The sequence below is a fragment of the Pseudenhygromyxa sp. WMMC2535 genome (assembly GCF_011083025.2).
This window is the reverse complement of sequence record NZ_JABJWV010000001.1, coordinates 2528910-2585811: the sequence shown is the minus strand read 5'-3', so window position 1 is coordinate 2585811 and position 56902 is coordinate 2528910. Positions and strand designations below refer to the sequence as shown.

The 56902-nt window shown below is 69.6% G+C and carries 49 protein-coding genes (1 of these 49 running past the window's edge); 23 read left to right on the top strand and 26 right to left on the bottom strand.

Annotation, left to right across the window (positions count from 1 at the left end):
* Positions 1–133: 133 nt before the first annotated feature.
* From G6O69_RS09860 to G6O69_RS09845, 4 genes are all read left to right on the top strand, one after another.
* Positions 134–1351, top strand: coding sequence for a response regulator (locus G6O69_RS09860; protein ID WP_172303265.1), 1218 nt, complete (start codon positions 134–136; stop codon positions 1349–1351).
* The gene (locus tag G6O69_RS09855) at positions 1351–2025 is read left to right on the top strand and encodes a roadblock/LC7 domain-containing protein (protein ID WP_172303264.1); all 675 of its coding nucleotides are present in this window, start codon (positions 1351–1353) and stop codon (positions 2023–2025) included. Before G6O69_RS09860 ends, G6O69_RS09855 begins: the two co-directional genes overlap by 1 nt.
* A 203-nt stretch (positions 2026–2228) precedes the next feature.
* Positions 2229–3725 (top strand): methyl-accepting chemotaxis protein, encoded by a 1497-nt coding sequence (locus G6O69_RS09850; protein ID WP_172303263.1) that lies wholly within the window; start codon positions 2229–2231, stop codon positions 3723–3725.
* A 6-nt stretch (positions 3726–3731) separates the two neighbouring features.
* Complete coding sequence (locus G6O69_RS09845; protein WP_172303262.1) at positions 3732–4514, top strand: SDR family NAD(P)-dependent oxidoreductase; 783 nt, start codon at positions 3732–3734, stop codon at positions 4512–4514.
* Between the two features lie 267 nt (positions 4515–4781).
* On the opposite strand, the gene G6O69_RS09840 is transcribed toward G6O69_RS09845, so the two are convergent.
* Complete coding sequence (locus tag G6O69_RS09840) at positions 4782–6533, bottom strand: hypothetical protein (protein ID WP_172303261.1); 1752 nt, start codon at positions 6531–6533, stop codon at positions 4782–4784.
* Between the two features lie 277 nt (positions 6534–6810).
* Here G6O69_RS09840 and G6O69_RS09835 point away from each other — a divergent pair, with 277 nt between their 5' ends.
* On the top strand, positions 6811–6984 hold the full coding sequence (locus G6O69_RS09835; RefSeq protein ID WP_176396744.1) for a hypothetical protein: 174 nt from the start codon (positions 6811–6813) through the stop codon (positions 6982–6984).
* Positions 6985–7144: 160 nt separating this feature from the next.
* Here the strand turns inward: G6O69_RS09835 and G6O69_RS09830 are convergent, their stop codons facing one another.
* From G6O69_RS09830 to G6O69_RS09815, 4 genes are all read right to left on the bottom strand, one after another.
* On the bottom strand, positions 7145–7603 hold the full coding sequence (locus tag G6O69_RS09830; protein WP_172303260.1) for a rhodanese-like domain-containing protein: 459 nt from the start codon (positions 7601–7603) through the stop codon (positions 7145–7147).
* 1 nt (position 7604) lies between these two features.
* Positions 7605–8495 carry an MBL fold metallo-hydrolase gene (locus G6O69_RS09825; protein WP_172303259.1) on the bottom strand — a complete coding sequence of 297 codons (891 nt, stop codon included), beginning with the start codon at positions 8493–8495 and terminating at the stop codon, positions 7605–7607.
* 253 nt (positions 8496–8748) lie between these two features.
* The gene (locus G6O69_RS09820) at positions 8749–9081 is read right to left on the bottom strand and encodes a hypothetical protein (protein ID WP_172303258.1); all 333 of its coding nucleotides are present in this window, start codon (positions 9079–9081) and stop codon (positions 8749–8751) included.
* A 135-nt stretch (positions 9082–9216) separates the two neighbouring features.
* On the bottom strand, positions 9217–9954 hold the full coding sequence (locus G6O69_RS09815) for a site-2 protease family protein (protein WP_172303257.1): 738 nt from the start codon (positions 9952–9954) through the stop codon (positions 9217–9219).
* 98 nt (positions 9955–10052) lie between these two features.
* Here G6O69_RS09815 and G6O69_RS09810 point away from each other — a divergent pair, with 98 nt between their 5' ends.
* Positions 10053–10613: an HNH endonuclease gene (locus tag G6O69_RS09810; protein ID WP_255216198.1), complete on the top strand. Its 561-nt coding sequence runs from the start codon at positions 10053–10055 to the stop codon at positions 10611–10613.
* Here the strand turns inward: G6O69_RS09810 and G6O69_RS09805 are convergent.
* Genes G6O69_RS09805 through G6O69_RS09790 form a run of 4 tightly spaced genes read right to left on the bottom strand, consistent with a single transcriptional unit; the run spans position 10546 to position 14423 of the window.
* Positions 10546–11334, bottom strand: coding sequence for a thiamine phosphate synthase (locus G6O69_RS09805; protein WP_172303255.1), 789 nt, complete (start codon positions 11332–11334; stop codon positions 10546–10548). The genes G6O69_RS09810 and G6O69_RS09805 overlap by 68 nt on opposite strands.
* Entirely contained in the window at positions 11331–12392 is a 1062-nt protein-coding gene (locus G6O69_RS09800) for a hypothetical protein (protein ID WP_172303254.1), read from the bottom strand. The genes G6O69_RS09805 and G6O69_RS09800 overlap by 4 nt, the downstream gene beginning before the upstream one ends.
* 13 nt (positions 12393–12405) lie before the next feature.
* On the bottom strand, positions 12406–13224 hold the full coding sequence (gene bioD, locus G6O69_RS09795; protein WP_172303253.1) for a dethiobiotin synthase: 819 nt from the start codon (positions 13222–13224) through the stop codon (positions 12406–12408).
* Positions 13221–14423, bottom strand: coding sequence for a pyridoxal phosphate-dependent aminotransferase family protein (locus G6O69_RS09790; RefSeq protein ID WP_172303252.1), 1203 nt, complete (start codon positions 14421–14423; stop codon positions 13221–13223). Before G6O69_RS09790 ends, bioD begins: the two co-directional genes overlap by 4 nt.
* Positions 14424–14469: 46 nt before the next feature.
* On the opposite strand from G6O69_RS09790, the gene G6O69_RS09785 reads away from it, so the two are divergent.
* Positions 14470–15087 carry an RsmG family class I SAM-dependent methyltransferase gene (locus tag G6O69_RS09785; RefSeq protein ID WP_172303251.1) on the top strand — a complete coding sequence of 206 codons (618 nt, stop codon included), beginning with the start codon at positions 14470–14472 and terminating at the stop codon, positions 15085–15087.
* An 860-nt stretch (positions 15088–15947) separates the two neighbouring features.
* On the opposite strand, the gene G6O69_RS40005 is transcribed toward G6O69_RS09785, so the two are convergent.
* Together G6O69_RS40005 and G6O69_RS41530 are read right to left on the bottom strand one after the other, a co-directional pair.
* The gene (locus G6O69_RS40005) at positions 15948–16076 is read right to left on the bottom strand and encodes a hypothetical protein (protein ID WP_255215753.1); all 129 of its coding nucleotides are present in this window, start codon (positions 16074–16076) and stop codon (positions 15948–15950) included.
* Between the two features lie 1307 nt (positions 16077–17383).
* The gene (locus G6O69_RS41530; protein WP_172303250.1) at positions 17384–18508 is read right to left on the bottom strand and encodes a rhomboid family intramembrane serine protease; all 1125 of its coding nucleotides are present in this window, start codon (positions 18506–18508) and stop codon (positions 17384–17386) included.
* 272 nt (positions 18509–18780) lie between these two features.
* On the opposite strand from G6O69_RS41530, the gene G6O69_RS09775 reads away from it, so the two are divergent.
* From G6O69_RS09775 to G6O69_RS09745, 7 genes are all read left to right on the top strand, one after another.
* The gene (locus G6O69_RS09775; protein WP_172303249.1) at positions 18781–21909 is read left to right on the top strand and encodes a DUF4388 domain-containing protein; all 3129 of its coding nucleotides are present in this window, start codon (positions 18781–18783) and stop codon (positions 21907–21909) included.
* A complete protein-coding gene (gene tsaD / locus G6O69_RS09770) occupies positions 21906–22991 on the top strand; it encodes a tRNA (adenosine(37)-N6)-threonylcarbamoyltransferase complex transferase subunit TsaD (protein ID WP_172303248.1) in 1086 nt (361 codons plus the stop codon). Before G6O69_RS09775 ends, tsaD begins: the two co-directional genes overlap by 4 nt.
* Positions 22988–23950, top strand: a complete 963-nt coding sequence (gene rsmA / locus G6O69_RS09765; protein WP_172303247.1) for a 16S rRNA (adenine(1518)-N(6)/adenine(1519)-N(6))-dimethyltransferase RsmA — start codon at positions 22988–22990, stop codon at positions 23948–23950. Before tsaD ends, rsmA begins: the two co-directional genes overlap by 4 nt.
* Positions 23937–24815, top strand: coding sequence for a bifunctional DNA-formamidopyrimidine glycosylase/DNA-(apurinic or apyrimidinic site) lyase (mutM, locus tag G6O69_RS09760; RefSeq protein ID WP_176396743.1), 879 nt, complete (start codon positions 23937–23939; stop codon positions 24813–24815). Before rsmA ends, mutM begins: the two co-directional genes overlap by 14 nt.
* A 206-nt stretch (positions 24816–25021) precedes the next feature.
* Positions 25022–25795 (top strand): RNA polymerase sigma factor, encoded by a 774-nt coding sequence (locus G6O69_RS09755; RefSeq protein WP_255215752.1) that lies wholly within the window; start codon positions 25022–25024, stop codon positions 25793–25795.
* Positions 25788–26849, top strand: a complete 1062-nt coding sequence (locus tag G6O69_RS09750; RefSeq protein WP_172303245.1) for a hypothetical protein — start codon at positions 25788–25790, stop codon at positions 26847–26849. Before G6O69_RS09755 ends, G6O69_RS09750 begins: the two co-directional genes overlap by 8 nt.
* A 46-nt stretch (positions 26850–26895) precedes the next feature.
* The gene (locus tag G6O69_RS09745) at positions 26896–27258 is read left to right on the top strand and encodes an antibiotic biosynthesis monooxygenase (RefSeq protein ID WP_172303244.1); all 363 of its coding nucleotides are present in this window, start codon (positions 26896–26898) and stop codon (positions 27256–27258) included.
* A gap of 77 nt (positions 27259–27335) precedes the next feature.
* On the opposite strand, the gene grxD is transcribed toward G6O69_RS09745, so the two are convergent.
* Positions 27336–28283: a Grx4 family monothiol glutaredoxin gene (grxD, locus tag G6O69_RS09740; RefSeq protein ID WP_172303243.1), complete on the bottom strand. Its 948-nt coding sequence runs from the start codon at positions 28281–28283 to the stop codon at positions 27336–27338.
* On the opposite strand from grxD, the gene G6O69_RS09735 reads away from it, so the two are divergent.
* The 3 genes from G6O69_RS09735 to G6O69_RS09725 all read left to right on the top strand — a co-directional run bounded on the left by G6O69_RS09735 (position 28201) and on the right by G6O69_RS09725 (position 32154).
* Positions 28201–31227 carry a serine/threonine-protein kinase gene (locus G6O69_RS09735; protein WP_176396742.1) on the top strand — a complete coding sequence of 1009 codons (3027 nt, stop codon included), beginning with the start codon at positions 28201–28203 and terminating at the stop codon, positions 31225–31227. The two genes, grxD and G6O69_RS09735, sit on opposite strands and share 83 nt — an antisense overlap.
* Positions 31228–31411: 184 nt before the next feature.
* Positions 31412–31630 carry a hypothetical protein gene (locus G6O69_RS09730; RefSeq protein ID WP_172303241.1) on the top strand — a complete coding sequence of 73 codons (219 nt, stop codon included), beginning with the start codon at positions 31412–31414 and terminating at the stop codon, positions 31628–31630.
* Between the two features lie 179 nt (positions 31631–31809).
* A complete protein-coding gene (locus G6O69_RS09725) occupies positions 31810–32154 on the top strand; it encodes a hypothetical protein (RefSeq protein ID WP_172303240.1) in 345 nt (114 codons plus the stop codon).
* Positions 32155–32160: 6 nt separating this feature from the next.
* On the opposite strand, the gene G6O69_RS09720 is transcribed toward G6O69_RS09725, so the two are convergent.
* The 6 genes from G6O69_RS09720 to G6O69_RS09695 form a co-directional block, all read right to left on the bottom strand.
* On the bottom strand, positions 32161–32469 hold the full coding sequence (locus G6O69_RS09720; RefSeq protein ID WP_172303239.1) for a type II toxin-antitoxin system RelE/ParE family toxin: 309 nt from the start codon (positions 32467–32469) through the stop codon (positions 32161–32163).
* Positions 32469–32702 carry an addiction module protein gene (locus G6O69_RS09715; RefSeq protein ID WP_172303238.1) on the bottom strand — a complete coding sequence of 78 codons (234 nt, stop codon included), beginning with the start codon at positions 32700–32702 and terminating at the stop codon, positions 32469–32471. The genes G6O69_RS09720 and G6O69_RS09715 overlap by 1 nt, the downstream gene beginning before the upstream one ends.
* Before the next feature lie 471 nt (positions 32703–33173).
* Positions 33174–33818, bottom strand: a complete 645-nt coding sequence (locus tag G6O69_RS09710) for a carbonic anhydrase (RefSeq protein ID WP_172303237.1) — start codon at positions 33816–33818, stop codon at positions 33174–33176.
* A gap of 85 nt (positions 33819–33903) precedes the next feature.
* Entirely contained in the window at positions 33904–35034 is a 1131-nt protein-coding gene (locus tag G6O69_RS09705) for an FAD:protein FMN transferase (RefSeq protein ID WP_172303236.1), read from the bottom strand.
* Complete coding sequence (locus tag G6O69_RS09700) at positions 35031–37112, bottom strand: class I SAM-dependent methyltransferase (RefSeq protein ID WP_176396741.1); 2082 nt, start codon at positions 37110–37112, stop codon at positions 35031–35033. Before G6O69_RS09700 ends, G6O69_RS09705 begins: the two co-directional genes overlap by 4 nt.
* Positions 37113–37139: 27 nt before the next feature.
* A complete protein-coding gene (locus tag G6O69_RS09695; protein WP_172303234.1) occupies positions 37140–38327 on the bottom strand; it encodes a putative Ig domain-containing protein in 1188 nt (395 codons plus the stop codon).
* 131 nt (positions 38328–38458) lie between these two features.
* Between G6O69_RS09695 and G6O69_RS09690 the strand changes: the two genes are divergently transcribed.
* Entirely contained in the window at positions 38459–39880 is a 1422-nt protein-coding gene (locus G6O69_RS09690) for a hypothetical protein (RefSeq protein WP_172303233.1), read from the top strand.
* 54 nt (positions 39881–39934) lie between these two features.
* Here G6O69_RS09690 and metK read toward each other — a convergent pair whose 3' ends face one another.
* Both metK and G6O69_RS09680 read right to left on the bottom strand, forming a co-directional pair.
* Positions 39935–41065, bottom strand: a complete 1131-nt coding sequence (gene metK, locus G6O69_RS09685; RefSeq protein WP_172303232.1) for a methionine adenosyltransferase — start codon at positions 41063–41065, stop codon at positions 39935–39937.
* Between the two features lie 159 nt (positions 41066–41224).
* The gene (locus G6O69_RS09680) at positions 41225–42400 is read right to left on the bottom strand and encodes a hypothetical protein (protein ID WP_172303231.1); all 1176 of its coding nucleotides are present in this window, start codon (positions 42398–42400) and stop codon (positions 41225–41227) included.
* Between the two features lie 81 nt (positions 42401–42481).
* Here G6O69_RS09680 and G6O69_RS09675 point away from each other — a divergent pair, with 81 nt between their 5' ends.
* The 3 genes from G6O69_RS09675 to G6O69_RS09665 all read left to right on the top strand — a co-directional run bounded on the left by G6O69_RS09675 (position 42482) and on the right by G6O69_RS09665 (position 46715).
* The gene (locus G6O69_RS09675) at positions 42482–44365 is read left to right on the top strand and encodes an AAA family ATPase (RefSeq protein WP_172303230.1); all 1884 of its coding nucleotides are present in this window, start codon (positions 42482–42484) and stop codon (positions 44363–44365) included.
* Positions 44365–45597, top strand: coding sequence for a sensor histidine kinase (locus tag G6O69_RS09670; protein ID WP_172303229.1), 1233 nt, complete (start codon positions 44365–44367; stop codon positions 45595–45597). Before G6O69_RS09675 ends, G6O69_RS09670 begins: the two co-directional genes overlap by 1 nt.
* A 239-nt stretch (positions 45598–45836) precedes the next feature.
* On the top strand, positions 45837–46715 hold the full coding sequence (locus tag G6O69_RS09665; protein WP_172303228.1) for a response regulator: 879 nt from the start codon (positions 45837–45839) through the stop codon (positions 46713–46715).
* Between the two features lie 19 nt (positions 46716–46734).
* On the opposite strand, the gene G6O69_RS09660 is transcribed toward G6O69_RS09665, so the two are convergent.
* The 4 genes from G6O69_RS09660 to G6O69_RS09645 form a co-directional block, all read right to left on the bottom strand.
* The gene (locus tag G6O69_RS09660) at positions 46735–47163 is read right to left on the bottom strand and encodes a PilZ domain-containing protein (protein ID WP_172303227.1); all 429 of its coding nucleotides are present in this window, start codon (positions 47161–47163) and stop codon (positions 46735–46737) included.
* Positions 47164–47654: 491 nt separating this feature from the next.
* Positions 47655–49328, bottom strand: coding sequence for an ATP-binding cassette domain-containing protein (locus tag G6O69_RS09655; RefSeq protein ID WP_172303226.1), 1674 nt, complete (start codon positions 49326–49328; stop codon positions 47655–47657).
* A 45-nt stretch (positions 49329–49373) separates the two neighbouring features.
* Positions 49374–50483: an S-(hydroxymethyl)glutathione dehydrogenase/class III alcohol dehydrogenase gene (locus G6O69_RS09650; RefSeq protein WP_172303225.1), complete on the bottom strand. Its 1110-nt coding sequence runs from the start codon at positions 50481–50483 to the stop codon at positions 49374–49376.
* A gap of 154 nt (positions 50484–50637) precedes the next feature.
* Positions 50638–51120 (bottom strand): hypothetical protein, encoded by a 483-nt coding sequence (locus G6O69_RS09645; protein WP_172303224.1) that lies wholly within the window; start codon positions 51118–51120, stop codon positions 50638–50640.
* Positions 51121–51294: 174 nt separating this feature from the next.
* Between G6O69_RS09645 and G6O69_RS09640 the strand changes: the two genes are divergently transcribed.
* A complete protein-coding gene (locus G6O69_RS09640) occupies positions 51295–51780 on the top strand; it encodes a CarD family transcriptional regulator (RefSeq protein ID WP_172303223.1) in 486 nt (161 codons plus the stop codon).
* 128 nt (positions 51781–51908) lie between these two features.
* Here the strand turns inward: G6O69_RS09640 and G6O69_RS09635 are convergent, their stop codons facing one another.
* Together G6O69_RS09635 and G6O69_RS09630 are read right to left on the bottom strand one after the other, a co-directional pair.
* Positions 51909–53924, bottom strand: a complete 2016-nt coding sequence (locus tag G6O69_RS09635; RefSeq protein ID WP_172303222.1) for a CHAT domain-containing protein — start codon at positions 53922–53924, stop codon at positions 51909–51911.
* A gap of 69 nt (positions 53925–53993) precedes the next feature.
* The gene (locus G6O69_RS09630; protein WP_176396740.1) at positions 53994–55550 is read right to left on the bottom strand and encodes a hypothetical protein; all 1557 of its coding nucleotides are present in this window, start codon (positions 55548–55550) and stop codon (positions 53994–53996) included.
* Between the two features lie 377 nt (positions 55551–55927).
* Between G6O69_RS09630 and G6O69_RS09625 the strand changes: the two genes are divergently transcribed.
* On the top strand, positions 55928–56902 hold the 5' portion of the coding sequence (locus G6O69_RS09625; RefSeq protein WP_172303220.1) for a hypothetical protein. 84 nt of this gene lie beyond the right edge of the window; the window shows 975 of its 1059 coding nt (coding positions 1–975); the start codon lies at positions 55928–55930; the stop codon falls past the right edge of the window.

The following is a 56902-nucleotide window of genomic DNA, read 5'->3' as shown; positions in this document are numbered from 1 at the left end:
GAGACGACCGCTCAGTTTATGGTGAATCCACCATGCGCGCGCATTGGCGCATCGCTGCTCGCTTTCGCCAATCGCTGGCTTGGCGCGCTACCCGAAGTAAGATGCGGCCCCCGTGTCGAATCGCGCCTCAGGCTTGTCAGCGATCCGCGTCCTGGTGGTCGACGACGAGGTGAACCTTCGTTTTGCTGTCGAGCGCGGACTGCGCAAAGCTGGGCACCATGCCGACTCGGCGAGCACGGTGCGCCAAGCCATCGAGCGTCTGCGTTCCCAACCTTACGACACGGTGATCACCGACCTGCGCATGCCGGGCGGGGACGGCCTCGAGCTGATCCAGTGGCTGGGCAGCTACAGCCCGTCGACGAAGATCCTCGTGGTCTCGGCTTACATCACGCCGGACTTCCGTCAGGAGTACGAGAACCAAGGCGCGATCGGGATCCTCGAGAAGCCGATCGAGATCGCCAAGCTGATCGAGCTCGTCGAAGAGCTCGGGCCGCGGCGGGGCTTTTACGGCAACTCGATCGAGGTCGAGCTCTTCGACTACGTGCAGATGGTCGCGCTCTCGGGCCGCGACAAGCTGGTCAAGGTCATCACGCCGATCTCCGAGGGCAAGATCTGGTTCGAGCACGGCGACATCGTCCACGCCGAGTTCGAGACGCACTCGGGTGAGATCGCGTTTTACAAGCTGCTCGCCGTGGGCCGGGGGACCTTCACCGAGGTCTTCTACGTGCCCTCGCCGCAGCGCACGATCATGGGCTCGGCCACGGGGCTGCTCATGGAGGCGGCGCGGCAGATGGACGAGGGCACCTTGGGCGAAGAGGGCGGTGCGCCCGAGCAGCCCGCGCAGGCGGCCGCCTCCGATCACTTCGGCGGCGGACCGGTGGCGCTCGACGATGACGACGAGAGCAACTTCCCGGTCGTCGACGATGACGCGGACTTCTTGCAGATCGCCGAGGCGGCGGCCGCCAAGGCTCCGCCCCCGCCACCTCCGGGCGGCCACGCCGACGCTGGCGCGACGGGCCTGCTCGACGACCCGGAGACCCGCGAGCTGATGCTCGGGCAGTTCTTCGAGTTCGAGGGCGTCGACGGGGTGGCGATCATCTCGAGCACCGGCAAGGTCCTGGCCGAGCGCATGGGCAACAGCTCGCTCGTCACCTTGGCGGGCTTCTACATGCGCGGCGCGGCCCGGATCGCGCGCTCGATCGGCTACAACGTGTTCGACGGGGTGATCGCCCGGTCCGAGAACGGGCAGCAGCTCGTCATGGTCGGCATGGGCGCGACCTCGGCCGTGCTGTCGATCGAAGCGGGCGCCGACCCCGAGACGGTCCGCGACGAGATCATGGGCTTCGATTGATGACCGACAAGGATCAGCTGCTCCAGCTCCTTCAGGAGATCGTCGGCGTCGAGGGCGTGCGCGGGGCGATGATCGCCAGCGCCGACGGCCCGGTGGGCGGCGTCGAGTATTCGCACCTGCAGCCGGCCGTGGCCGCCGACGTGACCAAGACCGTGCGCCGCATGGTCGTGGCCTCGACCACCGCCAACGCGCCCCTGCGCGAGCTGCTGATCAACTTCGGCGGGTCGCGGATGATGATCCGCCCCTACGACGAGGACGCGACCTTGGTCGTGGTGCTCGAGCGCGGGGCCCAGACCAGCCCGCTGCGCGCGCTCTTGGACATCGAGCTCGAGCAGCTGAGCCGTGCTGCCGAGCCCTCGCTCGAAGCCTTCGGCGTCCACGAAGGTGACGACGAGGTGTCCCAGCTGCTCGCGAGCAGCCTCGGCCCGGCGCTGCTCGAGATCGAGGCGGTCTACGCCAGCTTCCGCCAGCGCGTCGGCCTCGGCCCGGAGCACGCCCGGGAGGCGATGCACGAACAGATTCGTGAGTGGCTGCTGTGCTGCAACCCCTCGACCTACACGCTCCCGCTGCTCCTCGACGGCCTGTCGGAGACGATGACGGACGACCCCGCGGGGCGCAGCGCCTTCGTGGGCGAGGTCCAGGGCATCTTGCGCCGAGCTGGTGCGCTGCGCTGACCGAGCTGACCGAGCTGACCGAGCTGACCGAGCGGGGGGGGGGGTTTGGGGAGAGCGCGGGCCGTCAGCGCCCGACTGGGGCGTCGAGCCCCGTGTTTGGCGATGTGCGTATCCGAACGGATGCGCAGTGCGGCTCACGCGTAGCGGGCGAGTTGCGGACAAAGCTGGTCCCGAGCAGCGCGGACCCGTAAAATCGCGGTCCGATGGCGAAGTCCAAAAAGGACGACGGAGAGAGCGAGGACGGCCGCGTGGAGGAACTCGAAGCGGAGATGACCGCGCTGCGCTCGGAGCTCAAGGATCTTCGCGCCGATCTCAAGGATCTGCGCGCTGACCGAGACGAGGCCCGAGGCGAGGTCAAGCGCCTGCGCGAGGACCTCAAGAACGCGCGCGCCGATCGTGAGGAGGCGCAGTCGCTCGCGGCCCAGCTCCGCACGGAGCTCGACTCGAAGTCGGGGTTCTCGCCCCAAGAAGAGGGGCTGCTGCGCGAGCTGCAAAACAGCATCTTGTCTTCGGCCCCGGACATCGACGGGACCGTGGGTGCGCTGACCGAGATGCGGGGCGGGCTCAAGAGCATCGCCGACAGCGTCGACTTGCTGGCGAGCAACGCCGAGGAGAGCTCGAGCTCGATCCTCGAGATGGCGGCCGCCAACGACGAGGTCGCCGAGAGCATGTTCAACCTCGCGTCCTCCGTGGAGGAGACGGCGATCTCGATCGAAGAGATGACCTTCTCGGTCAAGGAGGTCGCCAAGAACATCGAGGCGCTGTCGACCACGGCCGAGGAGACGAGCTCGGCCATGAACCAGATGGACATCTCGATTCAGGAGGTCGAGAACAACGCCAACGAGACGGCGCAGCTGTCCGAAGAGGTGGTCTGGGCGGCCGAAGGTGGCGTCGACGCCATCAACCGGACGATCGAGGTCATCAACCTGATCAAGACCTACTCGGCCGACGCGGTCTCGGTCATCAGCCGCCTCGGCCAGCGCATCGGCGAGATCGGCAAGATCCTCTCGGTCATCGACGACGTCGCCGAGCAGACCAACCTGCTCGCCCTCAACGCGGCGATCATCGCCGCTCAGGCCGGCGAGCACGGCAAGGGCTTCGCCGTCGTCGCCGACGAGATCAAGGACCTGGCCGAGCGCTCGGCGACGAGCACCAAGGAGATCGCCGACATCATCAAGGCGGTCCAGCGCGAGAGCTACAACGCCGTCGAGGCGGTCCAGCGCAGCTCGAAGTCCGTCGACGACGGCGTCCGCGTCAGCCACCAGGCCGAGGACTCGCTCAAGCGGATCTCCGACTCGGCGCGCCGGTCCACGCAGATGGTCCGCGAGATCGCCCGCGCGACGGTCGAGCAGACCAAGGGCTCCAAGCAGGTCACCGACGCGATCAACGTGGTCGCGACCACGGTCCAGCAGGTCGCCACGGCGACCTCCGAGCAGGCCCGCGGCGCCGAGCAGATCATGAAGTCGGCGGACAAGATGAAGAGCATCACCCGCCACGTCGAGCGCTCGACCCAAGAGCAGACCCGCGGCAGCCGGCAGATCACCCAGGCCATCGAGGCCATCTCCGAGATGGTCAGCAACCTGTCCACGGCCCACCAGGGTCAGACGACCGCGGCCGACACCATCGTGCAGCGCCTGTCCTCGATCCGCGAGGCGACGCAGAGCCAGATGGAGCTCATCGAGCGCATCCGGAGCAGCTGATCCGCGATGGCGGGGCCGAGCCGACGCTTCGCCAGCGCGCTGATCACCGGGGCGTCGAGCGGGATCGGGGCGGCCCTCGCCCGCGCGCTGGCGGCCGAGGGCACCGAGGTCGTGCTCGCGGCCCGGCGCGAGCAGGCCCTGCGCGCGCTCGCGGACGAGATCATCGCCGCAGGCGGCCGCGCCCACGTCCAGGTCCTCGACGTCGCGGACCCTGCCCACACCGAGGCGGTGGTCCGCGAGCTCGACGAGGCCCACGCGCTCGAGCTGGTCATCGCCAACGCAGGGACCTCGCGCTCACGCCACGGGACGGCGCTGCGCTGGGAAGACTGCGCGTCGATCATCGACGTCAACATCCGCGGGGCCGTGGCCACGCTGACCGGAGCGATCCCCGGCATGGTCGCGCGCGGCCACGGGCACCTGGTGGGGGTGTCGAGCGTCGCCCAGTATCGCGGGCTGCCGGGGAGCAGCTGCTACGCCGCGAGCAAGGCGTTTTTGAGCACCTTCCTCGAGGGCCTGCGCATCGACCTGGCCAGCGCCGGCGTGGCGGTGACCGACGTGCGCCCGGGCTTCGTGGACACGCCGATGAGCGCGTCGGTGCGCAACAAGATCTTCGAGGTCGAGGTCGACTACGCGGCGCAGAAGATCCTCGACGCGGCGAGCCACGCTCGCAAGGTCCTGGTCTTTCCCCCGGCCATGGGGGTGCTCGGCCCGCTGCTCGCGGGGATCCCCAGGGCGGTCTACGAGCCGGTGATGCGGCTCGGGTCGAAGCCCCCCAGCAAGAAGCCCTGAGCCAGGTCCAGGCTCGGCGCCCGCGACCCAATATGAAGAGAGCCGACCTCCCGTTTAGGGGGGCCGGCTCGAAAACGTGCGCACGCGAGAGTGGGAGCGTGAGTGTGGAGAAGCGAGACTGGGAGAGCGAGAGCAGAGAGTCGCGGATGAAGGGCGAGGTATGCGTGCGCGGCGGAAGGTTCACACCTTCGTTGGTGTGGGTCAAATAAAAGCTCGAAGACGCGGTCGCGTCTTCGAGCTTGGTGTCGGCGTCGGCCGGGCTCGCGTTCAAGCCTCGGAAGACGGCGTCGGGGGCTCCTCCTCGAGCTGGGTTCCAGCGTCGGCGGCCGCGGATGGGTCGCTGTCGCTGGTGGGAGGGCTCGCGGCATCGGCAGCGTCGGTCGACGCATCGGCAGCGTCGGTCGGCGCGTCCGCAGCGTTGGTGTTGGCGCTCGCAGAGCTTTCAGGCGCTGCGCGGCGAGGGTCCCGAGCTGGCTCACCGCGTTGGATCCGACAGTTGTCACACATGCGATCCACCGACGCCTCCTCGGCGTTCGGGTCGACGGGCGCGAGGGTCATGCCGGGCACGTAGACCCAGGTGCCGGTGCAGCCGGAGACCTGGCAAGGCATGATCTCCGAGCCCTCTGGCAGCGCGCCGCCTGCAGCGCTGGCGATGAACTGTTGCCGCGAGCACTCCTCGCACAGGCGAACCGGATCGAGGGTCCGACCTGCGAGATAGTCCTGGAGCTGGGCCCCGGTCTTGTAGGTCCAGGTCTTGTCACAACCTGGCCGGCCGCAAGGGACCTCGCGATCGGGGTGGGCGCGGATGAACTCGAAGCACGAGTTGCACATGCGCCGCGGCGGCTGCGGGAGCTCGTTGACGTTCTCTTGCTTGTCGTGGGCCGCCCAGGCGCGGAGCTGACCTTCGCGGTCCCAGGTCCAGGTCTTGGTGCAGCCGTGGACCTTGCAGGGGACCTCGATGGGCTCGAGGTGCGAGAGGCGATCGTGGCAGCGCTGGCACAGCTTCTCGGGGGGACCCTCGTGAAGCTTGGGCTTGCGCTTGGACTTGCGCTTGCGCTTGCGTCGCTTACCCTTGGGCGCCCTGGCGCCGTCGCTGTCGTTGGACTTGGCTTGGACCTCGGTCTTGGCTTGGGTCTCGTTGGCAGCCTTGGCTTCGGGTGCGTCGCTGGGCTTGGCGTCAGCTTCGGCTTGGACCTCGGTCTCGGCGATGGGCTTGGCTTCAGCTTCGGCGTTGGCTTCGGGCGCGCTGGTGGGCGCGTCGCTGGGCTTGGCTTCAGCTTGGGCTTGGACCTCGGTCTCGGCGCTGGCGGGCGCGCTGTTGGCCTTGGCTTTGGCCTGCTCTTCGGCCTCGATCTTGGCCTGCTGACGGCGGACCCAAGCGCGATGGCGAAGCTGGGCCTGGCGCGTCCAGGTCCAGGTGTTCGAGCACTCGGAGATCCTGCAGGGGACCTCGACGTCCTGGGTGTTGCGCTCCTCGTTGAAGCAGCTCTCGCACAGGCGCGAGGGGGGCTTGAGCGGCCCCTCTTCTTGGCGCTCGCGCATGTAGAGCTGCGCGCCGCGGGTCCAGGTCCAGGTGTTGGTGCACCAACTGTTGCGGCAGGGGATCTCGCGATCGCGGAGCCCCTCGAATTCAGCGAGGTGCTCCGCGCACATGCGCTTGGGCGGAGGCTTGCCGAGCGAGCGAATTTGCTGGGTGCCGTACCAGGTCCAGGTGTTCTTGCATCCGGCGACCCGACAGGGCATCTCGCGATCGGCGACACCTGCGAACAAGCCCGCGGTCAGCGGCTGCTCGCTGCGGTCCTTTCGGTTCCCGCGCTGGTTCCGATCGTTGCGGCCGCCGCCTCGGCGCCCGCCTTCGCGAGGACGGCCGCCGCCCTCGCGCGGGCGTTGGTCACCCGCTGCGCCTTCACGGCGCTTGCCCTTGCGTCGCCGGCCGCCCTTGCGGCCGTCCTGATTCTGGTCCTGGCGCCCCGCGTCGCCCCCGGCCTTTGCCTTGGCGTCGGTGGAGGTGTCAGGCATCTGTGGAGTATCAATCGCCGACGCGTGCTCGTCCAGTGTTTCGGCGTGCCGGCGTGAGCCAGGTCTGGGCAAACCTCTCCAGATCGGCGGGTCGATGCGGGCGGTGTTCCAAGAAGTGCGCCGGACTTGAAACCGGCGCGCTCGCGGAAGTGGTCTATACTCGGCCCGCAACACTGGAGCGCACATGGCTATCGGACTCGCCCTTCTCGGAGCCGCTGTTGGAGGCGGTACTTATCTCTACGCCAAGACCAAAAAGGCGTCGAACGGCACGGCAGCCGTGGCAGGCGTAGCGACGGGCGCTGGGGCCGCGGGAGCGGCGTTGTTGTTGCACGCGCTCCTCCCCGTGCTCATCGTGGCCGGAATCATCGGCGTGCCGGCGGCAGGCTTCTACTACCTGGGCAAGTCCAAGGGGGAGCGCAAGGCGCTGGGCCCTGGCTCCAACGACTACTGAACCGGGGCGCGAGGCGGGCCCGCCGCCCGCCGCATCCGGTGGCGCTGCCAATCAATCGACCCGACGTTTCGATGGGCCGAGTTCGTGAGTGATCGGACGGGCTCGCGGCGAGGTGCGCCGCGAGCCCGCTCACTGGACCTTTGCTGGCCGAGCCCGAAGTTCAGCCGGGCCAGTCGTCGACGCCACCGAGGTTGCTGACCCTCGTGAAGCCGGCGGCGAGGAGGTCGTCCTTGGCCATGCCGGAGCGTCGGCCCGAGCGGCAGTAGACGACGATCGGTCGCTCGAGGTCGCCGCCTTGGAGCTCGCGGATCCGTTGGCTCTCGCTGCGGATCTGCGTGTGCACGATGTTGATCGCGCCGTCGACATGACCCGAGGCGAACTCGTCGGGTGAGCGCACGTCGATGAGCAGGGCGCCGGCGTCGACGAGGCGCTTGGCGAGCTTGGGGTCGTTGTCGGCGTAGGGGCCGGCGGGGAAGCTGCCCTCGGCTGGGGCGCCCGGGCCCGCGGCATGGGGCGCGGGTCCGGGCTCGGCCTCGGCTTGAGCCTGGCTCTCACCGCAGCCCGACATGGCGACGGCGGCGACAGCTGCGGCTGCGATGGTGGTCTCCTTGGGTGACATGTCAGCTCCTTGGCACGCCGAGGTCGTCGGTGGGTCCGAACAGGTTCAGCGGCAGACGAAGATAGCGGATCTCGTTGGCGTGGGGCTTGGGGATGTGCCCGGCGTCGACGTTGACCTGGACGCTCTGGAAGATCAGCCGCGGCGGGGCCAAGGTCGCGTCGCGCTTCTCACGGAACTCCACGAACTGCTCGCGGGAGGTGTCGGCGCGCAGCTGGGGGTTGTTGGCCTTGGACTTGGCGATGGTCGTCTCGTAGGCGAGCTCGCGGCCGTCGGGCAGATAGTCGTGACCCACGAACACCCGGGTCGCGTCGGGCTGTTGGTAGAGGCGGCCGTGGATCGACTCGTAGAGCTGCTCGGCGCTGCCGCGGGGGAAGTCGCAGCGGCCCGTGCCGTAGTCGTCCATGAACAGCGCGTCGCCGGTGAACAGCGCGTCCTCGATCTTGTAGGTCACGCACGCGGGGGTGTGCCCCGGGGTTGCGATGACGTCGATCTTCAAGCTCCCGGCTTCGAAGGTCTCGCCGTCCTTCAACAGGCGATCGAACTGGCTGCCGTCGATGGCGAAGTCCTCGGGCAGGTCGAAGATGTGCTTGAAGGTCTTTTGAACCTCCGTGATGCGCTCGCCGATCGCTACGGGGGCCCCGTAGCGATCCTTGAGCAGCTGCGAGCTGCTGAGGTGGTCGGCGTGGGCGTGGGTCTCGAGCACCCAGCGCAGCTTCAGACCGAGCTCGTCGATGGCCGCACCGAGCTCGTCGGTGGAGGCGGTCGAGGTCTGAGATGCCAGGGGGTCGTAGTCGAGGACCGGGTCAATGACGACGGCGTCCTTGGTCTTCGGATCCCACACGAGGTAGGTCAGGGTGTAGGTCGGCTCGTCGAAAAAGGCGCGGATCTCCATGGTTTGGCTCCTTTGTGGGGTTGCGTGCCGAGGTATTGCAGTCGCCGGGCCAACTCGTTTTTTGGGGCTCGGGCGGTCGAGAGGGCGAGTTTGGAGCGCCACGTTTCAGCGAGCGTTCGCCCGGTGGCCAGGGCTGAAACGGCGCGAACACGAAGCGGCGCAGGCCGGCAGAAAGTGCGCCTCGAACACGCAAAAACGCCCGGCCAGGGGGGACCTGACCGGGCGCTCGCAAAGCTCGATCGAACGAGCGGGCTCAGCAGGCGTCGCCCATGTTGCCAGCCTGATCGCAGGCGTCGGGGATCTGCGAGAAGCGGCAGTTGATCCCCTCTTGGTCCCAGTCGCCGCAGGCCGCGATGCACTCGTCGTTGGTCTGGAACTCGGTCGAGCCCTGACCTTGGATGCACTGGGTCGTGTAGGCCTCGCACATCGTGTTGCAGTCGATGTCGGTAGCGCCGCCCTCGGTGGCGTCGGCCGCCGAGTCGGAGCTGCTCTCGTCATCATCGGGGCCGTCTTTGCTGCAGCCAGCGAAGGGCATGACGAGGGCGAGGGCGAGCAGGCTGGTCGAAAGGAGCTTGGTGATCTTCATGATTTTGAGGCTTCGGGGGTAAGGAGACTCGCGTCTCGTTGAAGGCGCGAGAATACGCGCCGATTTCGGCGCATGCGACCCCCCAGACACCTACATCACGCTCGGGTGAGCCCGGACACCATGTGTCCGACAGGCTCAGCGGACCTGCTGGAGCATCTGCCAGTTGTTGTAGGCGAGCATCCCGAACATCAGCGCGAGGAACACGCTCTGCCACAGGAACAGGCCGACGGCGGCGAGGGTGACGGCCGTGCCGATGCCGAGCTTGAGGGCGATCGACCAGGCGTCCCGCGGCCGGTACTTCTCGATGATCGCCTTGGCGATGCCGCCTCCATCGAGGGGCTGGACCGGCGCGAGGTTGAGCAGCCCCCAGAAGATGTTGACGTAGAGCATGAAGAGCACGAAGAGCTCGAGGCGGCCCGCGCCGGCGGTGAAGCTGGGGCCGTTGCCGATGTGTACGGGCAAGCCGGGGAGCTGAACGCTGTGTCCCGAGACGAGCACGGTGCCGAGGATCAGCGCGCCGAGCAGGAAGCCCGCGCCGGGGCCCGCGAAGTCGATGAGGATCCGTGACTTGCGGGTCTGCTGGCGGCCGGGGCTGTAGATTGCGAGACCCCCCATGCCATAGAGCACGATTCGGGGCGGCCAGCCGAAGGCCCGGGCCATGAGCGCGTGGCCGAGCTCATGGACGAGGATCGAGACGAACACGGCGGCGGCCCATAGAGCCATGCCCAGGAGCATGTTGATCCCAGCCCCGCGGACGGCGATGGCGCCAAAGCCGATGGCGATCAGCCAAAACAGGGGGTGGATGCGCACCGGGATCTTTCCGATGGAGAAGTGAAGATCGAAGGCGGTGCTGGGGGGTTCGGCCAGGAGCACCCAAGTAGCTTAGCAGCGGATGGGGGCCTTTCCCGAACTCGTCGAGAACTCGTGACAGGCGTTTTTGGCGCGACGTGCTAGAGTCGCCGGCGTTCGTGATGGAGACTTCAAAAGGTTCGAGAATCGAGCGGCCGGTGCCGCGGTCGGGCATCAGAGATACGCTCTTGCTCGATCAGGGCTACCAGCCGCTGCGCGTGATCTCCTGGCGACGGGCGATCTGCATGAGCTTCTTGGGCAAGGTGGAGATGGTGGCGGCGCACGAGCGACCGATCTACACGGTCGATCGTGAGTACGCGGCGCCGGCGGTGGTGCGGCTGCTCGGGCCCTATCGGCCGCAGCAATATGTGATCCGCTTCTCGCGTGAAGGGGTGCACCTTCGGGATCGCTATACCTGTCAATATTGCAAGCAGCGGCTGACGCGACGCGAGCTGACTTTGGACCATGTGATGCCGCGGCATCGTGGGGGGCCGACGAGCTGGGAGAATGTGGTGACGGCTTGCTCGCCCTGTAATCTGCACAAGGGGGGGCGGACGCCGGGAGAGGCGAACATGCGCTTGGATGTGGAGCCTCGGCGGCCGCGGTGGGTGCCGCCTAGTCGGGCGGCGTTGGGGTTGGAGGAGGTGCCGGCTTGTTGGCGAGATTGGTTGCCTCGGCATTGAGGGGATGCTCGGGGGCGATGGCGGAGGCGATGTGCCGGGTCTGGGCTTCGATCTCGTCGGGGCTCGGGGCAACGAGGGCGCTGATCATGGCGATGGCGGCGACCTCGGTGTGGACGACAGCGGGGACGCGCTCGAGGTCGATGCCGCCGATGGCGACGAGGGGGAGAGGGGCGGCGCGGGTGACGGCCTGGGTGAGGGTGGCGAGGCCGACGGTGGGGTCGGGGTCTTGTTTGGAGTGGGTGGGGAAGACGGGGCCGAAGCCGAGGTAGTCGGGGACGAGGGCGATGGCGGCGTCGACTTGTGCGAGGTCGTGGGTGGAGAGGCCGAGGAGGAGGCCGGCGGCTCGGGTGCGAGCGCGGAGCTGGGAGAGCTCGCCGCGCTCGGTGAGGCGCTGGAGGTCGGTCTGGCCGAGGTGGATGCCGGCGACGCTGGCAGCAGGGGAGGCGGCGGGAGGTGGCGGGGTTCCGGGGGGCTGGATCGGTGCGAGGCGCAGGGCGAGGTCGAGGTCGTCGTTGACGATCAGCGGGACCCGGGCCTCGGCGCAGACCGGGGCGAGGCGAGTGAGGAGGTCGAGGCGCTCGCTGGTGTCGGCGTGCTTGGCCCTGAGCTGGAGGATGCGGGCGCCGCCGCGGATCATGGCGGCGGCGGCGAGCTCGGGGGCGAGGCCGTGGGGCTGCGGCCAGTCGAGGATGGCGTAGAGGCCCGAGATCGGCGCGCTCATGGCCGGCCCGCGCAGAGGTCTCCCCGAGGGGTGAGGCCCGTGGGGTTGCCGCGAAAAGCTGGGGGGATCTCCCGCTCGGGAGCTGGTTTGGGCGCGGTGCCGGGATCGGGATCGGGATCGGGATCGGCGGGACCCGAGCCGTCGGCCTCTTCCCAGCCGCCCTCGTCTTCGTCGCCCCACTCGTCCCAGCTGTCGCCGGCGTTGTCGGGCTCGTCCGGGTCGTCGCCAGCGCTGTCATCGGTGAGCTCGCGCGGCGGATCTGCGGGGCCCTGGGTGGCGAGGCCGGCGGGGTTGGGGACCTGCTTGAGATAGGAGACGTTGATGACGAACTCGCCGCGGCCGCGGTGCTTGGGGCGACGCAGCTGGGTCTTTTCGGGGATGAGCTCGCCGCCCACGAGGTGCATGGACTCGTGGCTGATGGTCCACAGCCAGGCGGGCTCGCCGCCCGCAGACAGGCGCCAGGTGCTCGCGCCAGCGAAGAACCACCGGCCCTCGGCCCAGGCGAAGCGCAGCTCCTGGCGGTAGCGATCGCTCTCGATGATCAGCAGCTCGCGGCCGAGCTTGCGATCCCAGCGGCGGTCGCTGACTTCGTAGGGCCCGTCGATCAGCGGGGCGCCGCCGAGGAGCAGCGAGACGAAGGCGTCGGGCTCGAGGTCGACGCCCAGGAGGGTCTCGACGGCGCAGCGCGAGGGCGGGCCCGAGTAGTAGCCGGGGGCCAGGGAGGCGTCCTCTTCGTCGCGGCCGCCGAGCCAGCGCAGGCCGTACTCGTCTTCGTTGACGGCGAGGGAGACGAGCTCGTTGCCGGAGACTTGAACGGTGCCGGCGAAGCGCTCGGGGGATTGGGCGACCAGCATCAAGGTGGCCGCCGGACCGCCGCCGCGGCGGACCTTGGCGCGGGGGATCTGGAGGGCCTCGAGGGTCGGCGCGGTCGCGGCCATGAGGTCCTCGACGGCCGGCTTTTGAGCGGGGGAGTAGGGCGGGTCGAAGCCGTGACAGCCGGCGCCGAAGATCAGCGCGGACAGGGCGAAGGAGAGCAGGGCGGGCCGGAGCAGCTGCACCGGGTAGTTATACTCAGCCTGGGCGCTCCGGGCCGTCTGGGCTGGGGTCGGGCTCGCCAGGGGGCTGCGCCTCGGCTCGGGTGGCGGCCTGGGGGGCCATCCAGGGGAGCAGCCGGGACCAAAAGTCGGCGGCCAGCCAGGTGTCGTCTTCGGGGAGGACCGGGGGGCGGCCCAAGAAGGGCAGGCTGCCCAGGCAGGGCAGCGCGCCGCGGGTCTCGATCACGGCGGCGTTGTGGTCGCGCGAGGGGTCGCTGCGCGGGAGCAGCTGGGTGAAGATGAAGCCCAGAGGATCGAGGCCGCGGGCGCGCAGGGCCTCGACGGTCAGCAAGGTGTGGTTGATGGTGCCCAGGCCAGCGCGCGCGATGATCAGCGGGCGGGCGCGCAGGGCCGTGATCCACTGGTCGAGCCAGGTGCCGCCGGGCATCGGCACCATCAACCCGCCGGCGCCCTCGATGATCGACAAGCGCGCGTGGTGGCGCTGCTCGAGGGTCGCCAGGGCCCAGCGCGCGCGCCCGATCAGCGCCTCGGGGTCGGAGCGACTGACGCCCTGGCCGAGGAAGGGGCGCGGATCGTCGGCCATGCCCGGGGCGATCGGCTGCGGCCAGCGCAAAGGCGAGAGATCGTCGCGCTCGCTTGGCTCGAGGATCGAGGCCGCGAGCAGCCGGGCGTGGTCGCTGCGCTCGCCCTCGGGGCCAGACTCGGCGGGCTTGAAGGGCACCGCCGTGATCCCAGCTCGCGCCGCGGCGCGCAGCAGGGCGCAGGCGACCATGGTCTTGCCGGCGTTGGTGTCGGTGCCGATCAAGAAGATGCGCGTCGGAGCCTGGGCGCTCATCGCTTCAGCTCCTGGATCAGGTCATCCGCGAAGCCGTCGATCTCGGCGTCTTCGTGGGCGGCGCTCAAGGTGACCCGCAGCCGCGCGCTGCCCTCGGGCACGGTGGGCGGGCGGATCGCCTGGACGTGCCAGCCTCGCTCGAGCAAGCGCGCGGACGAGCTCGACGCGCGCTCGTTTGGGCCGATCAAGATCGGGTGGATCGGGTGCGGCAGGTGGCCGTCGAGCGCGATCCCTCCCGCGCTGAGGCGAGCCCGGAAGCGCTCGACCTTGCGCCACAGCGCCGCGCGCCGCTCGTCTCCTTCGCGGCCGGCGATGCGATCGAGGGCGGCGTCGATGGTCTGCACGAGCACGGGGGAGACGCCCGTGGAGAACACGAAGCCGCGAGCATGGCCGCGGATCCAGTCGCAGACGAGGCGCGAGGCGCAGACGAAGGCGCCGGCGCAGCCCATGGCCTTGCCCAGGGGGGCGATCAGCACCGTGGGCTCGCGCGTCAGCGAGGCCGCCCGGCCGCGACCCCCGGTGTAGAGACCCAGGGCGTGGGCCTCATCCAGATAGAGCTTGCCACCCTCCGCGAGGTGGGCCTCGAGCGCGGCGATGGCCGGCCCGTCGCCGTCCATGGAGAACACCGACTCGCAAAACCACCAGCCATCGGGATCTTGGGGTCGCTGGAGATGCTCGATGATCTTGCGTTCGCCCGGGGACAGGCGCAGGCCGTCGATCAAGCTCGCGTGATTGAGGACGTCGCTGTACACCGCGTCGCCTGGGCGCAGCAGGCTGGCGGGCACGCTGGCGTTGGCTTGAAAGCCGCTGGGGAAGAGGACCGCGTCCTCCATGCCGATGAAGCTCGCAAAGCGCCGCTCGAGGGCGCGGTGCTCCGGGAGGTCGCCGCAGACCAGGCGGGAGGCCGCGGTGCCAGCCGTGATCGTCCGACACCCGGCGACGGCGCTCTTGCCTGGTTCAGAACGACGTTTTGCGCCGCCCTGATCGAGCGAGAGCGCCTCGCCGGCGATACCCAGGTAGTCGTTGCTGCAAAAGCTCACGACCTCGCGGCCGTCGAGGCGGTATCGCATCCCGTGGCGATCCTCGATGGGCGGGCAGCGACGCACGAGCCCACGCTCGGCCTCCTGCCGAGCTTCCTGCGCGAGGCGAGCTTCGAGGCGGAGGTTGCCTGGCGCGGTGGGAGGCAGGCGTCGAGTCACGGCCCCAATCCAAGCCGGCCGACGCTTCCATGGCAAGATGCCGCCCGTGAGCGGAGAGCGGATCTTCGAAGCTGCGGGCGAAATGGGGCTCCAATTGGAGCCGTATGAGTGTGATAAAGTATTGAAATTAAAGAACTTTCTGAAATTCCGCGGACGCGCGTCGAACCTCACGGCGAGCTTGGAGGACGAGGACCTCGACGTGCATGTGATCGAGGCTTTGCAGCTCGCCGCGCTCGCGCGTCAGCTCGGGCAGCAGGGGCGCTGGCTGGATGTCGGTAGCGGGGGTGGCTTTCCTGGTTTGGTGCTGGCCGCAGTTTTGCCGGAGCTGACCTTCACCCTGGTCGAGCCGCGGGCGAAGCGGGCCTCCGTGTTGGAGCTCGGGCTGGCGAAGCTGGGGCGCCGAGACTGCGGGGTCTGTCGCGGACGGATCGATGCGGGGCGGTGGATATCGATTGGTGGAGATCGCCTCGAGCGGAGCTTCGATGCGGCGAGCGCTCGGGCGGTGTTTTCTCCCGAGCGCTGGGTCGAGGAGGGGCGGCCTTGGTTGGCTGATGGTGGGGTGCTCTATCTTCATCTTCGGGTTGGGGATCTGGCGCCTTTGGGGGTGGATGAGCTTGGGAGGATTGAGCGGGGGAAGTGGAGTTTGGTGGGGGGACGTGTTTGAGGTGTTCCACGTGGAACGCTCGAGTCTTTGAGGGCTGGCTACTTGGTCGTTCTCTTGGTCTTTGGGGGCCAGCAGGGGGCCCCTCCCGCTCAGAAAGGTCGCTGACTTCGGTCCGAGGTAGCGCGGGCTGGTGTTCCTTGGGTTTTTTGGCAGGGAGTTCGAGAGACGACGGTACAGGCGCACGGGCCAGCAGGGGACCCTTCCCGCTCAGACAGGTCGCTGACTTCGGTCCGAAGTGGTGCGGGCGGGCGTCTTCGTTGATGTGTGTAGCCGCTTCGAGAGGTGTCGGACGTACGCGAAACTCGCGGGAAGGGTCCCCTGCTGTCCCTTTTGTGCGCCTCTTTCATCGAGGTCTGGCTCCGCCTCGTTGGGGTGAGGGGATCAGCTTCGTAGCTCTTCGAGGTCTGCGGTGGGTCCTCTGGTCTCTTGGGTTTTGGCAGGGAGTTCGAGAGACGACGGTACAGGCGCACGGGCCAGCAGGGGACCCTTCCCGCTCAGACAGGTCGCTGACTTCGGTCCGAAGTGGCGCGGGCTGGCGTCCCTGTTGGGGTGTGTAGGCGCTTCGAGAGGTGCCGGTTGTACGCGAAACTCGCGGGAAGGGTCCCCTGCTGTCCCTTTTGTGCGCCTCTTTCTCGGCGAGTCTCTCCGCCTCGGGTCTTGGCGGGGAGGATGGTGCTTGCTGGGCTTGTTCTGCCCCTGCGAGTTCTTTCCTGCGGGGTGAGCTGAGAGGCAGACCTTCAGCGTGGTCTGTTCGCGGAGCATCTCGAGGAGCGGCCAGTGAGAGCCAGTGCTTCTGGTTTTCTAGGGATCGGCTGGGCCACAGTCCGGCTGCCGCGACTTCGGGGCGCCGGTGATGCCTTTCATAGGAGCTCTGGCTTTCTGGGCTTGGCCAGAGAACGTCGACAGCTCTTCTTGGCCAGGTCGTATCGAAGATCCTTGGCGGAACTAGCGGTCTCGAGTCGGAGGAGGTCTCGATCTGGTTGTTCCACGTGGAACGGCCTCCAGGCTCCCGTTCCTGAGGAAGTCTCCGCACAAGGAGCTCCGGGTCTCTCGAAGCAGCTCTAGCTCTGCAAGGAGCCTCCCAGCCAGAAGGACGAGGCCCCAACTAGAAAGACGACCTCCCGAGCTAGAAGGAGCCGGCCCAGGCTCTCCCAAGAGGGAGACGCCCTCTTGAAGGAGACTCTGAAGAGCAGGTTTCCCTCGGAAGCGTTTGGGGCCAGAGAGCGACCCCGTACGAGAAGTGTTGCTCTGCTCAAATCTGATGAAGTCGCCCGCGACCGCCGCGGCCTGGCGCATGCGTTCGGACTGGAGCGCGGAGTTTCAGAGGAGCGCTGCGGAGCCGAGTTGCTTGGCACGTTCTCGACCCAAGCCGCTCTCGAGTCCTAGTGGGATCAGTTCCTGGGGTGGATCTGACCCCAAACGCCCAAGGTTCCACGTGGAACAGCATCACCCCCACCAAACAAATGCAGCCCTCCACCTCTCGGAGGAGGAGCCAGACCTCGATGAAAGAGGCGCACAAAAGGGACAGCAGGGGACCCTTCCCGCGAGTTTCGCGTACGACCGGCACCTCTCGAAGCGCCTACACACCCCAACAGGGACGCCAGCCCGCGCCACTTCGGACCGAAGTCAGCGACCTGTCTGAGCGGGAAGGGTCCCCTGCTGGCCCGTGCGCCTGTACCGTCGTCTCCCGAACTCCCCGCCAAAAACCCAAGAGACCAGAGGACCACCGCAGACCTCGAGGAGCTGCGAAGTTGACCTTCTCACCTCTCGAAGCGCCTACACACCCCAACAGGGACGCCAGCCCGCACCACTTCGGACCGAAGTCAGCGACCTGTCTGAGCGGGAAGGGTCCCCTGCTGGCCCGTGCGCCTGTACCGTCGTCTCCCGAACTCCCCGCCAAAAACCCAAGAGACCACCGCAGACCTCGAAGAGCTGCGAAGTTGACCTTCTCAGCCCGACGAGGCGGAGCCAGCCCTCGATGAAAGAGGCGCACAAAAGGGACAGCAGGGGACCCTTCCCGCGAGTTTCGCGTACGACCGGCACCTGTCGAAGCGGCTACACACCCCAACAGGGACGCCAGCCCGCGCTACCTCGGACCGAAGTCAGCGACCTGTCTGAGCGGGAAGGGTCCCCTGCTGGCCCGTGCGCCTGTACCGTCGTCTCCCGAACTCCCCGCCAAAGCCCAAGAGACCGACCAAAACCAAGGCAGAAAAGCCCAAAAGCCCGGACTCACAGACTCCAAAAAAAGACCAACGCCAGCACCGAACGAAGTCAACGACGCTCCACGTGAAACACCCTAATCCCCCACCACCCCACAAAGCATGATGTGCTCCCCAACCTCCTCGATCCCCGCCCCCAACTCCCGAGCCTCCCCCAAAGTCTCGAGCCCCACCTCCCCAAGCCCCAGCCGACACTGAATCCATCCCAGCGTATCCAGATAGTTCGCATTCTCTGGATCATCCGCAATCGCCACCCCCACGAGCTCCTCCGCCCACGTCAACTCCACCCCCTCCAGCGCCAGAAAATACGCGACGTCATTCGCCAGGCTCGGATCATCCGGTTCCCGGTCCAGCAGCGACTCGAGATGCGGCACAGCCTCATCACCGCGGCCACGCTCCAACAGGTCCAGCGCGATGAAGAGATCGTCGTTGAAGCGAGCTCGCGGCGTCGCACCATGAAATGCGGCCGCGGATAGCGCGCAAACGGTCAATCCCCAGGCTCCATAGCCAAATAAACGTTGTTTCTCTGGTCGAGAGCTCGCCCAACCCAAAGCTGCACCCACTGCCAGGCCGCCGAGATGCCCCGCCTGAGCGAGCACCGAGACCCCCAGCAGCGGCAGCCCAAACCCGAGCACCAGCCAAAACGCCAGCCAACCCGCCAGCCGGGCCGCAGAGATTGGCTCGAGCGCGTCCTGGATCGCCTCGCGCCCCCAGGCCCGGCCCACCACGAGCGCGCCTGCGATGCCAAAGATGCCCGCGGACGCGCCCACGACCAGCGGCGCCTCCGCCCACGCCAGTGACGCCAGGCAGCCGCCCACGCTCGAGAGCGTGAACAGCAGCAGCATCCGCCAAGGGCCCCAGGCGCGCTCGACCCACTGACCGACGACCCACAGGCCCGACATGTTGAGGGCCAGGTGCAGCCAGGAGCCATGGAGCAAGCCTGCTGTCAGCAGCCGCCACCAGTCCCCGTCCAGCCAGATCCTCGCGGGCGCCAGGGCACCCCAGCGCAGCAAGAGCTCGCGGTCGTCGAGCTGCCACAGGCTGTGGAGGAGGGTCGCGCCGAGCTCACCCGAGGCAGACGCGCGAATTCCCGCCGCGACGACGAGGCCGACGAACACTACAATGCAAAGTGCAATGAGTGCAGACGTCGCCTTGTGCGCGAGCAGGCCCGAGGCCTCTGCGCCTGCATCGGTGGAGCTCACCAGGCGGACTGTGCCTCAAAGTCCGCCTGCGAGCGAAGATCGCGGCATCTTCGCGGGTGAGCTCGACGGCCGGGGAGGGCGCAGGACCCTGCCTTGCGGGCGTCCTGCGCGGGTTGCTATTGTGCGCGCGTTTGCTTCGGTCCAGTCCCAGGGCCGAGCGAGGCCCCGAGCGATGCACTCAACCCCGGCCGAGCACACGCGCCACAAGCCTGACGCCGCGTCCGCGGCGCTCGCTCGCTCGCTAGCCTCTCCTGCGAGGAGTCAGGCCTAAGGTGCCCAGGCAGAATCTACTGCTCGTCGACGGGGACACCCGAAGCCGCCGGGTGCTCGAGGTCAGCCTGCGCAAGGCTGGCTTTTCGGTGACGACGGCCGAGGACCTCGAGCAGGCCCTGCTGGTGCTGGAGCACGGCGAGCCCGACCTGATCATCTCGGACACGCGCCTGCCTGGCAGCGACGGCTTCGCCTTTTGCACCGAGGTCAAGAAGAACTCCAAGTGGGCGCAGATCCCCTTCGTGTTCCTGACCTCGGCCAAGGCGATCGAGGACAAGGTCCGCGGCCTCGAGCTCGGCGTCGAGGACTACCTCGTCAAGCCGATCTACATCAAAGAGGTGACCACGCGGCTGCGCATGCTGATGCAGCGCAAGCAGCGAGAGAAGCTCGAGGCCAAGAACGCGGCGCGCACCAAGTTCACGGGGGACCTCGCCGACATGGCGGTGGTCGACCTGTTCCAGACCATCGAGATCTCGCGCAAGAGCGGGACCATCTCCTTCGAGACCGATCTCGGCGAAGCCACCATATGGTTTCGTGACGGGGCGATCATCGACGCGGAGATGGGCCGCCTCCAGGCCGAGCAGGCCGTCTATCGTCTGCTCAGCCTGACCGAGGGCGGCTTCGCCGTGGAGTTCAAGCCGATCACCCGCAACGCGGTGATCAAGGAGTCGACCCAGGGCCTGCTCATGGAGGGCATGCGCCGCGTCGACGAGTGGGGGCGCCTGCTCGAGCAGCTGCCGGCCCTCGACGAGGTGCTCTCCGTCGATCGCAACGCGCTCTCGGAGCTGCCCGACGACATGCTCGGCCCGGACCTCGAGGAGGTCCTGCGCCGCTTCGACGGTCGGCGGACGATCATCGAGGTCGTCGACGAGACCGGCAAGGACGACCTCGAGGCCCTCGAGGCGATCTCGACGCTCTACTTTCAGGGTCTGCTGACGGCCGGCACCGACGAGGTCGAGGACGTGCAGCTTGGCGACAGCCACACGGCGCTGCGCCTCGAAGATTGGGACATGCCCACGGCGCCCTCGGCCCTGGAGTTCTTCCAGCCGGCCAAGGTCACGCCCGAGTCGGGGCCGCACGCGATCCCGGGCGAGGTCCCGCCGATGCCGAGCTATCCGGCGGAGACCACGAGCGCGGCCGAGAGCAGCGATGGTCTGGTCGCGGGCCTGCCCGACGAGACGCCGACCCTCGGCGAGGGGCTGACCCCGCTGCACGATCCCAGCCTCGATCAAGACGAGGACGATCCGGTCTCCCGCGATCTCGCCGAGAGCTTCTCGGCGCTCGAGACCGGCGTGCCGCCGATGCCCAAGGTCGACCCGGGGGCCTCGGGGGTCACGGCGCTGACCAACAAGCTCGCGGCGATCGTCGACGCGGCCGACGACGACGACATCGACGTCGAGCATCACACCGAGCCCCTGGATCCGGCGGAGCGCGTCGCCGAGGCCGCGCGCAAGCGCCGGGAGCAAGAGGACGCCGCCCGCGAGCGCGTGCAGGCCGAGCTCGACCGCCGCGACAGCGAGGGCTCGGGTCCGCTCACCCTCAGCCCCGTGCCCAGCCCCGTCGTCCGCAGCGATGACGACGAGGACGAGGACGAGGATGAGGACGCGGGCGAGACCGCCGCGGGCGAGCCGACGCCGACCTCGGTCGAGGAGGCCGTCGCCCTGGCCGAGCGTCGCAGCCGCGAGCGCAGCCAGACCGAGTCGATGTTCATCGCCCCGCGTCCGGCTCCGGTCGTGGTCTCGGGCGACGATGACGACGACGACGACGACGGCCCCGGGTGGACGGACCCCGCCAAGCTGGGGATCGTCGCCAGCGTTCAGGCCGAGCAGCTGCCCCAAGAGCTGCCCCAAGAGCAGCGCCTCGCCGCGGGAGACGAGGGCCAGGGTCTGGCCTCGCCGAGCGCCCGCGGGGGCGAGGGCATGGCCAAGCCGGAGCCACGCCGCCTCGCCACGCCGGCGCCTCGCACCGAGCCGGGCTGGGGCAAGCCTCCGCCGAGCCTCTCGGAGCTCGGCCTCGACTTCGCCAAGCCCGCGCCAAAGCCCGAGCCCGAGCCCGCGGCCAACGAGGGCCCGGCGTCGGCCTCGACCAGTGACGAGCGCGCGTGGGCGATCGACTCCACGGAGCGCAGCGAGACCCACGGGGAGATCGGCGGCGGCGGTGGAGACGACGAGTTCGCGCCGGTTCAGGTCCGCGTGGCCGAGCCCGCGCGAGAGCGAGCCGTCGAGGCCAAGCCCGAGTCGAGCCTCGAGCCCACGGAGGTCGACGAGGACGCCGAGGACGATCTCGAGGCGGTCGATGGCGAGCCCGAGCACGCGGGCTTCGAAGACGAGGTCACCGACCCCGCGGACGAGACGGACCCCGGCTCGAAGGTGATGGCGCCCACGATCGACCTCGACGCCGAGCTTCGCTCGGGCCCCGGCGTGGGCCTGTGGATCGGCATCGGCGCGGTCGTCGTGGCCGCGGTGCTCTTCTTCGCTCGCGGGGCGATCTTTGGCGGTGGCGAAGAAGCCGGCAGCGAAGGCGCCGGCGAGGACGCGAGCGATGCGTCCGAGAAGGAGGCGGAAGATCCGATCCAGCCGGGAAAGCCCGATGACGGCGCCCCGGATCCGCTGGGCGCCAGCGCTGGGGATCCGCTGGGCGCCACCGAGGGCGAGACCGAGGCCACCGAAGAGGCGGGGACGAGTGACGAGTCCAGCTCGGACACCGCGGCGACCAGCGAGAGCGAGGGCGCCGGAGACCTCGGCCCCGAGACCCTCGCCGAGGTCGAGGACAAGTACGAGTCCGCGGAGCGCTACTTCAAGCAGTTTCGCAACAAGGGTGAGGCGGCCAAGCTGATCGACGAGATCCTCGAGGTCGCCCCCAACCACGCGCCGACCTTGGCGCTGCGGGCATCGGTCCTCGCCGAAGAAAGCAAGCTCGAGGAGGCCGTGATCGCGGCCCGTCGGGCGACGCTCTCGGATCCCGAGTACGCCGCGGCCTTCAACAGCCTCGCGGGCTTGCTCGAGGCGACCGGCGACAAAGAAGGCGCGCTCGGTGCCTACGAGAACTACCTCGAACTCGAGCCCGAAGGGCGCTACGCGAACGTGGCCAAGACCCGCGTGCGAGCGCTCGAGCGCGAGCTGAAGCAGTGATCCTCGCCCTCGAGTCCTCATGCGACGAGACCGCGTGCGCCGTCGTCGACGGTCTGCGCGTGCGCAGCAGCGTGGTCGCCTCGCAGATCGACGTCCACGCGCGCTTCGGCGGCGTGGTCCCGGAGCTCGCCAGCCGCCACCACCTCGACGCGCTCGTCCCGGTGATCCGCGCGGCGGTCGACGAGGCCGGCCTGGACTTCGCGCGGCTCGGCGAGCAGCTCGACGCGATCGCGGTCACCGATAGCCCGGGCCTCGTCGGGGCGCTGCTCGTCGGTGTGCAGGCGGCCCGCGGCCTCGCGCTGGCCACCGGCCTGCCGCTCTACGGCGTCCACCACATGGAGGGCCACCTGTTCTCGCCGCTGCTGCGCGAAGCCGAAGCCGAAGCTGAAGCTCAAGCTGACACCGACTCCGACGCGCTGGCGCTGCCGCCTCACCTCGCGCTGCTGGTCTCCGGCGGCCACACCGAACTCGTCCGCGTGGGCGGGCTCGGCGACTACACCCTCGTCGGCGCGACCCGAGACGACGCCGCGGGCGAGGCCTTCGACAAGGTCGCCAAGCTCCTCGGGCTGCGCTACCCCGGCGGGCCGATCATCGATCGCCTCGCCAAGCAGGGCGACCCCGAGGCCGTCCGCTTCCCCAGGGCCATGCTCGACCGGCCGAATTTCGACTTCTCCTTTTCCGGGCTCAAGACCGCGGTCGCCGTGCACCTCGAGCGCAACGGCCAGCCAGACTCGCGCCAGGGCCTGCTGGATCTCTGCGCGTCCTTCCAGGCCGCGGTGGTCGAGGTCCTTGTCGCCAAGACCTGCGCCGCGGCCAGGGCTCACGGCTGCGAGCGCGTGCACGTGGTCGGCGGCGTCGCGGCCAACAGCGGCCTGCGCGGCGCCTTCGAGGACGCGGCGAAGGCCGGTGAGATCGGGTCCTTCGTGACCGCGCCGCTTCGCTACTGTGGCGATAACGCGGCGATGATCGCCGCCGCTGGCGGAGCTCGCCACGCGCGGGGCTGGCCGGCCGTCGTCGACGTCGACTCGAGCGTGGCGATCGACGACCCGCGCCTGGCTCCGGTTTTGGAAGGTGCCTCGTGACCCTCGATCTGCGCGCGATCCCTTCTCCGGGCGAGCTCCTGCGCCGCCACGACATGGCCCCGCGCAAGAGCTGGGGCCAAAATTTCCTCCACGCGCGGGAGATCCACCTGCAGATCACCGCGGCCGCGGGCGCGCGCCCGGGCGTCGCGGTGATCGAGATCGGCGCGGGCCTGGGCACCTTGACGGCCCACCTGCTCGCGACCGGAGCGAAGGTCGACGCCATCGAGCGCGACCGAGATCTGTGCGCGGTGCTCCGCACCGAGCTCGGCGAGCTGCCTGGCTTTCACCTCCACGAGGCCGACGCCGTGCGCTTCGACTACAGCGCCCTGGCGGCCGAGCTGCGCGCGGCGGATCCCGAGCGCCCGCCGCCGCCGGTGGTCGGGAACCTCCCCTATCAGATCACCGGCGCGCTGCTCTTCGCGCTGCTCGAGCACGGCGAGGCCCTGGGCCCGTGGATCGTCATGGTCCAGCGCGAGGTCGCCGATCGCCTGTGCGCCGAGCCGGGCAACAAGCGCTACGGCGGGGTCACGGCGGCCCTGTCTCGGGTCCGCCGGATCCGCCGGGTCTGCGCCGTCTCGCGCGGCTGCTTCCTGCCGCCGCCGCGCGTCGACTCGGCGGTGGTCCGCCTGGATCCGCGACCGGCCGCGCTGGGCGAGGTCGCCGACGAGAGCGGCTACCTGGTCCTGGTTCGGTCCTGCTTCCAGCGTCGCCGCAAGACCCTGGCCAACGCGCTGCTCGCCGTGCCCGGGGCCAACCGAGCGCTCGCCCAGGCGTGGATCGCCAGCGCAGGCCTCGACCCCAAGATTCGTCCCGAGCGCCTCGGCCCCGCCGAGTTCGCGGCCCTCCAGCGCGCCCGAGAGGCCAGCGCGCCGGCAAAGAGCGCGAGCGAAGAGCCCGAGCTGAGCGCCGAGCCTGAGCCCGAGCACGAGCCCGATCCCGATCAGGGTGAGCGAGGCTGAGCGCGCCATGCCGGAGCTGCCCGAAGTCGAGTCCGTCCGCCGCGGCCTGGTCCGCGCGCGCCTGCGTGAGCCGGTGCGCGAGATCTGGCGCTCCGAGCATCAGCTGCGCACCGGGGCCAACTGGCTGCGGTCCAAAGAGAACCTCGGCTGCCTGCTCCGCGCGACCCCGGGCCCGGTGCGTCGCCGCGGGAAGTACCTGCTGTGGGACATGAGCGGCGAGGACGAGGAGGCCCTCGTGTTGCTGATCCACCTGGGCATGTCGGGGCGCTGCGGCGTCGCGCGTCCCGAGCAGCCGATCGTCGCGCACACCCACCTGATCCTCGACTTCGAGGACGGTCGACAGCTGCGCTTCGTGGATCCCCGCCGCTTCGGTGGGGTGCGGGCCGGCCCGCGCGAGGCGATCTATCAAAGTGACCCCGTCGCGAGCTTGGGCCCCGAGCCGCTCTCGCGCAGCTTCGACGGCGCCGTGCTCGAGGCCGCCCTCGGTCGCAGCAAGCGCGCGCTCCGGGACGCGCTCTTGGATCAGCGCGCGGTCGCGGGCATCGGCAACATCTACGCCGTCGAGGCCTGCTTCGAGGCCAAGCTCAACCCCCTGCGCCCCGCCGCGGGCCTGTCCTCGCAGGCGTGGCTGAAGCTCGCCGACGCGCTCCAACTCGTGCTCCGCCGCGGCGTCGAGAACGGCGGGACCACGCTCAAGGACTTTCGAAACGTCGTGGGCGAAGTCGGCCGCAACCAGGACGATCTGCGCGTCTATGGCCGCGCTGGCCAGCCCTGCCCACGCTGCTCCCGAAAATTGCGCGATTTCGTGAGCCAGGGCCGAAGCGGCGTCTACTGCACACGCTGTCAACCGGCCCCGCGCAAGTGAGCTCGCTGGCAAGCCGGGTGGCCAGTGAGCTATGAAAGGCCTGCGCGTGGTGGAAACTGAAGATCCTCGAGTGCAGCGCGGCGTTGTCTTGCCGCACCCGTGCGCTACGGCCCCAAAAGCACCAGGCGTCAGCGACGCCGAGATTTCTCGCTCTCACCTGGCCTCGACCGGCGTCGAGACGCCGCGCCGTCCGTTGAGGTGTGCTGATGGGAACCGCCACGCTCGCCTGGAACCACGCCTCGGTCACGGACTTGCTTCGCCCGGCCGGCGCCAAGCAAATTCAACCCAGCGTTGGATCGAGGCTGATGGGTGACCAGGACCAGGGCGCCGGCTCGAACGCCGGACCCGCCGACGAAGAGCTGATGCTCGCCTTTCGCGAGGGCGACGCGGCGGCCTTCGAAGAGCTCGTCGCTCGTCACAAGCGCGGCCTCTACAACTTCTTGCTGCGCAGCGTCCACAACCCCTCGCGCGCTGAAGAGCTGCTGCAAGAGGTGTTCTTGCGGGTGATCCGAGCCAAGGATCGCTACCAGCGGACGGCTCGCTTCACGACCTGGGTCTACACCATCGCTCGCAACCTCTGTGTCGACGAGAGCCGGCGCCAGAAATTTCGCCGGACCGCGCCCCTCGAGGTCAAGCGTCGCGGTCGCGGGGGCGAAGGTGGGCTGAGCGTCCTCGACGTGACCGCCGCCGAGCAGGTCCCGACCGACGCCGCCTCCCAGGCCGACTCGATCCGCGCGCGCGTGGCCGCGGCGATCGAGACCCTGCCCGACGACCAGCGCGAGGTCTTCATCATGCGCCAGTTCGGCGGGCTGTCCTTCAAGCAGATCGGCGACGCCGTCGGCGCGCCGGAGAACACGGTCAAGAGCCGGATGCGCTACGCTCTGGAGAAGCTCCGCGGGGAGCTCAGCGACATCGACCCCCGCGAGCTCGCGCGCGCGCGGCCAAAGGCGAACCCCAAGAAGGCATCGGCAGGTGGCTGAATTCCAACCACGAGAGCTCGACGAGCTCGAGGACGCCCTCGAGCTGCTCGAAGATCTCGACGAGCTCGAGTCGCTCGAGCTCTCGCCGGCGCTGACCGGGCGCCTGTCCGAGTACCAAGACGTGCTCGCGCTGTGTCGTGAGGCCTTCCCCCAAGAGGAGCCCAGCGAGACCGCGCTCCTCGACGTGCTCGCCGAGGCCCGCGAGGTCAGCCGGCCGAGCCTCGGCGTCGAAGAGGGCGCCGTCGGTGAGGGTCCGTGGCGACGTTTTTGGGAGCGCTGGCGCGGGACCTTGCTGCCCGCAGCCGCCCTCGCCGGGACCGCGGCCGCGGTGCTGTGGATGCTGGAGCCGCAGCGCGAGTCGACCGACGACCTGCTCACCGAGGACGCCGCGAAGCTGGCCGACGCCGACGCCGACGCCGATGCCGATGGAGTCGAGGAGCGCCCCGCGAGCAAGGCCGAGGAGCGCTCCGCCGAGCCGGCGTCGAGCGCCGTCGAGCCCATCGGCGAGTCCGAGGGCGCCGCAGGATCGAAGGGCGAGGACGCGGGTGCGAGCGAAGCTGCCGCGGCCAGCGAGGACGACGCGAGCAGCGGCGCCGCGACGCTCGACAGCGACAGCGATGACGGTGGCGACGAGAAGGTCGAGGCCAAGGCCAACGAGCGCCGACCCTCGACCAAGTCCAAGGCGGTCGCCGAGCTCCCGGCCGAGCCGGCTCCCACGCCGCTGAGCAAGAACGAGGCCTGGGACCTGCTCACCGAGGCGGATCGAGCCCGGCTCTCCGGGCGCTGCACCCGGGCCAACGAGCTCTACAAACGGGTGATCTCGGCCAGCGCGATCAGCCAGGCGGTGGCGCAGGCCAAGGCGGGCGTCGGCCTGTGCCTCGAGCAGCAAGATCGCGACGCCGAGGCCCAGACTTGGTACGACGAGGCACGCGCCGACAACCCCGCGGTCCAGGCGTGGATCGACACGCAGCGCGACGAGCAGCCGCTCCCCAGCAAGTCGGGCAAGTCGAGGAGCAAGAAGAGCGCCGCGCCGGACCTCGAAGACGCGCTGTGATCCGCGTGGGCTGCGGCGTCGAGGATCGGCTACCGTCGACGGCGTCATGATCGTCGTCACCAACCGCATCCCCGTCGCCCAAGGCCATGAGATCGACTTCGAAGATCGCTTCCGCAAGCGCGTGCACCTCGTCGACAAGCACCCCGGCTTCGTGCGCAACGAGGTCCACCGCCCCAAGCCGATGCGCTTCGACCGAGAGCAGGGCAAGTGGCAGCCCGATGACGAGGCGCAGGGCTACTACGAGGTCAAGACCTGGTGGCGCAGCTTCGAGGACTTCGAGGCGTGGACGCGCAGCGAGTCCTTCGCCGAGGCCCACCGCAACCGCCCGCCCAAGGACATGTTCGCCGGCCCCAACGAGCTGGTGGTCCACGAGGTCTTCACCTCGACCGACCTCGAGCTCGAGGGCTGAGAGTCTCGAGTGGGCGCGGGCCGAGTTGCCCGATAGCCCAATGACCCAATAGACCAATGACCCAATAGCCCAATGACTCAATAGCGTGGGACCGCGGGGTCGACCTCGAGGGACCACGCGTCGATCCCCCCCGTGAGGTTGTAGACCTCGCGAAAGCCCTGATCCACGAAGTACTCCGCCGCCCTGCGGCTGCGCACGCCGTGGTGGCAAAAGAGCACCAGGGGCGTGTCCTTGGCCAGGGCCTCGACCGCCTCGAGGTGCTCGCTGTCGAGCAGGGTCGAGCCTGCGATGTCGGCCTGGGCGTGCTCTTGGGCGGTGCGCACGTCGAGCACGCGCAGCTTGGGATCGCTGGCCATGCGCGCCGCGAGCTCCTTGGCCGAGAGCTCGCGGACGCTCGCCGGGGCGTTGGGGTTCTCGATCTTGAAGCCCGCGCCCTGCTCGTTTTGCACGAAGTCGATGACCAGGCCGTTGGCCCGTCGCGCGCTGCGGCGGTCGAAGAGCAAGCTCAGGCCCTGGCTGGTCACCGCGACGTCGCCGGGGCGCCGCGGCCCGATAGCGAGGTCGTTGTGATAGCGGGCGTCGATGGTCAGGCGCAGCTCGTCTTCGGGCTCGACCTCGTCGCCGCTGAAGGCCGCACGGATCTGCTCGGCGGCGAGCTCGGTGATCGTCACCTCGGGCGAGGGCGGGGGCTGGTCGGCCACGCCCAGGGCCGCCGCGAGCTCGGCCTGCTCGTCGAGCTCGCGCAGGATGTCCGCGCCGCCGACGAACTCACCGTCGACGTAGAGCTGGGGGATCGTCGGCCACTCGGAGTAGCGCTTGATGGCCTCGCGCATGTCCGCGTCGGCGAGCACGTCGACGGTGGCGTAGTCGTCGAGCCACTCGTCGAGCAGCTCGACCACCGCGGCCGAGAAGCCGCACTGAGGAGCACGCCGATTACCCTTCATGAACAGCACGACCCGCTGCTCGCGGATCGAGGCCTCGATCTTCTCGCGCGTGGCCTGGTCGACTTCGCTGTGCTCGCTCATTGGCGGAGACCATAGCCTCGGCGCCAGGTGCCGTCGAGCGGCGCTGGTCCCGGGCGCGCCGATGGTCCATGCTCCAAAGGTGGCGCGGGCGAGCGACAGGAGCGAGGACGAGGGTGGCTCGGAGGCGTCGCGGGAGCTCGACATGGGCGACATGGGCGACATGGGCGAGGATCAGCGCGTCGAGCTCGACGGCGTCGCCGATGATCTGCTGCGCCCGGCCGCGCCTGTCCGCGTCGCGGCGATCGACGCCGAGCACATGCGCAACGCCGTGGCCGCGCGCCTGTTTGGTGCCGCGGCGGATCCGGTCCGCATCGGTCGCTACACGATCCTCGCCCGCCTCGGCGCCGGCGGCATGGGCGTGGTCTACTCGGCCTACGACACCCAGCTCGACCGCAAGATCGCGATCAAGCTGCTGCGCGGCGTCGACGAGGAGCAGGCCCACCACGCTCGCATGACCCGCGAGGCCCAGGCGCTGGCCAAGCTCTCGCACCCCAACGTGGTCCAGGTGTTCGAGTTCGACACCTTCCGCGGGCAGGTCTACGTCGCGATGGAGTTCGTCGAGGGCCAGACCCTGCGCGACTGGGAGCCCGAGGCGGAGGCCCGCGTCGCCGAGATCCTCGACATGTTCAGCCAGGCGGGGCGCGGGCTCGCGGCCGCTCACGCGGCGGGCCTGATCCACCGCGACTTCAAGCCCGACAACGCCCTGGTCGGCAAGGACGGCCGGGTCCGCGTGCTGGACTTTGGCCTGGCCCGCGGCATCGACGAGGAGGTCGACGCAGAGGCGGACACGCAAAAGCGCTCCGCGTCGAGCATGGCCAAGGGCAGCGCGAGCGCAGCGTCGAAGACCGAGGCCTCCGCGAGCGGCAAGGGCGTGCTCGACTCCACGGACTCGCTGAGCGCACCGTTGACGCGGACCGGGGCGATCCTCGGCACGCCGGCCTACATGGCGCCGGAGCAGCACCTCGGTCAGCGGGCCGACGCGCGCAGCGATCAATTCGCGTTTTGCGTCGCGCTCTGGGAGAAGCTCTACGGCCAGCGCCCCTACCTGGGCAAGACGCCGCGGGAGCTCGCCGGCGCGGTGGTCCGCGGTGACCTCAGCGAGCCCGAGAGCGCCGCCGTACCGCAGCATGTCCGGCGCGCCCTCGAGCGCGGCCTCGCCGTCGACGCTGGCGAGCGCTGGCCGAACATGGACAGCCTGCTCGCCGCCCTGGCCGACGACCCACGCAAGCGCCGGCGCCGGGTCGCGCTCGCCAGCGTCGGCGCGCTCGCGGTGGTCGCCGGGCTGGGCTGGGGCTTCGTGCGCAGCCAGGGCCCTGGCCCCTGCGAGGGGGGAGAGCGGGAGCTAGAGGGCGTCTGGGACGACGACACCCGCGCCAAGGTCGAGCGCTCGTTCCTGGCGACCAAGGCCCCCTACGCCGAGAACGCCTGGCAGGGCACGGCCCGCCTGCTCGACGACTACGCCGAGGACTGGGTCGACATGCACCGCGAGGTCTGCGAGGCCTCCGTGGTCCGCAAAGAAGAGAGCCCCGAGCTCGTCGGTCGCAAGATGGTCTGCCTCGGCCAGCGGCTCACGGAGCTCGAGCAGCTCACCGGCCTGCTCGTCGACGCCGACCCGGACGTCGTCTCGCGTGCCGTCGTCGCCGCGGGCAGCCTCAGCCGGATCGAGGCTTGCGCCAAGGCGGAGGCCCTGCTCGACAGCCCCGTCGACGACGCCCGCGTCGGCCAGCTCGAGCGTCTGCTCGCCAACGCCAACGGCCGCAAGGCCCTGGCCAAGTACGACGAGGGCCTGGAGATCGCCGAGAAAGCCCTCGCGCTCGCCCGGGAGATCGGCACCGCCCACGGCGAGGGCAGGGCCTTGCTCTTGCTCGGTGACCTCCAGACCAAGCGCCGTGACCTCGACGCCGCCAAGCAGACCCTGCGCGAGGCCCTGCGCCGGGCCGACGTCGCCGGCGACGACGCGACCCGGGTCCAGGCCCTGACCCAGCTCATGCGCGTCTCCTTTTTGGAGCACGATCTCGACACCGGAGAGATCCTCGCCGCCGACGCCCGCGCGGCCCTCGATCGCCTCGGCGACGCCCCCTTGCTCGAGGCCGACTTCGACCTTCACTACGGCTCGCTGGCCATGGCCCGCGGCGATAACCAAAGCGCCGGCGAGTATCACCGCCGCGCCCTCGAGATCCGCGAGGCCCAGCTGGGCGCGGACCACCCCGAGGTTGCGATCTCGCTGACCAACATCGCCAACGCCCTCACCGCGCAGGGCCAGCACGACAAGGCCGAGGCCCACGCGCGCCGTGCCCTCGAGATCTTCGAGGCCCAGCTGGGCGCGGATCATCCCTACACCGCCGCCTCCCACAACAACATCGGCAACAGCCTGCTCGAGCAAGGCCGCCACCTCGCCTGGACCGACCGCGCCCGCGCCCGCCCCTATTTTCGCCAGGCCGCGGATCACTACCAACAGGCCGTGCGCATCCGCGAGGCCAACCTCGGCTCCGATCACCCGAGCGTCGCGCTCAACCTCCACAACCTCGGTGAGGCCCAGCGCCTGCTCGGCGACGACGACGAGGCCGAGGCCACCTTCGCCCGCTCCCTCGAGATCAAGCGCGAGCACCTCGGCCCCGAGCACCCCAGCGTGACCATGACCATGACCGGCCTCGGCCGCGTCCGCCTCGCCCTGGGCAAGACCAAGAGCGCCCTCGATCTCCTCGAGCAGGCCGCGGCTGCTCGCAAGGGCCGCAAGGACTCGCCCGACGCCCAGGCCGAGACCGCCTTTGCCCTCGCCCAAGCCCTCATCGCCTCGACCGCCAAGGCTCCCGCCGCCGAGGCCGACGCCGCCCGGGAGCGAGCGCGAGGCCTCGCGGAGGAGGCCCGCGAGCACTACCGCGAGGCGGGTGACGCCTACCGAGGCGAGCGCGAAGAGGTCGAGGCTTGGATCGAGGCGCTTTGAGGTTCTCGACGACGGGGCAGGCGCAGGGGCCACCAGGGGACCCTTCGCGCTCAGACAGGTCGCTGACTGCGGGGATTGGTGGCGGGGTAGTGTAGAGGGCGAGAACCAGCCAGCTGATGACTCAGACAACCAAACCACGCCAGATTTTCAACACCGATGAGAAAGTCGTCATGGAATTTTTCTAATGAGCAAAGACGAAATCCTAAAAGCGCTCAGTGCTGAACAAGAGCAGCTAACTCCGGTCGAAATGGCCAACCTGCTGGACCGACTAACGGAAGGAGGGCTTGCGCAAGATACGCTCAATTTCTACTTCAAGCAGGCATTTCCATCGATTCCCCTGAGAACGATCATCGAATCTGGAGCCTGGAGTCGGGTCAGTGACGGGGGGCATGAGCGACGATGAGTTCAACTCGTTGCTGCAACCGTGGATAGGACCGAAGTGAGTAGTCGCTCGGTACACAGCGCCGCTCCTTGGCCGGCAGACACTACACGGGCCAAGGAACACGGTGGGCAAGGAGATGAGCGAAGGCCGACCAACGATCAAGTTGCAAGAGATCTCCCCATGCCTGCTCCCTCAGCGAGATGCCCCGCCTTTCGCTCCCCAAGCTCGTCGTCGCCTTCCTGACCCGTGACGCGAGGACGACCAGCCTCGACCTTCTCGCCCGCGTCTCGGTTCTCGAAGGCATCGCCGGCGTGAAGCCGGGCACCTGGATGCGCAACGTCGTGCCCGAGAAGGAGATCGTCGAGGTGTTTGGGCCGAGAGTGAAGGCGACCTGGTTGTCGCCGCGGGGCGTCCGCCTGGTGGTCTACACCTTTGTCTCGGTGGTGAAGCTCCAGGAGGTCCACGCCCGGACCCACCCGCTCAACCAGGCCGAGCACGACGACGGCGACGATGCGCAGGTCGAGGCGCCTGCTCGTCGGCACTGAGCCGAACTACTTCAAGCGGTCGCGCCAGTACCCGGGTCGGCGGCTCGTGTGGGCGACTGCGACGACGAGCCGTTCGTCCCGAATGACCGCTGTCACGACGAGGTAGCGGAAGCGCTTGACGACGAACTGGCGCACGTCGTGACGCTCGGCGAAGCCCGCGACTGGAGCGCCACTGCGTGGCCAGCGAGCACCTTGGGCAATCCGCTGTGTCACTTCATCGAAGAGCAACGCGCCGAACCCCTCGCGCTGCTCTTCGAGGTAGTCCACGGCCTCGTCGAGTTCGACGAGCGCTGCTGGATGGAGCCGCAACCGCATCAGTGCCGGGCCAGCGTCGCGCGGATCTTCGCCTCGACCTGCTCCCACTCGACCGGCTCGACCTCGCCTCGCTCCAACTGCCCGATGCGGTCCTCGATCTCGGCCTTCCACTCCGGTGAAAGCTCGGTCGGCTGTGGCTCGAAGCTGTCACTGAGCGCCGCCATCAACTCCAGGCGCTCGTCGTCCGGCAGCGCGAGCGCGTCCTCCAGGATCTTCTTCGCGGCGGCGGTCACCACAACCAGTCTACGCCACGGGACCGCGACCGACCACGCCGCTGTGCCTGGCCCAGAACGCCCGCAGAAGGGCGCTGAGGACCGCCTGTCTGCATTCGGCAGCAAGCGACGCCCGCGCCCTTCCGCTCCCCCTAAGCCGCAGAGGGGGGGAGGGCTCGGACCCCCAATCAGCCCCAAGGATCTGCCGAAGCCTCGGATCCTTCAAGTCCTCAGGTGCGCACACAAGCGGGGCGGAGATTTTCTCCCGAAGGAAGACGCGCACAAAAGGGCCAGCAGGGGACCCTTCCCGCGAGTTTCGCGTACACCGCCCTCCCTTCGGAGCAACACCCGCCCAAAAGGCAAACAACCGCCCACGCAACGAAGCATGAAGTCAGCGACCTGTCTGAGCGGGAAGGGTCCCTGCTGGCCCGTGCGCGTGCACCGACGTAGAGAACACCCCGCGCAAAAGAAAAAAACACCCCCCGAGAAAACCTACCCCGCAGCCTCATGGAGTTCGTAGATCCCCGAAACCCGCTCCAACAACTCCCCCGCATCAATCTTCAAATCCACCAACCTCCCCGACCCCAAGTCATAAACCCACCCATGCACCTTCGGCGACCCACCCTTCCGGTAGCGCTGATGAACAAAAGGCAGCTCCAACACATTGAGGCACTGCTCCTCGACGTTGAGCTCCACCAGTCGCCTGTAGCGAGCCTCCTCGTCCGCGATCGCGTCGAGCTGCGCCTGATGCAGGCGGTAGACGTCGCGAATGTTGCGCAGCCAGGGGTTGAGCACCCCGAGGTCATCCTTGCCCATCGCCGCCTCGACCCCGCCGCAGCCGTAGTGACCGCAGACCACCACGTGCTCTACCTCGAGGTGGCAGACCGCGTAGTTGATCACCGCGGTGACGTTGTCGTCGGCGTTGGGCACCAAGTTGGCCACGTTGCGGTGCACGAACACGTCGCCGACGTCGAGGCCCATCATCGTGCAGGCCGGGACGCGGCTATCGGCGCAGCCGATGTAAAGCACGCTCGGGCGCTGGCCCTTGGCGTGGGTTTTGAAGAACTCGGGGTCGGCGGCGGTGCGCTCGGCGGCCCATTTACGGTTGTTTTCGAGGATCTCGTCGAAAGCAGACATCGCTGGCGGCAGTGTAGTGAGCAGCCTGGCGGTGGCACGCGTTTGGCCGACAAAGTGGCCTTCGTGGCGTCGGAGCCCCGGGCTCCTAGAGCGGCGCAGCGCGCTCGTCGACGAAGCGCTCGCCGAGGCCCGATGAAACCAAGAGGCGATCGTCGGGTCCGATGATCACCGCCTCGAGCTGCGGCCGGGCCTCGACGAAGGCCAGGCCTTGCTCGGGCTTCATCACGCTCACGGCCGTGCAGTAGGCGTCGGCCGTGGTCGCGTCGGCGGCGATCAGGGTCACGCTCTTGGGGCTGTCGTCGGCGCGGATCGGCCAGCCGCTGCGCGGGTCCAGGATGTGGGTGTAGTGCACGCCCTCCCACACGAAGAAGCGCGCATAGTTACCCGAGGTGACCACGGCCTGATCGCTGGCGACGAGGTGACCCACGCGAGCGTTGGCCTGGCCGGGATCTTGAACACCCACGCGCCAGTCCTGGCTGCCCTTGCGCCCGCTGAGGTAGGTGTCGCCGCCGGCCTCGACGATGAAGTTTGCGAAGCCCCGCTCGGTCAGCAAGGCCGCCGCACGGTCGACGGCGTAGCCCTTGGCGATCGCCCCGAGCCCGACCTTCATGCCCGGGCGCGCGAGGGTGGCCGTGTGCGCGCTGGCGTCGACCTCGACCTTGGTCCAGTCGACCAGCGGCAGGCGCTCGGAGATCGCCGCGGTCGTCGGCGGCTTGGCCCCGGGCTCGAAGCGCCACAGCTGGCCCACGGCGTAGAAGCTGACGTCGAAGAGGCCCTCGGTGTCGGCCGAGACCTCGCGCGCGCGGGCGAGGATCTCGACGAGCTCCGGGGCGACCTCGAAGGGGCCCTGTCCGGCCCTGGCGTTGAGCTTGCTGAGGTCCGAGTCCGAGCGCCACTCCGAGGCGATGTCCTCGATGCGCGCCATCTCGGCGAAGGCGGCCTCGATCGCCCGCTTGGCCGCGAGCGCGTCGCCGCCTCCGACCCAGACGTTGACCGAGGTCCGGGTGCCCATGAGCTCGGCCTCGGCGAAGATCGTCCCGTCGTCGCGGACGAGGGCGCGGGCGTCCTCGTCGGTGAGCGGCTCGGCGTGGGGCTGGGGCTCCGCCTGGGCCTTGGTCGCCGCGCCCTCGTCGGAGGCCTTCGGGCCACAGGCGAGCGCGGCCACGAGCGAGCAGGCGACGAGGGCTCCGCGGTGGATCACGAGCGAGCGCGTCACGACTTGGGCTTGGGCGGTAGGGGAGGCGGCTTGCGCGACTCGAGCTTGGGCTCGAGATCCTCGAAGATCGCGTCGAGATCTTCGAGCTCCTCGGGCTCTTCGAGCTCCTCTGCGGCCAGGTCGACGCTGTCGATCTCCTCGAGATCGTCGTCGTCGTCGAGCATCGCGGCGAAGGGATCGCCGCCGCCCGGCGGGGTCGCGGTGGGCTGGAGCGCGCTGGCCTTGGCGGCGCGGGGAGGCTTGGGCGCCGGGCCAACGACGCTGTCGCCCGGCTTGCGCGGAGGCGGACCGACGACGCTGTCTCGGCGAGGAGCAAGGCCGACGCCGCTGTCTCCGGGCCTGCGCGGAGGCGGGCCGACGACGCTGTCGCGGCGAGGGGCAAGGCCGACGCCGCTGTCTCCGGGCCTGCGCGGAGGCGGGCCGACGACGCTGTCGCGGCGAGGGGCAGGGCCGACGCCGCTGTCTCCGGGCCTGCGCGGAGGCGGGCCGACGACGCTGTCTCGGCGCGGGGCAGGGCCGACGCCGCTGTCGCCGGGCTTGCGGGGCAGGCGGCTGGGGATCGGAGAGACGCCGCTGTCGCCGGGCTTGCGGGGCAGGCGGCCGGGGATTGGAGAGCTTCCGCTGTCGCCGGGCTTGCGGGGCAAGCGGCCGGGGATCGGCGAGCTGCCGCTGTCGCCGGGCTTGCGAGGCAGGCGGCCGGGGATCGGCGAGCTGCCGCTGTCTCCGGCGCGCTTGCTGATCAAGCGCACGCCGCTCTCGCTGGGCTCGAGCGCGCCACCCAAGGTCGCGGCCTTGCCCGTGGGCGTGGGCTTGCGCGGCGTCTTGGACTCGGACTCGGCGTCTTCGGCCGCGATCTCGGCCGCGATCACTTCCTCGGCCTCGAGTTCGTCGAGCAGGCCGGCGAAGGGGTCTTGCTGATCGTCGAGGGAGACGTCGTCGACGGGCGGGAGCTCGGCGATGATGCTGGCCTCTTCGCCGCTGAAGCTCGAGCCCGAGTCGGCGGAGGTCCGGCGCAGCGAGGCGGCCGAGTCGGCCGGCATGCCAGTGATCGAGCGCTCGGCGAGGGCGGGCTGGCTGTCACCGGCGTCGACCTGGTCTCGCTCGTCGCCCTCGTCGAAGTCCATCTCGATGTCGAGGTCGAACTCCTCGTCACCACCCTCGGTCTCGCCTCGCCAGATCCGCGAGAGCTGCGGGTAGCGAGACCAATAGGACGCCGAGAAGCTCGGGGCGCCGGGCTCGGGCACGCGCAGGCGCAAGACCCCGGCGATCACCGTGACCCCGAGGACGTGGCCCGCGTAGTAGGTGTCGATCGACTCCTTGAACCGCCAAAACAGCGCCTGGGGCTTCTCGGCGCGGCCGAGGATCGCCTTCCACAGGCGCAGGGGGCCGTGCTCGATGACCGGGGCGAACAGGAACTCTCGCCCGCTGCGGAAGAGCAGCTCGAAGCGCTCGTGCTCGAGCACGAAGTCTTCTTCGCTCAGGCCGAGCTCGTGCAGGCCCGAGACCAGCTGGTTGGTCTTGGGCCGGCGCCGGCGCAGCTGCTGGAGCGTGGACACCTGCTTGCGCATGCCCTCGTCGCGCAGCAGCTCCTCGAACAGGTCCTCGACCTCCTGCCACGAGCCGTGCAGGGGCATGGTCACCAGCACCTGCCCGCCGGGGCGAGTCACCCGCAAGAGCTCGGCGAGGGCGGCCTTCCAGTCGATGACCTGCTCGCCGAGCACGAGGTTGGCGATGCTGAGATCGTAGCTGTCGTCACCCATCTCGGTGACGTCGTCGAAGTCGCCGGCCTTGAAGTAGACGCGGCGCTTCCACTCGGGGCGGACCTTGGCCTTGGCGACCTGCATCAGCCAGGGGTCGCGGCCGAGGGCGACGACCCGGGCGTCGTCGCCGAGGCGCTGGAGCAGCTCGGCGGTGGTGTGGCCGGGGCCGCTGTGGATGTCGAGGGCGACGGTGCCCGGCTCGCTGGGCAGCTCGCGCATCATCAGGCGCGCGAAGCGGTCGTGCCAGATCGGGGCGACCTCGCGATCGATCACCCGAGCGAGCTTCTGCTCACGGACGCTGTTGCGAGGGCTCGCCACAGTCGATCGAGGAGTGCCTGGCGCCACTTAGAGCGTCGGGAAGCCGACGACGTCGAAGTGGTACTTGGTCTGGGCGTTCTGGTCGAAGGTCGAGTTTTCGACGGCGCAGGTCTCGTTGTCCGAGGAGGTGCAGTAGGCCATCTCGAAGGAGGCGACGAAGGGCCGGCGGGTGAACTTCTCGGACACCGCGGGGCCGGTGGCGATCATCTGGTGGGTCAGCCCGGTGTCGGTGCCCGAGGACGGCGAGAGCGAGATCTCCCAGCCGTCGATGGCGTCGAAGGGCGAGCAGGTCACGTCGTACTTGAAGCCGAAGCTGTTGCAGTCGGTCCCGGGGCAGTTGGGGTCGATGATGTCCCAGACGTGGCTGCCGTTGCCGAAGGCCAGGCTGTTGACGCCGTCGTAGGCGAAGATCGCGGGGGCGGCCTCGTCGGCGCTGTCGCCGTCCACGCTCAGGGCGATCTCGTGATAGGTGTCGAGCTCGTTGGTCACGCAGTAGGGGACGGCGATCGTGTAGTCGCTCTGCTCGACCTCGATCATCCACACCCAGGTGCCGTGGTAGTCGCTGTTGATCGTGCCCGAGTGCTGGCAGCTGTCTTCGTCGAAGCCGATGCCGGGGGCCGGGCGGCCGTTGCCGTCGCCGAGCGGGCAGGTGTCCGAGCCGCTGTCGGTGAAGGCGCGGCAGGTGATCTCGGACTCGTCGCCGCCCTCGAGCAGGGCGACCATGTCGGCCTTGGAGGTCTGGTAGGGGATGCAGCCGAGGGTCTCGAGGCTGACCGGGTTGGCGCTCAGGGCGTCGTTGACGATCAGCGGGCCGCAAGACGTGCTCGAGGACGAGCCGCGGCCGACGTCGAAGACCGAGATGTTGACGTCGGCGAAGGTCCCAGCCTCTTCGGGGACGCCGGAGATCAGGCCGTTGTTGTCGATGCTCAGGCCCGCGGGCAGGTTCTCCGCCTCCCACATCGAGTAGCTGCCGCTGCCGCCGCCGATCTCGACCTGGAACTCGTAGGTGGCTCCCACGGCGCCGGTGGGGAAGGTCTCGCAGTTGATCCCCGCCTCCGTGCCGCCGGGATCCGGGACCAGGCACACGCCGGTGTTGGGGTCGATCTCGAAGCAGTCGGGGGCGAGCTCGTCGCGGCTGCAGCCGGTGATCAGGAGGGCGATGGCCGGAACCGTCACGGCGAGGGCACGGACGCGAAGAGAGATATGCGCGGGCATGAGTGCAGTCTCCGGACCGAGGTCGCAAAAGTCGGACCTGGATCGCCGGCCAGTCTATCACGTGCCGCTCGCGCGACGCCAGAAGCCGGCGGTGTTCGCAAGCGCGTGAAATTCGGCGCAAAATCGCCTCGGTGAGCCGGGAGAGGGACCAATTTTGGTGGGCGCTGCTGGCCGCGGCGCTGCTCTCCCGCGGGCTGTGGGCCATCTGGGTGCACCCGGCCCAGGACTATCTCTACGCCGACATGGCCCACTATGTGTACCGAGCCCGGCAGCTCGTCGAGCTCGGGGTGGTGCCTGGAGACCGGTCCATGGCCTGGCAGGCGTGGGGGACCCACTGGCTCCTGGCGCTGCCCATGCTCGCGCTGGGGACCGGCGCGGCCGGGCTGTGGGCGGCCAACGGGATCTGGGCGGCGTGCTCGGCGGCCTCGGTCATGCTCGGCTTCGCGCTGGCCCGGCGCTGCCTGCCGGCGCGCTGGGGTCCGTGGCCGGCGCGGGTCGTCGGCCTGGCGCTGCTGGCCTGGATCCCCCTGCTCTCTCAGGGTGGGTACTTCCTCAGCGAGGTGCCTTTTTGCTGCGCGCTGCTGGCTGCGACCCTCGGTGTCGTGACCCTCGCCCAGGACGGGGAGGGGGCCGTTTCCGCGGGAGCCTGGGGGGCGGTGGCCTTCGCCTTGCGTCCTCAGGTGGCCGTCTTCTATCTGCTGCTGATCCCCGCTCACTGGCGCCTGTCCAGGCGCGAGGGCTGGCGCCTGGACAGGCGCCAGCGCCGAGCTTCCTCGCCGCGGCTGCGCTCGGGCGCAGCGCTGCGCCTGGGGATCCCGCTGGGCCTCGCCCTGCTCGTGTCCATGGCCCACTTTCGGATCTACACGGGGCGCTGGGGCGGCGTGGCCGAGAGCGCGACCGTCAACCTCACCGCCGGCCGCTGCCACAACGTGGAGACCCGGGCCTTTCGCTCCCAGGCGGCCATGGATCGAGGGCAGCGCGAGGGCTTCGAGGCGAGCATGGGCAGGCGGATCAGCCTCCCCGGCTTCCGGGCGCTGGCGCGGGCAGGCGAGGGGCACCCCCTGGCCCTGCGGCCCGCGCTGGGTAGTGAGCGCATCGACTACGTGGGCGAGGCTGGGGATCCGCAGATCCACCGCGCGCTTCGCCGGCGCTGCCTCGCGGCCACGGGGCTCGTCGGGCAGCTGCGCTACAGCCTGAGCAACGTCGCCCTGGCCTGGGTGATCGCCCGCCCGTGGCCGCAGAGCGCCGACCACCGCGCGCCCTGGATGCTGCCCGTGGCCCAGGTCGGCCGGCGGATCGCCGCCGGGCTGGCGCCGGTGGCCGTGCTCGCGATGCTGTGGGCGCTCGCGTCGCTGTGGCGCGGGCGCTCGCTCGCCCTGGGCATCGTCGCGCTGCAGCTGCTGGCGATGATCCTGGTCAGCGCGCTCTTCTTTGCCACGCCCAGGCTGCGCGCGCCCTACGATCCCTACGCGCTGATCTTGGTGGTCGCGGCCGTGGGCGCGCTCGTCGAGCGGCTGCGCTTGGGGACCGACCCGCGCCCGCGCTGCGAATGAAAAACGGCCGCCCTGCCAAAGCAGGCGCGGCCGCCTTTGTCGGGAGCAGAGCGCTCAGCGCAAGGACGCGGCCTTGGCCGTGTTCTCCCAGGTGAAGCCCTCGCGGCCAAAGTGACCGTAGGCCGCGGTCTTGGCGAAGACCGGCTTGAGCAGGTCGAGCTCCTCGATCAGCTTGCCCGGGCGCGCGTCGAAGTTCTCGCGCACGATGTGGGCGAGCTTGTCGTCGTCGACCTTGCCGGTGCCGAAGCTCTCGACGCGGATGCTGACGGGCTCGGCCACGCCGATGGCGTAGGCGAGCTGGACCTCGCAGCGATCACACAGCTCCGCGGCGACGAGCTGCTTGGCGATGAAGCGCGCGTAGTAGGCCGCGCTGCGGTCGACCTTGGACGGGTCCTTGCCCGAGAACGCGCCGCCGCCGTGGCGACCCATGCCGCCGTAGGTGTCGACGATGATCTTGCGCCCGGTCAGGCCGGCGTCGCCCATGGGGCCGCCGATGACGAAGCGGCCGGTGGGGTTGATGTGGTAGGTCGGGTTGCTCAGCAGCGCGGCGGGGATCACCGGCTTGATGACCTCGTCGATGATGAACTCGCGCAGGCGCTCTTGGCTGACGCTCTCGGAGTGCTGGGTCGAGATCACCACGGTGTCCACGGCCACGGGCTTGCCGTCCTCGTAGACCACCGAGACCTGGCTCTTGCCGTCGGGGCGCAGGAAGGTGCTCGCGTCCTGCTTGCGGACCGCGCTCAGCTGCTCGGTCAGCTTGTGCGAGAGGTGGATCGGCATGGGCATGAGCACGTCGGTCTCGCGGCAGGCGTAGCCGAACATCATGCCCTGGTCGCCGGCGCCCTGATCACCCTGGTCGCGGTCGACGCCCTGGTTGATGTCGGGGCTCTGGGCCTCGATGGCCACCATCACGCCGCAGGAGTTGCCGTCGAAGCCCATGTCGGAGCTGACGTAGCCGATCTCGGTGATGGTCTTGCGGACGATCTCTGGGATGTTGACGTAGGTCGAGGTCGTGATCTCGCCGGCGACCACGACGAAGCCGGTCTTCACCAGGGTCTCGCAGGCGACGCGACACTTGGGATCGTCGGCAATGATGGCGTCGAGGATCGCGTCGCTGACCTTGTCGCAGATCTTGTCGGGGTGACCTTCGGTGACGGACTCGCTGGTGAACAGGCTTCGGGTCATGAGTAGTTTCCTGGTACGGGGCCGGGCAAACGCACAGCCGGTCGGAACGGCGCGCAGGATAGGAACCAGGCCCCGCCCACGCAACCCGGCTCGGTGGCTGGCGATTCTGGGGACGCGAAGGCCGCTTCGACTCGGCCGACAGGCCCCGACGGGGGGCGCTCAGAGCAGCTCGAGTTCGAGGATGATCCCCGCGCTGGGGAAGTCCTCGGGGCGGGGGAGCTCCGTGAACAGCAATGGGCGCTCTCCGGCCTCTGCGAGGGTCGCGAGCGCTCCTGGGGAGCTCCACTCCAGCAGCGTCTCGACCGCGCCTTGCTCGGGGTCACTCGCGGGGGCGCAGGCCAGGGCGTCCTCGACCAGGCAGCTCGGGCCGCGCAGCGCGAGGCCGACGCGAGCATCGCTGGCGCGCACGCGCAGGCGCGCGTCGTCGGGGAGGCCCGCCGGCAAGAGCAAGCGATCCACGCGCTCGGGGCGGCGCCATCCGGCGCAGGCGTGTTCGTGGGCGTCGGTGTGGACCGCGTCGGGGGAGAGCGCGACGACGAGGGGGCCCTCGCCGAGGCCGGGCAAGCTCAGCTCTCCGGGCGCGGCGCAGCTGTCGGCGGGAGGGCGCACGCAGCGAAGCTCCCCCGTCCCCTCCTCGCCGCTGTCGCTGTCGCTGTCACCATCACCATCACCGGCGAGCTGGCAGACCGTCCCGTCCTCGCAGCGTCCATAGGTCGCCCCGCAGCGCTCGCCCTCGGCGAGGACCGTGCGGACCTCGAGGACGAGCTCGAAGTCCAGCGGGTCCGCGAGCTCGGGCGTCTCGGGGGCTTCGCTGGCGAGGCCGGGGTCGTCGGCTCGGGCGCCGACCACCACCAGCAGGTCGCGGTCGGGGCCGAGGTCCTCCACGGTGATCGGCAGGCCCTGGGCACAGGCGAGCAGGCGCTCGGGGTCTTCGGACTCGGCCACGCAGCCCGGCGCGAGCACACCCAGGCGCGGCTCGAAGCCCTCGGCGCTCACGCTCAGGTGCAGGTCGACGCGGCTGGGGATGCGCGCGCGCACGAAGATGCTCGGGCCATCGAGGCCGCAGCTCGAGGCGATGCCGGCGGGGTCGCTGGTCGCACCGCGGAGGCTCGCGCCGAGTCGCCCGGGGGCCTCGACGGCGAAGGGGGTGTCTTCACACAGATCCCCAGGCAGGAGCTCGCCGGTGTCCCCGGTGTCCTGGGTCTCGCCCGCGCCCTCGCTGCTCGAGCCCGCCTCGTCCGCCTGGTCGTCGGCAGGGCTGTCCCCAGCGCAGGCCGAGGCGCAGGCCAGCGCCAGACCGGCAGACAGCCGGAGGAGGACTGACCGGAGGACCATGCCCTCGCAGGTTAGCGCCGCAGCGCGGTCGCCTCAATATGGCCCTATGGCGCGCGCGCACCTCTATGTACCCTATCGGCCATGACCGACGCAGCGCACGCCTCGCACAAGATCCTCCGCCTCGAGGTGCGAGGAGGGTTTTGGGACGGGCTCGAGATGGACTTCGCCGCCGGGCTCAACTGCATCATCGGCGCGCGCGGGACCGGCAAGACCACGATCCTCGAGCTGTGCCGCCACTGCCTCGGGCAGGCCCCGATCGACGACCCGCAGCGCGAGCAGCAGCTCACCAAGCTGATCAAGGCCAACCTCGATCGCGGCACCGTCGAGGTCGTGATCGAGACCCGCGACGGCATGATCTACCGCGTCCACCGCGGCGCGACCGGGGATGAGCCGGAGGTCAGCGACCAGCGCGGCTCGCCGGTCGAGATCTCGCTGCACCGCGGTCAGGTGTTCGCCGCGGACTTCTATAGCCAGCACCAGATCGAGGACATTGCGATCAGCCCCCGGGCGCAGCTGGCGATCATCGACCAGTTCATCACCGACGAGATCGCCGAGATCGAGCCCGAGCGCCGGGCCCTGGCCTCGGACCTCGAGAAGAACAGCGCCGACATCCACCGCCTGCGCCAGGCCATCGCCGACCGCGAGGAGGCCCTGGCGGAGATCCCCGAGCTCAAAAAGCGGCTCGAGGCCCTCGACGTCGGCGGCGAGCAGGCCGACGACATCAACCGCGAGGTCGCGCTCAAGGGCAGCCGCGACCAGGAGAAGCGGACGATCAAGCGCGCCGACGAGACCCTGGCCGCGAGCCTCGACAAGCTCGAGGACCTCACGCGCACGGTCAAGAGCTTCGGCCGGCTGGTCGAGCGCTCCGAGGGCGAGAACGCCAAGCTCTTCGAGCGCCTCCAGCTCGTGCTCGAGCAGGCCGGCAACGACGTCGCCGGGCAGCTGGGCTCGGCGCGCAAGCTGATCGAGGAGACCCGGGCCAGCGTCGAGGACCTCGAGCGCGAACTCGGCGAGGCCCACGCCGGTCAGGAGCAGCGCTACGCCGAGCTGCTCCAAAAGCACCAGGACGCCCAGGCTCAGGCCCGCGAGGGCGCGCGGCTCCAGGCCCGGCTCAACGAGCTGCTCGAGCAAAAGCGCCAGGTCGAGCGCCGCCGCCAGGAGCTCAACGAGCTGACCAAGCAGCGCGGCAACCTGCTCGACCAGCTCTCGGAGCTCCACGACCGCGTGTTCGCCCTGCGCCAGCGCACCGCCCGGGAGATCTCCGCGCGCCTCGAGCCCGACATCCGCGTGGGCATCACCCAGTTCGGTGAGCGGGTCGACTACGCAGACTGCCTGCGCGACGCCCTCAAGGGCCAGGGCCGCCACTACAACGCCCTGGTCTCGCGCATCGAGCAGAACCTCCCGCCCCGCGAGCTCGTCCGCCTGCTCGAGCGCAGCGCCGTGTCCGAGCTGGCCACCGCCCTCGAGATCCGCGACGAGCAGGCCGACTGGCTGATCGACCGCATGCGCGCCGCCGAGGACGGCAAGCTGCTCCTCGACCTCGAGGCCCTCCAGCTCGAGGACCGGCCCAAGATCGAGCTGTGCGACGGCGGCACCTACAAGGACGCCTCGACCCTGAGCACCGGGCAAAAGTGCACGACGATCCTGCCGATCTTGCTGCTCGACAGCGACCGCCCGCTGCTCATCGACCAGCCCGAGGACAACCTCGACAACGCCTTCATCTACGAGACGGTGGTCCGCAACATCGGCGCCGTGAAGGCCAAGCGCCAGCTGATCTTCGTGACCCACAACCCCAACATCCCGGTGCTCGGAGACGCCGACGCCGTGTTCGTGACCGAGTCCGACGGGCAGCACGGCAAGCTGCGGACCAACGGTGACGTCGACAAGCTCAAGCTCGAGATCGAGCAGATCCTCGAGGGCGGGGCCGAGGCCTTCCTCGAGCGCAAGCGGAGGTACGGGTACTGATGGCTGGTCGACGCGGCAAGGCGCGCGGGAGCAAGCAGGCGGCGGCTGCTCCGGCGGCGAGCACTCCAACTGGGGCAGGGGCTGGGACAGGCGCGAGCACGGATGAGCACGATGAGCTCGATGCGCTCGACCTGGGCGAGGACGAGGTCCTGGCGGGCATCCGCGCCAAGTCGTGGACCAAGCGCGTCGAGGTCATCGAGGGCATGATCGAGGAGCTGCGCGCGCGGCCCTCGGGCCTCGAGCTGCGCCTGCTCGTCGAGCGCCTGCTCGCCCTGAGCGAGGACGACAAGTGGGAGGTCCGCCGGGCCGTGGCCCAGGGCCTGGTGCACGTCGAGCACCCGCTCTTCGAGAAGATCGCCGGGCGCCTCGAGGCCGACGCCAACCAGTACGTGGCCCAGGCCGCGCGCAGCTTCGCCGACCGCCGGCGCGAGCTCGACCGCGAGTACAAGCGCAAGACCGACGAGATCGACGTGGTCGCCAACGAGCTCGCCAAGCTCCGCGAGCAGCACGGCGAGGCCGTGGCCGCGGCCGCGAGCAAGCTCGCGGATCACCAGTTCAAGCTGCTGACCAACGAGATCACCCACGAGATGCGGACCGTGGTCGCCGGGCTGCTCGACGCCCTCAACAAGCTCCAGGCCAGCTTGGACAGCAGCCGCACGGCCAAGAAGCTCTACGAGCGCAACCTCGGCATCGCCCTGGATCGCGGGCGCTTCCTCAAGCTGATGCTCGAAGACACCAAGAAGTTCGTCGACGATCCGCACTACGACTCCGAGGACATCGAGCTCGGCGAGCTCGCCGAGAAGATCATCGGCCTGGTCGAGGACGCCCTCGACGTGCCCGCCAAGGTCAAGCTCGAGGTCGAGCTCGAGACCCGCCCCGGGACCAAGCTCCACGCCCCGCGCAGCCGGCTGATCCAGGCGCTCTCGAGCCTGGTCAAGAACGCCGTCGAGGCCTGCGAGGACGAGGGCAAGGTGACGATCCGCAGCAGCATCCCGCGGCGCGGATGGATCGCCGTGGACATCGTCGACTCGGGCTACGGCATGGCACCCGAGGAGATCCACCGCGCCTTGCTGCCGATGGTCTCGACCAAGAAGGACGACCAGCACACCGGCGTGGGTCTGCCCCTGGCCCGCAAGATCATCGAGCGCGAGTGCCGCGGAGAATTCGTGATCGAGAGCGAGCCCGAGCAAGGCACCACCGTTCGCTGCGTGCTCCCGGCCGCGACGGAGTGAGGCGGAGCGCTCGCCTCTCACGGGGACCCCTGTCGACCTCGACACCCCGGGTCCGATGACGGGCGAGCGCGGGCCAGAGCGCCGGGCCCGATCGTCGGTGTGGCCCGTGATCCCATCGAGATCACCCGCACCCGTGGCTGGCCCGGGCGGGCGTCGGTGTCTTAGACTCGGCGAGTAACCTCGACGCCTCGCGAAGCTGCTCCAAGCTGCGCGAGCGCAGACAAGACCCCGACTCGAGCATGCTGCCTTCGCGAACCAAGCACGTCGCCCTGATCGTCGAAGACGATCCCACCCTCCTCGACCTCGTCACCGAGACCGTCGAGTCCCTGGGTCACGACGTGCACTCGGCCAGCTCCCAAGAGGACGCGCTTCACCTGCTCGAGGACACGCTCTTCGACTACGTGCTCCTCGACCTGTCGATCCCGCTCAAGGAGGGCCGCTTCCCGCGGCTGGAGATCGGCTTCAACCTGCTCGATCGCGTGGTCGCCCTGCCCGACGCGCGCCGCCCTGGGATCATCGTGATGACCGCCCACGGCGACGACCACGAGTTTTGCCGCCGGGCGCTGCTCGCCGGCGCCGACGACTTCATCAAGAAGCCCTTCGACAGCGGCAAGGAGTCGCCGGAGCAGGCGATCAAGGAGCTGCTCGCCAAGCGCCAGGAGGCGCGGGCGGCCGAGGTCAGCGGGGTGCGCTACGACGCCGGTGAGCTCGGCGGCGTGGCCAAGGACGCCGGGCCCGCGAGCCTCGACGCCGGCCCGCCCTCGATCCACCTGGTCGGCACCTACGACCGGCGGCGCTGCAACATCGAGATCAACGGCAAGGAGCTGCAGCTGTCCGAGCAGCGCTTTCGGCTGTTCGCCCGGCTGGCGATCTACGCCAAGCGCTCCCCCGGCCAGCACCTCTCGCTGCTCGACGTGCCCGAGATCCAAAGCGGCACACGCCAGGCGCTCAACCGCCTGCGCAAGGACCTCGAGTCGCAGGTGCCCGGGTTTTGGGATCGCTGGATCCGCAACGACGGCCACGGCAGCTACTGTCTGCAGGTCCCCAGCGACTCGATCACCTACGACGCCGACGCGATGGCGGCCCACGGCGAGCTCTTGGTCATGCTCGCCAAGTGAGCCGCGCGGCTGTGCCGGATCAGCCCAGGCTGCGCGCGCTTCGGTAGAGCCCCGAGAGGGCGCTCGACGAGTCGAAGGGGTGGGTCTGCCAGCGCGGCTCGTTGGCCAGGCCGCGACGGGTGACCCCGCGCAGGGCCAGGAAGTCGCGCAGGCGTAGGCGCGTGCCGGGGTCCATGGGCAAGAAGGCCATGCCCCACTGGGAGGAGCGGGCGTCGTAGTCGCGCGCGCGAACGAGGCGGGCGTCGACCTCGGTCCAGGCCGCGTCGGTCCGCCCGAGCTGGAAACGGATCCGGACGGGGTCCGCGGGCAGGTCACACTCGGGGGTGACCAGGCGCAGGCCGGTGCGCGAGAGGTCGAGGAGCTGACAGGGGGCGGTGCGCTCGCCAAAGTCGATGGTGCCGACGGCGTGCAGGCTAACGCGGGGAACTTGGCGTCGGTCGATGGACATGCGAGTGAACCCTTCACCTACAGAAAGGCACACAAATTTCCAAGTGCCAGCAATTAAATTTCGGGTGTCAAAATAACGGAGTTCGTGGAAGCGAGCATCGTTAGATTGACGCCAAAGTAGCGCTGAGACGGCAAATTCGGCCGCCATTCGCTGACGGCGCCTGCTCGTTCGCGCTCGCCGCTCGTGCTCGAAAACGTGGCAGCTTGGCTAGAGCGGCGATCAGTTTGGATTCACACCCTCAGGCACATCTGGGCGGCCCCGTGGTCTTTGTCGCTCGGCGCTCGCAGTGGGTCCACCACAGCTTCGGCCTCGCTCCTCGCCACGAGACCGCCCAGACGCACCTGAGAGCGCGCCTCCAAACTGATCGCCGCTCTAGCCAGCGAGTCGACTAGCCACGCGCTGAATGTTCACATCCAATTCAGGTGATGTGCGGCTCGGCCAGGGCGCCCTGGTTCAACCAGCGCGCCCTGGTTCAGCCAGCGCGCCCCGGTTCAGCCAGCACGATAGATCAGCAACAAGGACAGCAGCTCGAGCGCCACGATCCACGAGGTCGTGGTCATCACGCTGCGGACCATGGCGATGGTCACAGCCTCGGCCGAACGCTTGTCCTGCGAACCCTTGGCCACGGCGTCCCCGGCGATGCCGAGGGCGTAGAGCAGGGTCAGCCCAGCGGCGCGCTCGCGGAAGATCGCCCGCTGCGGCGGCGGATCCACCAGGTCCGCGGTCAGCAGCTCCCACGCCGGGCCCCAGCCGCCGAGCTCGGGCACGCGCAGCTCGAGGTAGGCCGCGCCGCCGGCGAGCATGCCCAGGGCGAAGAGCGCGGCGAGCACCAGGTAGGCGCCGACGAGGCCGATGAACGCGGGGACCCACAGGTAGCGCGGCGCCTCGATGCCCAGGGCGCGCAGGGCCGTGGTCTGCCGGGTCAAGGACATGCCCCCGAGCCAGGCGACGACGGCGTTGGCGGAGGTCGCCGCGAAGAGGATCCCCGAGAGCGCCGGGGCCAGGGCGATCACGTGCATCGAGCCGATCAGCGAGAACACGCGCTCGGGCAGCAGGGGCAGCTCTCCGCCGGCCACGGCGCGGTGGAGGATGTAGAGCAAGGTGAAGCCGATCAGCAGCGAGACCACGCCAAAGAAGGCGGCGGGGCGCAGCAGGGCCTGCTTGATCACCGGGCCGAGGACCTCGAAGAGATCCCGCGGCCGGGCGAGGGCGCGGCCGAGGTTGGCGAGCACCCGCGGGCCGACCTGGAGGCCGCCAAAGATCGTCTGGAGCCCGCGCCGGGCCGCGCCGGCGAGGGCGCTGGCCGAGCGGGCGAGGGCGGAGGGGCGGGGCTCGGCGCTCGGGGCCTCGTCGGCGGCCAGGCGGGCGGTCATCTGGTCCCCGATGCTCGCGGCGACGCGGCGACGCAGCGCCCGCGGGCGGCTGTCGGAGCGCAGCGCCGCGCGCTCCTCGGGGGAGGCGTCACCGGGCAGGGGCTCGAGTTCGACCAGCGCCTGCTCGCGCCGGTCCATGAACATGAAGCGGTCCGCGAAGCCGGCCGCGAACTCGAGCTCGTGGGTGATCACCAGGGCCGCGGCGCCGCGGCGGCGGATCTCCGCACGCAGCAGATCCGCAAGGCCCTCGACGCGCAGGGGATCCAGACCCACGGACGGCTCGTCCAGGAACAAGATCCGCCGCCCGCCCGCCAGCGTCCGCGCCACGGCCAGGCGCTGAGCCTCGCCCCCGGACAGGTGGCCGACGCCCCGCGGCTCGCCGCCGGCCCAGGCCCGGGGCAAGTCCACGCTCTCGAGCGCGTCTTGCAGCCCGCCGGCGTCGACGCGGCGCGGCGGGTAGGCGTTGCGCATGGCCAGCGCCAGGTTGCCCGCGACGTCGAGGTGATCGAAGAGCGCCCCGCGCTGCGGGACGATGCCCACGCCCGCGTGGCGCTCGAGGGCCTGGGCGTCGACGAGGAAGCCCGCGGCCTCGAGGCTCGCGCGGTCGTGCAGCGCCGTGACCAGGGTCGACTTGCCCGCGCCGCTGCCCCCGAGCAAGGCGACGATCTCGCCAGCGCGCAGCTCGAGGTCGGCGCCGCGCAGCAAGGGCGCGCCGTCAGGCCGGTCGATGTCCAGCCCGCAGGCGCGCAGCAGCACCGGCGGGCTGTCGTCGTCGATGCTGTGCTCGCTCAAGCTCGGGGGTCAGCTGGTTCAGCCGGTTCAGCCAGTTCGGCAGGTTCAGAAGGTCACGACCGAGCGGATCGACTCACCGGTGTGCATCAGGTGGAAGGCATGGTTGATCTCGTCCAGCGGCATGGTGTGGGTGATCATCGGGTCGATCTCGATCTTCCCGTCCATGTACCACTCGACGATCTTGGGCACGTCGGTGCGGCCCTTGGCGCCGCCGAAGGCCGAGCCCTTCCACACGCGGCCGGTGACCAGCTGGAAGGGGCGCGTGGCGATCTCCTCGCCGGCCCCGGCCACGCCGATGATCACCGAGGTGCCCCAGCCCTTGTGGCAGCACTCGAGGGCCTGACGCATGATCTCGACCCGGCCCACGCACTCGAAGGAGTAGTCCGCCCCGCCGTCGGTGAGGTTGACGATGTAGGGCACGAGCTCGCCCTCGACCTCCTTGGGGTTGACGAAGTGGGTCATGCCGAAGCGCTCGGCCATCTCGCGCTTGGCGGGGTTGATGTCGACGCCGATGATCATGTTGGCGCCGGCCATGCGCGCGCCCTGGATCACGTTGAGCCCGATGCCGCCGAGGCCGAATACCACCACGTTGTCCCCGGGCCGGACCTTGGCGGTGTTGATCACCGCGCCGATGCCCGTGGTCACGCCGCAGCCGATGTAACAGATCTTGTCGAAGGGGGCGTCCTCGCGGACCTTGGCCAGGGCGATCTCCGGGACCACGGTGTGGTTGGCGAAGGTCGAGGTGCCCATGTAGTGGAAGAGCTGCTCGCCGTCGATCGAGAACCGGCTGGTGCCGTCGGGCATCAGGCCCTTGCCCTGGGTCGAGCGGATCGCCTGGCAGAGGTTGGTCTTGCCCGAGGTGCAGAACTTGCACTGGCGACACTCGGGTGTGTAGAGCGGGATGACGTGGTCGCCGACCTTCAGCGACTTGACCCCGGGGCCGACCTCGACGACCACGCCCGCGCCCTCGTGGCCGAGGATCGCCGGGAACAGTCCCTCCGGATCCGCGCCCGAGAGCGTGTAGGCGTCCGTGTGGCAGATCCCCGTGGCCTTGATCTCGACGAGGACCTCTCCTTCGCGTGGTCCTCCGAGCTCGACCTCTTCGACGGTCAGGGGCTTGTTGGCGGCGTGGGCTACGGCAGCGCGGGTCTTCATGAGGCCGTTTTAGCAGCTCATCCGCGGCCGCGCTCCGCAGCACGACTTTGCACGCGTGGGTCGAGCCTTGCACGCCGAGCGAGCGCCTCAATTGCGCGTCGCCGAGCGCGGTGCAGCGCTCGGCGACTTCGGGGCACCCAGCATCGTGCTGGCGCTAGTCGAGATACTTGATCTCGGTGACGATGCCGTTCTCCACGGCGAGCTGCACCTCGCTGGACGTCCCGTCGCAGTCGAGGTTCTGGCGCACGTACTTGCCCTTCTTGGGCCCGCTCGTGCATCGGATGAAGGTCTGGTAGCTGACCGAGCGCCCGCGGGCCTCCGCGACGCGCTCGTCGGCCGGCAGACCCCAGGCCATGTGCGCCGCGAACTCCTTGAAGCCGACCTTGACCTCACCGGTGTCCGCCGCGTCGCGCTCCTCACCCGAGAGCTCGAGCCACTGCTGCCACAGCCCTAGCTTCTCCAGGTAGGTCTGACGCTCGGAGTCCTTGAGCTTGAGGTACTCCGCCTGGGTCTGGTCATCGTCGATGACGTAGTAGAAGTTGCGATCCGGACTCGACAAGCGATCCGGGTTACCTGCACAAGCGGTCATGAGCGTCAGCGCGAGGAGAGCGGCGCTGAGGCGGGGGAGGCGAGCCATGGCGAGGGATGATAGAAGAAGAAGACCCGGGGACAAGATCACTCCACGTAAGCCTGGGTAAACCGCTCTGCGCGCGGATCGCAACCGGCGCGCTTCCTTTGACTTTTGGGGTGTAACGTGGTAAACGTTACGACCCGCCGCAGTACGCCGTTTCGCGGCTGAGGAACCGACCACATGCCCGAGTTCCAAGTTGGCGACAAGACCGTCTACCCCGGCTACGGCGTCGCCGAAATCACGGGAATCGAGAACCGCGAGATCTCGGGATCCCAGCAGAAATTCTACGTTCTGCGGGTGCTAGGCAAGGATATGACCTTGATGGTGCCCATGAGCAACGCCGACTCCGTCGGCCTGCGTAACCTGGTGACCCCAGAAGAGGTCGATCAGGTCTACGAGGTCCTGCGCAAGCGCGGCGAGAAGATCTCCACGGCGACCTGGAACCGACGTCACCGCGAGTACATGGACAAGATCCGGACAGGTGATCTGAGCAAGATCGCCACCGTGCTCCGGGACCTGTGCTTGCTGCGCAGTGACAAGGACCTCTCCTATGGCGAGCGAAACATGCTCGAGATGGCGCGAGGTCTGCTCGTGCAGGAGCTGGCCCTCGCCAAGGAGATGGGTGAAGAGGCCATCGACAGCGAGATCGAGGCGATCTTCGCCTAGCGAGCCTCCCCGAGCCCCAGGCTCGCCTGGAAAACTGGAGACCCCACCAGCGATCGCTGTGTGGGGTCTTTGTGTGCCGTGCGAGGCCGGCGCCTCACCGGTCTTCGGCGGCACCCCAGTGGTCCTCATCAGGGCTGGCCCAAGACGGCTCCCAGGGCGCGGGTGAGGCTAACGATGTCAAGTTGCTCCCCGCTTCCCTCGCTTCCCTCGCGGGAGAGCTCACGAACGATCCCCCGGGCAGCCTGGCGCTCGAGCAGCGCCGGACTCCACAGCCAGTCGCCGTATCGGTCGAGCTGGCGCCGGGTCAAGGTGACGACGAGGGGGAGCTTGGTGCCGTGCTCGGCGAGGCGCGCGGCGGCCTGGTGAGCCTCGCTGGCGGGATCCGCCACGCCGACCATCGCGGCCGCGCCGGGCCAGGCCAGGAGCAACACGTGGAGCTCGACGAGGCTGCTCAGCGCCCAGGTCTGCACCTCGCTGGTGCCGGCCTCGAGATCCGCCAGGGTCGAGACCAGGGCGGCGGACCACCGGTGGCGGTCGAAGGCCTCGCCGAGCACGGCGCTCAGGCACAGGTCCTGGATCAGCAGCCACTGGATCGCCGACTGCTGCAAGAGGTCGTCGGTGTGTTGCAGCAGGCTCTGGCGCGCAGCCTCGCGGTAGTGGTCGCGAGCGCGACGCAGGCCGTCCACAGAGCGCGACCAGGCTCGTTCGCGGCGCGCGTTCGTGTCGGGATCGTCGGCGTTGGCGGCGAGCCCGGCCATGAAGTCGATCTGGGCCAGCCGCTTGCGCACGCTGCCGCGCAGACCTTCGGCCTCGATCTTCCACTCGCCCTCGCAGGGCAGCAGGTCGAGGGTCTCGCCCACGCGCACGCGCAGGTCCTCACCCTCGCCCTCGCCTGGATCCGCCCGCGACTCGAGCCGGTGATCGAGGCGCTCCATCAGCGCGTCGAGGCGCCGGCGCGCGGACTGGTAGCGGACCCGTCGCAGCTGATCCCCGATGTCCACTGGCAGCGCCGCGTAGACGACGAGGCTGGCCCAGTCGTGGGTCTGCGCGGCGTAGCTGGCGTAGAGGCGCCGGCGCAGATCATGAGTCACGCGGCGCGGATCTTCGCCCTGGGGCAGGCGCTGGTAGAGCTGCTCGACGAGCTCGATGGAGCCCTCGAAGGACAGGGGAAATTGCGAGGCGGTCACGAAGGGCAGCCCGGCGCAGTGCAGCGCGTGGGCCAAGCTCGCGCCGTTGTGCACGACCTCGGTGACGTTTCCGCTGTCGCAGGCGGCGACGGTGACGACCGCGGGCGCCTGTCCCGAGGCTCGCAGCGCCGCCGCGAGGCGCTCTCCGCTGACGACCTCGAGCTGGTCGAGGCCGGGGCCCGCGTGCAGGGCCAGGCCAAAGGGAGCCCCCGGCGCGCTGGGATCTTGGAGGCCGTGGGCGAGCACGTGCACGTAGCTGAAGTGCTCGGCCGCACAGGTCCGCTGGATCTCGTCGATGCTCGCGGCAGGGAGGATGCGCAGGTAGGGGCTCGCGGCCTCGAAGAGGGCCTCGGGCGTGTCCTCGTGGGCGCCCAGGTAGGGCTGGATCGCGCCCATCAAGGCCTGGAGATGGGCGTCGCGGGGGACCTCCATGCCCTCGGGCTGCGCCGCGATGAACAAGATCTTGGGCAGCGTCGGCCAGGAAAACGCGCCCGCCTCGATCCCCCGGACGCGGCGCGTGACTTCGACGTCGACGGCGGGCTGGATGACCAGGAACTGCTCGTCGGAGCCCGGGCCGCCGGGGAAGGTCCGGGTGAGCTCGAAGGGCAGCATCGCCAGCTCGCTGGCCGAGATCACCAGCTCGAGCTGGATCAGCGTGCCGGCTTGCGCGGCCGCGGCGGAGAGCACGTTCTTGAGCCCCTCGACCCTGGCGATCACCCCGGTGACCTCGCTGCCCAGGCGGACCAGCGAGGTCAGGCGATCTTGCTCGCCGACGCCGGTGTAGCGCAGCGCCTCGATGGCCACGGCGAAGTCGCGGTGCTCCCAGGGGACGCTGACCTCTTCGGCGCGGTGGTTGCCGCAGACGCCGAGGTAGCGGGTCAGCGGCGAGAGCAGCTGGTTGTGCGGCGGACCAAGGCGGAGCAGCTCGAGGGGGACAGTGCGGATGTCGTCGGTCATGGTTCGGGCGGCGGCTGGGCTGGGTTGGGTTGGCTGGCTGGGGCGGCTGGGTTGGGTTGGCTGGGTAGATCAGGCCCGCGGCAGGCGGGTGTCGGGCAAGGGCTCGAGCTCACCCCCAGGACGCGCGCGGTAGAGCAGCGCGTGGTCTGGGTGCACGCCGACCAGCGTCGCGGCATGCACGACCAAGCCACGCAGGTCCTCGCCTTCGCAGACGCCGGGCAGCCCGCCGAGATCTGCGAGCGTCGCCAGGTCAGGGTCCTCGAGGGCCGCGAGGCTGCCGGCGGTGGCCGCTCGCCACAGTCGCTCGCGGGCCGCGGGATCCCTCAGCGCCTCGACGCGCGGCCGCAGGGCGCGAGACCAGCCGCCGGGGTTGAAGTAGGCGCGGCCGGGTGCGCGGGCGCGAAGGCAGGCCCGCGGCCGACCGCCGTGGCCGGCGATCAGCACATCCACGGACGGACCGACGAGGCGGTCGAGGGCGGCGAGGCTCGGGTCGTCCCCGTCGAGCTCGAAGCCGCCGGCGGCCTCGACCCATCGGCTCAGGGCGCGCGCGAGGGCCTGCGGGCCGTCAACGGGCCGAGCCTGGTTTTGGCCGTGGCTCCGACGCTGGCGAGGCGAGCTCGCGCCGGCGCTGCGATCCCAGGCGCCGAGCATGCCCGCTCGCGCACGCGCGCGAGGGTCTCGGCCGCTGGCGATCGCGACCTTGGCCGACCACAACAGCGCGGCCGCGTCGTCGTTGGAGACGATGGGGTCGTCGCGCAGCGTGGGCGCGAGGTAGCGCTCGTGCAAGCTCGCGTCGCTGGGCTCGGACGCCGCGGCGCCCAGCAGCCGTGAGCCGCTCGCGTGGGCTCGAGCCGCGCTCGCGCTGCGCCGGAGGTCGAGGGCGCGCAGGGCCGCGAGCAGCGGGCCGGTGTCCTCGGGGTCCAAGGCGGCGAGCACCGGGGCGAGGGCGGGCGTCGCTGGGCCGAGCAGGGCCAAGAGCGGGTGCCGAGCCGCGCGGGCGTGGACCAGCGCGCGCAGCTCGAGGCCTGCGAGGGGCTCGGAGGCGAGCGCCGAGCTCCCGCGCGCCTCGGCGAGGTTGCGCGCGCGCAGCTGCTCGAAGTCCACGGCCGTGCCCGGCTCGGCCTCGTCGCCGCCGTGAGCGACCAGCACCCGGCGCTCGCCGACCCTCGCCGCGTAACCCCAGCCGCCAAAGGCGAGCTCGACTCGGCCCGCGTCTGCGGCGAGGGTCTTGCTCAGCCAGCGTCGCGTCGGCGCCGTGGCGAGCTCGCGATCATCGCTGCCGAGCACGAGCGCGAGGCGTCGCCCGGGCGTGCGCGCGAACTCGGCGAGGGCGGCAAACACCGGCGCGCACGCTGGCGTCGCGGCCACGCTGGCGAAGTCCTCCGGCCCGGCGCCCGGCGGGAGATCGAAGAGCTCGCCAGCGATCACCAGGGCGAGGCGAGGGGCCGCGCGCGCGCCCAGCTCGCGGATCATCGCCGCGAGCGCCTCGCCGGCGTCGAAGCGCCGACCGCCGAGGTGCAGCCCCGCGACCACGAAGAGCTCGTCGAAGGCCTCGGGCTCGGCCGCGAGTGTGGGCGGGTCGAGGTGATCAATCATCCGATCCGTTGTCGCGACTGGCCCGCGCATAGGTCAAGGATGGGCCGCCAGCCCGGGCGGTCGGGGCCCGAAGGGGGCGTTCGAGCCGAGCGTCACCATGGGCGTCACCGCGGCTCTCGGCCGAGAATGTCTCGCGATGTTTTTCTGATCCAAGGATCAAGTATGCAGATATGGAGAGCTTGATTTTTATTGTGCTCATTTGACCGCTGGCGGACCGCACGGGGCCGTCCGGGGGACGGTTCGATCCCGCACCAATCCGCTGATAGGGGGAGAATTTTGGGTTTTAGCCGGACGGTGACGAACGGTTCCCCGCCCGCTGTCACCGTTATCTTCGGTGATCCCATCGTGACAGTTGGGTCAATGACCGTCAGCGGGTCGAGGGCTCATATTGTCAATGGTTCGACGTCATGCTGTTGCCTTTACAAGAACCCCCGGTTCAAGTCGGCGCGCCCAAGGGCGAGCCGCGAGAGGGCTCGGACGAGCTCGCCACCGAGCGCCACCTGCAGGTGCAGTTCGTCAGCGGCTTCGAGGGCTGGAGCCTGATCACCATCGCCTGCGACCACCAGCCGATGTGGCTCGTGTCCGAGCTCGCGCGGGTGCTCGGTTTCGTCAACGAGCCGAACACCGAGGGCCGCCTCGAGGAGGGCAAGGCTGGCGTCGACATCGCCGTCGCCGGCTTGCTGACCTTGCTCGCGCAGCGCTGGCAAGACCGGGTCCCGAGCGGGGCCGTGGCCTTCATCGAAGGAGGCGAGCGCCGCGGGTTGCTCGAGAAGCTCGACCACGCCCAGGTCGTGCTCGGGCCGGAGCATCGTCGCAAGCCGCTGGTGCTGATCGGCATGGCGGCCATCGACGAGCTCGTCGCAACCTTGAACAGCGCCGTCGGTCGGCGCCTGCGGACGCACCTGCGCGAGCGGGTGACCCCTGAATTTCACGCCTGGGAGCGGGCCGCGAGGGCCTTCGAGCAGCCGATCTTGTCGCCGGACGCGGCGACCATCGCCGCCAACCGCCTGGAGTTCGAGCGTCGCTGCTTCGAGGCCGCCGTGCTCGAGCGGCTGCTCGATCGCCTCGAGCGCGACGCCCTCGTCGACAACGATCGCGTCGTCGCCCACCGCGTCGTCGCCAGCGACATCGCGCTCGGCGGTCACCTCGAAGATCACGAGGCGCTGCTCTCTCACGGCTGGTCGACGCCCACGCAGATCGCCCAGCGCTGGTCCGCGCTGACGGCCATGCGCGTCGGTCGGTTGATCGCCCACCTCGGCCTCAAGGGCAGCCGCGCCCACTCGCGGGCCGTGATCACCAAGGCCCGCGGCCACGAGCGCACGGTGGTCAGCTACGTCTACAGCCCCGCCGCGGTCGCCTTGATCGAGCGCGAGCTCAGCAGC

Excerpts from the sequence above, each read along its gene's own strand:
- G6O69_RS09695 (WP_172303234.1), bottom strand. The coding sequence starts at position 38,327 with ATGCCCGCGCATATCTCTCTTCGCGTCCGTGCCCTCGCCGTGACGGTT.
- G6O69_RS09630 (WP_176396740.1), bottom strand. The coding sequence starts at position 55,550 with ATGCGCGGGCCAGTCGCGACAACGGATCGGATGATTGATCACCTCGAC.
- G6O69_RS09730 (WP_172303241.1), top strand. The coding sequence starts at position 31,412 with ATGAGCAAAGACGAAATCCTAAAAGCGCTCAGTGCTGAACAAGAGCAG.
- G6O69_RS09640 (WP_172303223.1), top strand. The coding sequence starts at position 51,295 with ATGCCCGAGTTCCAAGTTGGCGACAAGACCGTCTACCCCGGCTACGGC.
- G6O69_RS09635 (WP_172303222.1), bottom strand. The coding sequence starts at position 53,924 with ATGACCGACGACATCCGCACTGTCCCCCTCGAGCTGCTCCGCCTTGGT.
- G6O69_RS09680 (WP_172303231.1), bottom strand. The coding sequence starts at position 42,400 with ATGGTCCTCCGGTCAGTCCTCCTCCGGCTGTCTGCCGGTCTGGCGCTG.
- G6O69_RS09820 (WP_172303258.1), bottom strand. The coding sequence starts at position 9,081 with ATGAAGATCACCAAGCTCCTTTCGACCAGCCTGCTCGCCCTCGCCCTC.
- G6O69_RS09755 (WP_255215752.1), top strand. The coding sequence starts at position 25,022 with ATGGGAACCGCCACGCTCGCCTGGAACCACGCCTCGGTCACGGACTTG.
- G6O69_RS09660 (WP_172303227.1), bottom strand. The coding sequence starts at position 47,163 with ATGTCCATCGACCGACGCCAAGTTCCCCGCGTTAGCCTGCACGCCGTC.
- G6O69_RS09650 (WP_172303225.1), bottom strand. The coding sequence starts at position 50,483 with ATGAAGACCCGCGCTGCCGTAGCCCACGCCGCCAACAAGCCCCTGACC.
- bioD (WP_172303253.1), bottom strand. The coding sequence starts at position 13,224 with ATGAGCGCCCAGGCTCCGACGCGCATCTTCTTGATCGGCACCGACACC.
- G6O69_RS09845 (WP_172303262.1), top strand. The coding sequence starts at position 3,732 with ATGGCGGGGCCGAGCCGACGCTTCGCCAGCGCGCTGATCACCGGGGCG.
- G6O69_RS09710 (WP_172303237.1), bottom strand. The coding sequence starts at position 33,818 with ATGTCTGCTTTCGACGAGATCCTCGAAAACAACCGTAAATGGGCCGCC.
- metK (WP_172303232.1), bottom strand. The coding sequence starts at position 41,065 with ATGACCCGAAGCCTGTTCACCAGCGAGTCCGTCACCGAAGGTCACCCC.
- G6O69_RS09830 (WP_172303260.1), bottom strand. The coding sequence starts at position 7,603 with ATGTCACCCAAGGAGACCACCATCGCAGCCGCAGCTGTCGCCGCCGTC.
- G6O69_RS09855 (WP_172303264.1), top strand. The coding sequence starts at position 1,351 with ATGACCGACAAGGATCAGCTGCTCCAGCTCCTTCAGGAGATCGTCGGC.
- G6O69_RS09725 (WP_172303240.1), top strand. The coding sequence starts at position 31,810 with ATGCCCCGCCTTTCGCTCCCCAAGCTCGTCGTCGCCTTCCTGACCCGT.
- G6O69_RS09850 (WP_172303263.1), top strand. The coding sequence starts at position 2,229 with ATGGCGAAGTCCAAAAAGGACGACGGAGAGAGCGAGGACGGCCGCGTG.
- grxD (WP_172303243.1), bottom strand. The coding sequence starts at position 28,283 with ATGAGCGAGCACAGCGAAGTCGACCAGGCCACGCGCGAGAAGATCGAG.
- G6O69_RS09735 (WP_176396742.1), top strand. The coding sequence starts at position 28,201 with ATGAACAGCACGACCCGCTGCTCGCGGATCGAGGCCTCGATCTTCTCG.
- G6O69_RS09745 (WP_172303244.1), top strand. The coding sequence starts at position 26,896 with ATGATCGTCGTCACCAACCGCATCCCCGTCGCCCAAGGCCATGAGATC.
- G6O69_RS09810 (WP_255216198.1), top strand. The coding sequence starts at position 10,053 with ATGGAGACTTCAAAAGGTTCGAGAATCGAGCGGCCGGTGCCGCGGTCG.
- G6O69_RS09720 (WP_172303239.1), bottom strand. The coding sequence starts at position 32,469 with ATGCGGTTGCGGCTCCATCCAGCAGCGCTCGTCGAACTCGACGAGGCC.
- G6O69_RS09840 (WP_172303261.1), bottom strand. The coding sequence starts at position 6,533 with ATGCCTGACACCTCCACCGACGCCAAGGCAAAGGCCGGGGGCGACGCG.
- G6O69_RS09665 (WP_172303228.1), top strand. The coding sequence starts at position 45,837 with ATGCTGCCTTCGCGAACCAAGCACGTCGCCCTGATCGTCGAAGACGAT.
- G6O69_RS09645 (WP_172303224.1), bottom strand. The coding sequence starts at position 51,120 with ATGGCTCGCCTCCCCCGCCTCAGCGCCGCTCTCCTCGCGCTGACGCTC.
- G6O69_RS09805 (WP_172303255.1), bottom strand. The coding sequence starts at position 11,334 with ATGAGCGCGCCGATCTCGGGCCTCTACGCCATCCTCGACTGGCCGCAG.
- G6O69_RS09670 (WP_172303229.1), top strand. The coding sequence starts at position 44,365 with ATGGCTGGTCGACGCGGCAAGGCGCGCGGGAGCAAGCAGGCGGCGGCT.
- G6O69_RS09675 (WP_172303230.1), top strand. The coding sequence starts at position 42,482 with ATGACCGACGCAGCGCACGCCTCGCACAAGATCCTCCGCCTCGAGGTG.
- G6O69_RS09825 (WP_172303259.1), bottom strand. The coding sequence starts at position 8,495 with ATGGAGATCCGCGCCTTTTTCGACGAGCCGACCTACACCCTGACCTAC.